Origin of the sequence: Ferrovibrio terrae, assembly GCF_007197755.1 — a bacterium.
Classification (GTDB): domain Bacteria; phylum Pseudomonadota; class Alphaproteobacteria; order Ferrovibrionales; family Ferrovibrionaceae; genus Ferrovibrio; species Ferrovibrio terrae.
Genome location: NZ_CP041636.1, coordinates 2073863 through 2129667 on the forward strand (window position 1 = coordinate 2073863; position 55805 = coordinate 2129667).

Sequence of the window (55805 nt, forward strand, 5' to 3'; positions counted from 1 at the left end):
CGCCCGGCACTGAGCGGGGCTCGTCTTCGCCCTATGCGCTGAACGACCGCCTGCGTGATGTGTCGTTGATTGGCCTGAACCAGGTCGATGGGCCCGAGGACGTGATCCTGGATGAGAACGATCACATCTACACTGGTACCCGTACCGGCGACATCGTACGGTTCTTTGCGCCCGACTACACGCGGCAGGAAGTCTTCGCCCATGTCGGCGGCCGCCCGCTCGGCATGGCCTTTGCCCGGGACGGTGCGCTGATTTGCTGCATCGGTGGCATGGGTCTGTATCGCATTGGCATGGACCGGCAGATCGCCAAGCTGACCGACGAAACCAACCGCACGCCCTTCTCGATCATCGACGATGCGCGTCTGCGGCTGGCGGACGATCTGGACATCGCGCCGGATGGCCGCATCTTCTTCAGCGAAGCGACCACCCGCTACGAGATGCATGAATGGCCGGTCGATGGTCTCGAATCGCGCGGCAATGGCCGCATCATCTGCTATGACCCGCGGACGAACACGACGCGGACGGTGCTGCGGAACCTGACCTTCCCCAATGGCATCTGCATGACCCACGACGGCGAATCCTTCCTCTTCGCCGAGACCTGGAGCTGCAGCGTCAGCCGGTATTATTTCGGCGGTCCCAGAGCGGGAACCGTCGAGACGGTGATTCCGGACCTGCCTGGTCATCCCGACAACATCAACCGGTCCTCGGATGGCACCTACTGGCTGGCGCTGGTCGGCGTCCGGACGCCGAGCATGGACCTCGCACTGAAAATGCCCGGCTTCCGACGCCGGATGGCGCGTCGCGTGGCGCCCGATGAATGGCTGTTCCCCAATATCAATACCGGCTGCATTGTCCGGTTCGATGAAAGCGGTCGCATCCTCGATGTGCTCTGGGATCTCGGCGGCAAGAACCACCCGATGATCACCTCGATGCGCGAGCACCGGGGGCATCTCTATATCGGCGGCATCTCCAACAACCGGATCGGCAGGCTGTCGCTGGCCGGTGCCGATCCGAACTGGACCGGGCCGCAGTCCTACTGGGGCAGCAAATGAGCTTCCTTTTTACGCGGGTTCTGGATTCCTTTCTCGGTCGCGGCGAGAGCGCCATCACCGTGCCGGCCCTGGATGGCGCGCTGCGGCCGAACCGGCGGCTTGATGATGCAGCGGAACGCATTCCGGTTCACGCGCCGGGCGGCATCGCGTCCGGTCGTGATGGCCTGGTGGTCAGTTCCGGCAGCGAACTGCATCTTCTGGGTGGTGGTTCCGGTAAAATCCTGCACCACGCCGCGACAGAGATCAGTTGCTTGGTGGCAGTCGCCGGTGGAATCGCTTTTGGTTGCGATGATGGCAGTCTTGCAATCATCGGCGGCGAATTCGATGGGGTCGCTTTCCTGCCGCAGGAGGGTGCGCGCTGCCCCACGGCGATGGCCGGGGAGGGTGACATCCTCTATGTCAGTCATGGTTCGGCGCAGAACCCGCCGTCTGCCTGGCAGCGCGATCTGATGGAACGGAATGCTTCCGGATCGATCTGGCGGCTCGACCTGCGCAGTCGCAAACAGCAGCGCATCGCCGCCGGACTCGCGTATCCCGCCGGATTGGTGGTATCAGGCGATGGATTGATTGTCGCGGAGAGCTGGAAACACCGGATCGTCCTGCTCGACAAAACAACCGGCATGCTGCGGCGGCAGATTCAGGGTGACCTGCCCGGTTATCCCGGCCATATCGGCCGCGGGCCGCATGTGGGTTATGTCATGACCATGTTCGCGCCACGCAACCAGCTGGTGGAGTTCATCCTGCGCGAGGACCAATACCGATGCCGGATGATGGCGGAGGTCGATCCGCGCTACTGGGTCGCGCCCACATATCGCAGCGGCCGATCCTACTACGAGCCGCTACAGGGCGGCGGCGTCAAGCAGCTCGGCATCCTGAAGCCCTGGGCACCGACATTGTCCTTCGGCATGGTTGCCCTGCTGGATCAGGACTGCCTGCCTGTCGACAGCTTCCAGAGCCGCGCCGATGGCGCGACGCATGGCATTACTGGCGCAGTCGTTCATGACGGAGCGCTGTATGTGGCATCAAGAGGCGACGATGTCGTTGTCCGGCTCGATCTCGGTTCGTAAAGGCAGGCCCGGTCATGACGGCGATTCTAGAACTCAGGCACGGCACCAAGGAATATCGCGGCGTTCCCGCCATCAGGGACGTCTCCTTCACGCTGGAGCAGGGCGAGGTGCATGCCCTGCTGGGCGAGAACGGCGCCGGCAAGTCGACGCTGACGAAGATGCTGGCCGGCGTCGTCACGCCGACGGCGGGCGAGATTGTGCTGGACGGGCAGCGGGCGGACCTGCGCGGCCCGTCGGATGCGCTGCGCCAGGGCATCGCCATGGTCTATCAGGAGACCAGCCTGGTCCCGTCGCTGACCGTGGCGCAGAACCTGTATCTGGGCGACGCCAAATGGTTCAATCGTCTGCGGGGCATCTATATCGCGGCGCAGCAATTTCTGCAGTCGCTGAATTTCCCGGTCGATCCCACGGCCCTCGTCTCCAGCCTGGGTGCGGGTCAGAAGCAGATGGTGGAGATTGCCCGCGCCGTGCACCACAAGGCGCGGATCATCATTTTCGACGAGCCGACCGGGACGCTGACGCCTGAGGAGAAGCACCACTTCTTCGCCCTGGTGAAACGGCTGCAGGTGCGGGGCGTCTCGATCATCTTCATTTCCCATGCGCTGGAAGAGGCGCTGCAGATCTCAGACCGCATCACCATCCTGCGCGATGGCGAGCATGTCATCACCGATCGGACGGGCAGTTTCGACCGCGACCGCATCGTGCGCGCCATGGTCGGCCGGACACTGTCGGACGAACTCTATGGCGGGGCCGATGGACGCCGTGCGCGGCCGGCAGGCCGCAAGGTGTTGAGCGTACAGAACCTGTCGATGGGCACGATGGTGCGCAACACCACCTTCTCGGTCTTTGCAAGCCAGATCACCGGTATTTTCGGCCTGATCGGCTCGGGCCGCACGGAAACCGCCAAGGTGATCGCCGGCATCCTGAAGCGGGATTTCTTCCATGGCGGACAGATTCGGCTGGAGGACCGGCCGGTGCGCTACCGGGTGCCGCGGCCCGCCATCCGCGATGGCATTATTTATGTTACCGAAGACCGCAAGCTCGAAGGTTTCTTCGAGACGATGTCGGTGGCGGAGAATATCTACGTCGCCGCCATGGCCGGAGGACAGAGCCGCTCGAGGCTGGTCAGCATGTCGGAGATGCAGGCGCTGGCCGAAACATGGACGAAGGCGCTGAACATCAAGGTGATCAATGCGGACGCCCGCGTGATTGAACTGTCGGGCGGCAACCAGCAGAAGGTCGTGGTCAGCAAGGCGCTGGTGCAGAAGCCGAAGCTGATCATCTTCGACGAACCGACCCGGGGTGTGGATGTGGGCGCCATCGCTGAGATTCATCAGCTCATCAACCGTCTGGCCGATGAAGGCATGGCGGTGGTGGTAATTTCCTCCTACCTGCCGGAAATACTGCATCTGTCAGACCGCATCCTGGTGTCGCGCCAGGGCCGGATCGTCGAGGAATTCACCGGCGGGCAGGCCGATGAAGAAACCATCATGTATGCGGCGGTCCATTGAGCCGCCGGGATTGAGTATGAAGACCGGAGTTGGGATATGAGGACGACACGCGCGATCCGAACCATCACATCGATTGCGGATGTCGAGGCCCTCGAGGCGATGCCGTATGACGCGCTGGTCCGCGCGCACACGCTGCTCGACCTGTTCCGCGCCACGGCAGAACTGCATCCGTCGCGGCCGGCGCTGACCATGATCGCCGCCGGCGGCTATGTCGGACAATCCGCCACGCTGACGCATGCAGATCTGTGCCGGGCCATTATCCGCGCGGCCAATTTCTTCCATCGACTCGGCAAAGATACAGGTGGCGTCGTCGCATTCCTGACGCCGGTCCTGCCCGGCATGGTCGAAGCGCTTTATGGCGCGCAGACAGCCGGGGTGGCCAGCACGATCAACTATCTGCTGAATGCACCGGTGATTGCCGATCTGCTCGCGGCAGAAGGCGCGACCACCCTGGTCATTCCAGCGGAGGAACTGGATGCGGACGTGTGGCGCAAGGCGAACGAGGTCATCGCGCTGACGCCCACATTGCGCAACATTGTGGTGCTGGGGGCATCAGCCAGCATTGCGCCCGGTCAACTGGATTTCAACGCGGAACAGGCGCGCTGCCGTTCTGATGGTCTCGATTTCGACAGCACGGCCGGTCGCAATACGGTCTGCGCCCTGTTCCACACCGGCGGCACCACCGGCCGCCCGAAGCTGGTGCAACTGACGCACGGCAACCAGATTCATGCCGCCTGGAGCTTCGCCCAGGTGCATGGCCTGGATGAACTGGATTCCGTGATCAACGGCTTTCCGCTGTTCCATGTCGGCGGCACCATCACGTCGGGGCTGTCGGTTCTGGCAGCCGGGGGCCATATGATCGTGCCGTCGCCGTATGGGTTGCGCGACAAGGGCGTGATCGCGACCTACTGGAAGATCGTCGAAGATTTCAGGGTGACGATTGTCGGCGGCGTGCCGACCTCGATTGCCGCCATCACCGAAGTGCCGCTCGATGGCGCCGATATCTCTTCGGTCCGTATGGGGCTCACCGGCGGCGCCGTCTGCCCGAAGGCGGTCAGCGACCGGTTCCAGTCGCGCACCAGCATCCGGCTGTATGAAACCTACGGCATGACCGAAACTGCGGCAGCCATCGCCTTCAATGCCGGCCGTGCCATGCCGGTGCAGGGCAGCGTCGGCTTCCGCGCGCCCTTTGCCCGCACGCGCGTCACCAGTTTAGATCCCGCGCGGGAGAATATGCCCTGCGCGCCGCAGGAAAGTGGTCTGGTGCAGGTCACCGGTCCGCAGGTTTTCCCAGGTTACGTCGATCCCGCGCATAATCGGGGCATCCGCAGTCCGGATGGCTGGCTGATCACTGGCGATGTCGGCTATCTGACCGAGGATCAGCGCCTGGTGCTGACCGGGCGGGAAAAGGACCTCATCGTCCGCAGTGGGCATAATATCAATCCATCCGACATCGAAGATGTCGCCAATGTCTTTCCTGGTGTGCAGATCAGCGCGGCCGTCGGTATGCCTGATGCCTATGCCGGCGAAGTGCCGGTACTGTTCGTCGTGGCCTCGCTGGATGCGGCCATCGACATGGAGGCTCTCGACCGGTATCTCGGCAAAGTCATCGCCGAACCGCCGGCGCGGCCGAAGCGGATTTTCCAGATCGATGCTCTGCCGACCACCGCCGTTGGCAAGATCGTCAAGAACGATCTGCGCGACCGCGCCATTGAGGAAAAGGTGAGAAGCGAGATCGCAGCCGTCTTCGGCAGGCCGGTCCCCGCGACAATACAGGTCGGGAAAGACGACAAGCTGAACACGGTGGTCCGTGTTGAGATCGCGGCAACGTATGGGGCCCCAGTCCAGGCCCTGAAAGCTGCACTGGAACCATTGCCGCAGAGGTATGACATTGTGATTGCGCAGGCCGGTGAACCGGAGGCAGAGCCCGTATTGCTTAGCCGGTCAGGACATGTCGCCACCATCACGCTGAACCGGCCGTCAGCCCTGAATGCGTTGTCGCCTGAAGTGGTGGGCGCACTGGATCGCGTTCTGGACGCACTGCATGCCGATGATACGACGCGGGTCGTGATCCTCACTGGCGCCGGCAGGGCATTCTGCGCCGGGGGTGACCTGCTCGGCTTTGGCCGGGAACTGGAACTCGATCCGCCGTCGCTGATCGACACGCTGGCGTATAACCAGCGGGTAGTCGAAAAGCTGAGGGCACTGCCGATGCCGGTGCTGGCGGCTGTCAACGGCGTGGCTGTGGCCGGCGGACTCGAAATGATCCTTGCCTGCGATGTCGTCATCGCGGCCGAGACGGCCAAAATCGGCGATGGCCACGCCCGATATGCCATCGTGCCTGCCGCCGGGTCGACAGTGCAGCTGTTGACCCGGATGCATGGAGCGCATGCCAGGCACATGCTGTTCAGTGCCGAGCTGTTTCCGGCCCGGCAATGCATGGACTGGGGGCTGGTCAATGAGGTGGTTCCGGCAGAGCAGCTGCACGATCGGGTGCAGGATATCGCCCGGCAGTACAGCCAGCAGAGTCCTGCAGTGCTAAGACATATGAAATCGCTGGCGCGCGCCGTCCATGACGGGGTCGTGCAGACCGGCCTGCGTGCCGAACTGAGCGCTTTTCAGACTCATCTGACGAGCCGTGATCTCGTGGAGGGACTGCTTGCTTTCCGCGACAAGCGGCAGCCCCGTTATTGACTTACCTTTAGCGCGGGGCAGGTTTTCGAGGAAAATGAGCTCGACGTCAGCCCTGCCGGCTGTTCAACCAGCTAAGCCCTGGAGCGGGTGAGGGGGAATCGAACCCCCGTCGTAAGCTTGGGAAGCCGACTTTCCCGCTCCGGCCAATTGGAAAAATATCGGAAAACTGCAGATCGGATTGCTGCCCGTGTGGGGCATGCCAGACAGGAAAACGGCTTGCAACATCGTGTTCAGTTTGTCTGAACGGCGTGTGCTTCAGTGCCTGACAACCATGTTCTTGTGTTCCAGCCGGCTCAGAAGGCGCACTAGCGGCCACAGCAGAGCCAGGTAGATCAGGGCCGCCAGAACGATCGGCGAGGGATTGTACAGCAGCGACTGGGCATCGCGTGCCACGCGCAGAAGTTCGGGCAGCGCGACGACGCTGGCCAGCGTAGTGAGCTTCACCACCTCGATGCTGTTGCCGATCAGGTCGGGCAGCACATTGCGGGTCGCCTGCGGCACCACCACGTAAGTCAGCGCCTGCAGCCGGCTGAGGCCGGTGGAGCGTGCGGCTTCCATCTGGCCCTGCGGCACAGCCAGCAGGCCGGCGCGGAAAATCTCGCCGTAATAGCTGGCGTTGTTGAGCAGGAAGCCGAGCGCCACGGCGAACAGCTTGGGCATGTCGATGCCCAGGAAGGGGAAACCGAAATAGATGAAGATCAGCAGCACCAGCGGCGGCAGCGCGCGGAAGACGTCGACATAGATCGCGATCAGGATGCGGACCAGTCGGCTTTCGGTTTGTGTCGCGACCAGTGCCACGAACAATCCGCCGGCCAGGCCGAGCGGAATCACCAATGCGGAAAGTCCGATGGTGGTGAGCAGGCCCTGCAGCAGGAAGGGCAGCACCTGCTGGAATACCTCGAGATTGAAGAAATTGCGCAGCAGGGCGTCCATGTCAGACTTTCCACTGCCAGCGGGTTTCCAGGCGGCGCGCCGCCAGGATGACCGGAATGAAGATCACCAGATAGGCCGCCGCCGCCATGGTCAGCGGCGTGGGATTGCCGGCATTGCTGGTGGCGGAGTGAGCATTGTTCAGCACCTCGCTGAGCGCCACCACCGAGCCGAGCGCGACATTCTTGCTGATGGCGATCACGCGGTTGGTCAGCGGCGGCACGGCAATACGAAAAGCCTGCGGCAGGATCACCGAGGTCATAGTCTGCCACCAGGTCAGGCCGGTGGAGCGTGCCGCTTCCCACTGGCCGCGCGGCAGGCTCAACATGCCGCCCCAGATGCATTCTTCAGCATAGGCCGCCAGCACCAGCGAGAGTGACAGCCAGGTGGCGGTCAGTGCCGACATCGACAGGCCAATCAGCGGGAAGGCAAAGAAAAAGATGATGATGACGACCAGCGGCGGCAGGGCGCGCATGATATCGACGAAGGCGACGATCGGCAGCGACAGCCAGGGCTGCTGCAGGGCGCGCAGGATGGCCAGCGCAAGGCCCAGCACAAGTCCGGTCACGGTGACGAGTATGCCGACCCCGGCGGTGACGCCCATGCCAGCAATGATATCGGGCCAGTAGCGCGCCGCGACCTCGGCATTGAAGAAGGTATGCAGGAAGCGGTCGAGCCCGTCCATTATTCGTGGCCGCCAGTATAGCGCGCCAGGAAAGCGCGTGTACGGTCATGCTTTGGCGCGCCGAACACGTCGGCGGGCGTGCCTTCCTCGACGATCACGCCGCCATCCATGAAGATCACGCGGTCGGCCGCGGCGCGGGCAAAGCCCATTTCATGGGTGACGACCAGCATGGTCATGCCGTTCTCGCGCAACTGGCGCATCACTTTCAGCACCTCGCCCACGGTTTCGGGATCGAGGGCGCTGGTCGGTTCATCGAACAGGATGATCTTGGGCTGCAGCACGATGGCGCGGGCGATACCCACGCGCTGCTGTTGCCCGCCGGACAGCTGAGCCGGATGGGCCTGCGCCTTGTCGGCCAGACCGACGCGCTCCAGCGCCGCCATGCCGAGCCGGTCCGCTTCGGCGCGGGATTTGCCCTGTACCTTGCGCAGCGCTAGGGTCACGTTGCCCAGCGCGGTGAGATGCGGGTAGAGATTGAACTGCTGGAATACCATGCCGATATGCTGGCGGACGGCGTTGATATCCACGTCCGGTCGGCTGATATCGGCGTCGCCCACCATGATCTGGCCGGACTGGAAACTCTCCAGCCGGTTGCAGCAGCGCAGCATGCTGCTTTTGCCCGAACCGGACGGGCCGATGACGCAGACCATCTCGCCGGGAAAGACCCTCAGGTCAATCCCGCGCAAGACCTCAAGGGAGCCGTAGGCCTTGTGCAGGCCTACGAGCTCCAGGATCGGTAACGCACTCATACTGACTGTCGCGGACTGACTCTCCGTACCGGAATGCTTACGAGCATTTCAGGGTGACCGGGGTCGCATCGTAGCCTTCCATGTTCGGCACGCCATGACCCGGCGCGATCACCACGGCAGCGGCGTCCGGACCCGGCTTGAAGCCGAACCATTTCTCGGCCGCCTTGGCCACGAAGCCATCCTTCTTCATGCATTTCAGCGCCATCGAGGCAGCGTCGCGGCCGGCCTTGTCGTCGCCGCGGAAGGCCAGCGCCCAGACCAGACCGGTAGTGATGGTGTAGCTGGTCTTGACTTCCTGGTTCTGCTTCGCCGCCCAGGCCGATACGGTGTTGCCGCCCAGATTGGCATCGGCGCGGCCCGACTGCACGGCCTGGATGGCGTCGGAATTGCTGCCATAGACGTCATATTTGAAGCCGTATTTCGCGGCATTGTCGCGCGTCCAGGTCTCGTAGGCCGAGCCCTTGTTGACGGCGATGGTCTTGCCCTTCAGGTCATCCAGGCTCTTGATGCCCGGCGCCGACTTCTTCTCGACGAAGGTGAAATCGGTGTTCAGATAGCCTTCGGTGAACAGCAGCGTCTTGGCGCGTTCCGGGGTCACTGTCACCGGCGCCAGCACGAAATCATACTTCTTGGCGTTCAGGCCCGGAATCAGGCCGGAGAATTCCGTTCCTTCCACTTCCAGCTTCTTGCCCATGCGCTTGGCCATTTCCTCGCCCAGCTCGATGTTGAAGCCCTGCAGGCCGCCACCGAGCTTGACCATCGCATGCGGGGCGAAGGTGGCATCGACGCCGGTCTTCAGCACCTGCGCCATGGCAGGCATGCCGACGGTCAGAATCAGGGTGCCGATCGCGGCCAGGCCCAGGTTGAGTTTGAAAGACGTCATGATTACCCCCGTTGTTGCAGTGATGGATGAAAACGAAAACCCGTTCAGTCCGGTGCGGTCCCCAGCGGTGCGCCGGCGCCGGTGCGTTCGACGATCAGCTTGTAATGCTCGGGCCGACGATGCTTGGCGAAATTGAAGACATGCTCGCGGAAGGTTTCGCCGATGCTGAGATCGGCACTGGTGAAGATCAGCTCGTCTTCCTCGCTCTGCGCCTGCGCGGTGATCTCGCCGGTCGGCGCCACGATGGCGGAACCGCCGATCATGTGGAAACCGTCTTCCTTGCCGCATTTGGCTGCAGCCGCCACCCAGATGCCGTTCTGATAGGCATTGCCCTGCAGCGAGAGCAGATGGTGGAACATGCGCAGGTGCGGCGGCTCGTTCCAGTGGATGTTCCAGCTCGGCGTGTTGTAGCCCAGTGCCACGATCTCGGCGCTCTGCAGGCCCATCACGCGATAGGTCTCGGCCCAGCGCCGGTCGTTACAGATGCACATGCCGATCCGCGCGCCCAGCGCGTCCCAGACCTTGAAGCCTTCATTGCCGACCTCGAAGAATTTCTTCTCCAGATGCTGGAACGGCGCGGTCTCGATGTGATGCGAATGGCCGGGCAGGTGGATTTTGCGATAGCGGCCGACGATCTTCGCCTTTTCGTCGGTCAGGATCGCGGTGTTGAAGCGGCGACCGTCCGGCGTCAGTTCGGCATAGCCGAGATAGAAGCCGATGCCGAATTCGGCGGCCAGATCGAACAGCGGCTTGGTTTCCGGCCCCGGCATGCTGCGTTCGAAGAAGCGCTCGACGGCTTCCTCCTCGGTCATCCAGTAACGCGGGAAGAAGGTGGTCAGCGCCAGTTCCGGAAAGACGACAAATTTCGCGCCGCGTGATTTGGATTCGCGCAGCAATTCGATCAGCCGCTTGACGACAGCGGCGCGGCTATCGGCCAGGTGGATCGGGCCAAGCTGCGCGACGGCGATGCCGTAAGGCCGTTTCAGCGTGCTCATGCCGGGCCTCCCATTCCCACCAGGCTGCGCAGCATTTGGCGCGCCACGGCGGCCGAGATGCCGGTCGGATCGGCCAGCATGTCGGAGGGCTTGCGCTTGAGGAACTGGCCCGAGCCGCGTTCGACCTTCAGCTCGTTATTCTCGATCACGACGCGGCCGCGATTGATCACGATTTCCGGCCAGCCTTTCAGCTGGCGGCCTTCATAAGGGGTGTAGCCAACATTGTCGTGCAGCATGGTGGCCGTGACCGTGATCTCGCGATCCTGGTTCCAGATACCGAGATCGGCATCGGCACCGACGGCAATTGTGCCCTTGCGGCCGGACAGACCATACATCTCGGCATGGTTGGTGGCGGTTAATGCTACGAATTCCTGCATGCTGATGCGGCCGGCCATAACGCCTTCGGAGAACAGCAGCGGCAGGCGCAACTCCAGGCCGGGCACGCCATTGGCCATTTCCTTGAACGTCGTCGCATCGCCCTTGGGCAGCTTGCCGCTCTTGTCGAAACGGTAGGGCGCATGGTCGGAGGAATAGGTATAGAGCGTGCCATCCTTCATGCCGGCCCAGACCGCCTCCTGCGATTCCTTGTCACGCGGCGGCGGCGAGCAGCAGAACATCGCGCCCTGCAGGCCCTCGCGATCCAGATCCTCGGCGGTGAGGAACAGGTATTGCGGACAGGTTTCGGCATAGACGGCGGCGCCGCGCTGCTTGGCGCGACGAATGGTGTGGATCGCTTCCTGGCCAGAGACATGTACGATCAGCAGCGGCACGCCCAGCAGGCGCGACAGCGCGATGGCGCGGTTGGTCGCTTCGGCTTCGGCCAGCGGATCATGCGCCACGGCATGGAATTTCGGCGCGGTATGGCCCTGTTCCAGCAGGCGATGGGCCAGCCAGCGGATCATGTCGTGGTTCTCGGCATGCACCATCACCAGCGCCTGTTCGCGGGCCGCCACCGACAGCACATCGAGCAGCTGGTGATCGTCCAGCTTCAGCTTGTCATAGGTCATATAGACCTTGAGCGAGGTGATGCCGTCGCGGATCGCCTTGGGCAGATCGGTCTGCAGCGCGGTATCGTCCGGATTGGCGAGGATCAGATGGAAGCCGTAATCGATCACGGCCTTCTCGCGCGCCAGTTTGCCGTAATCGGCGACGACCTCAGGGATCTTCATGTCGCGATGCTGCGCGGCAAAAGGAATGATCGTCGTGGTGCCGCCGAAGGCGGCCGAGACGGTGGCCGAATAGAAATCGTCGGCGCACATCAGGCCCATGCCGGAAAGCTGCTCGACATGGCAGTGGCTGTCGATGCCGCCGGGCAACACCCAGCGGCCGGCCGCGTCGATCTCACGTTTTCCGGGCGCCAGTCCCTTGCCCAGGGCGGCGATCACGCCGTCGCGGACGGCGATATCGGCTGCAAACACGTCGCTCGCGGTGGCAATACGGCCATTGCGTATCACCAGGTCGAAATCACTCATGCGCCCCACTCAAATGCTGATCAGACACAGCGCTTCGACAAAAATTCTCGCAATGCAGCACCAGAATGTCGCATGCCGGTTTGTCATCCGCCCTTAACATCATGTTAAGGGCGACCGGCGGCAGTGGCGGTCAGTGCCGTAACGCCCCTTCGCGCATGTCCTCCTGCAGCGAAAAACCGTTGGCGGCCATGAGCTTGCGCAAAATCTTCACGAAGGATTGCGCGAGCTGCGACATTGGCTCGAAGCGCAGGAAGGCGAGGTTGGCCATCATCACCGGCGCGTCTGAGACGGGACGCGACACGAGATGGCCGTTCGGCCAGTTGTGCAGTGAGAATTCGTCGATCAGCGCCACGCCGGCACCAGCCTGCACCAGCGCGCAGGCGCTTTGCGGTGAGCCGACCTCGATGGTGGCTCTCAGCGGCAGGCCGGCGCGGTCATACATCTGCGCCACCATGCGGCCATAGGGTGTGTCGCGGTCATAGGCGATCAGCGGATATTCGGCCAGATCGGCCAGCGACAGCATGGGTTTGCGCGTCAGCGGATGATCCTCGGGGCAGACGCAGCAGACCGGACTCTGGCCCAGCGGTTTGGTCTCCAGGTTGGGATGGTCGATCGGTGTGCTGATCACGCCGATATCGGCCTGGTGGTTCAGCAGGCGCTCCTGCAGCGGCGCGTAATTGAGGAAATTGAAGGTGACTTTCGCGTCCGTATATTTCTCGCAAAGCTGGGCGATTGCCTGCGGAATCAGCACATGGCCGATACTTGGGCTGGACACGATATGCAAAGCGCCCTGGCGGCGCTCTGCCAGCGAATGCGCGACTTCGTTGACGCGCTGCACGCCCAGGTAGACATGGTCGACTTCCCGGAACAGGCGTTTCGCCTCAGGGGTTGCGTAAAGCCGGCCCCTGATGCGCTCGAATAGCGGAAAGCCGACGCGGGTTTCGGTGTAGGACAGCAGACGGCTGACTGCCGGCTGCGAGACATGCAGCACTTTTGAAGCACCGCTGATCGAGCCGGTGCTCATCACGGCGCGGAAAACTTCAATCTGCCTGAGATTCAAGGACATACGCGCCTCCCATGCGCCGTTTTATGGTCATCGCATGATGCACCAAAAATCGGTCATCCCATAACATCGCGTTAAGGGTGCCAGACAAATACGCAAGGAGCATGCCACTCCCAGCGCGCGCGGAGTGACATAGACTGGCCGCAACTCCTGGAGGCCGCGATGACATCCACAATCATTGTGATCAATCCGAATTCGAACGAAGGCGTGACGGCCGGCATCGATGCCGCGCTGGAACCCCTGCGCATGGCCGGCGGCCCGGCGATCCGTGCCCTGACGCTGAAAGAGGGCCCGCCGGGGGTCCAGAGCCAGCATGACGTGGAGAGCGTGACTTTGCCGTTGGCGCGACTGGCGCAATCGCTGGAAGCCGAGGCCAGTGCCTTCGTCATTGCCTGTTTCAGCGATCCTGGCCTGCATGTGGTGCGCGAGGCCGTGAAATGCCCGGTGCTGGGTATCGCCGAATGTGGCGTACTGACGGCCCTCACCATGGGCCACGCTTTCGGCGTCATCGCCATTCTGCAAACCTCGATCCCGCGTCACCTGCGGCTCTGGGGCGCGATGGGCGTCACCGACCGTCTGGCCGGCGAACTCGCCATTGGTCTCACGGTGGCCGAACTCGCTGACCGCGAGCGCACGCTCAAGCGCATGATTGACACGGGTAAGCGTCTGCGCGACGAACGTCAGGCCAATACTATCGTCATGGGCTGCGCCGGCATGGCGGTGTTCCGTGACCCGCTGCAGGACGCGCTGGGCATCCCGGTGATCGAACCGACCCAGGCGGCGGCGACGATGGCATTAGGCCGCGTACGCCTGGGTTGGTAGCCGCGATGGATATCGCTGCCTCCGAGCTATCGCCCGACCGTATCTATAAGCTGCTGGTCAGCACGGTGATGCCGCGACCGATTGCGCTGGTCTCGACACTGAACGAGGACGGCAGCCCGAATGCGGCGCCTTTCAGTTTCTTCAACGTCTTCAGCAATGCGCCACCGCTGCTGGTGTTCGGCATCGAGGGCAACAAGCGCAGCGAAGACAGGCCGCATAAGGATACCGCGCGCAACATCCTCGCGCGCGGCGAATTCGTCGTGAACCTGGTCAGCCATGCGATGGCCCTGCCGATGGTGGCCAGTGCCATCGATTTCCCGGAAGGCGTCAGCGAATTCGACGAAGCCGGATTCACGCCGCGTCCCTCGAAGCAGGTCGCGGTGCCGGGCATTGCGCAATCACCCGTCAGTTTCGAATGCCGGCTGTTCAACACGGTGCCGCTGCCCTTCAATCGCAGTCTGGTCACCGGCGAAATCCTGCATCTGCATGTGGCCGACAACGCCATCGACGACAAATTGCATGTCGATCCAGATGCACTGGACCTTGTAGGCCGCATGCATGGCGCCGGCTGGTATATCCGCACGCGAGACCGCTTCGAGATTCCGCGCATGACGCCCGAGGAATGGAGAGCGAGACGTAAATGACGGATGTCCTCGAACGGCTGCGCGGCATTGTTGGCGCTGCTCACGTTCTCACCTCGACAGGCGATCAGCAGGCCTATGTTGTCGACTGGATGAAGAAATACCGTGGCGTGGCGCTGGCAGTGGTGCGGCCGGGCAGCACGGACGAGGTCGCTGCCGTTCTGCGCTGCTGCAATGATGCCGGCGTTACAGTGATTCCCCAGGGTGGCAACACCGGCATGGCCGGTGGTGCGACACCAGACGGCAGCGGCGCGCAGGTGATTCTCAGTCTGACGCGCATGAACCGCATCCGCGAGATCGATCCGGTCGGCAATACGATCACAGTGGATGCCGGCTGCGTGCTGGCGACGATACAGCAGGCCGCGCGCGATGCCGGATGCTTCTTTCCGCTCAGCCTGGGTGCCGAAGGCAGTTGCACCATTGGCGGCAATCTTGCCACCAATGCCGGCGGCATTGCCGTGCTGCGCTATGGCAACATGCGCGAACTGGCGCTTGGCCTGGAAGTGGTGCTGGCCGATGGCCGCATCTGGGATGGGTTACAGGCCCTGCGCAAGGACAATACCGGCTACGACCTGCGTGATCTGTTCATCGGCTCCGAAGGCACGCTCGGCGTGATCACCGGCGCTGTGCTGAAGCTGTATGCCGCGCCCGCCGCCAAAGTGACCGCGATGGCCGCGCTGCCCGGGCGCGCTGCTGCGCTGGCGCTGTTCACACGCTTACGAGCTCGTGCCGGCGACCGGCTAACGGCGTTTGAATTCATGACGCGCAACTGTGTCGACCTGGTGCTGAAGCACGCCAGCGGCGCCGTCGCGCCGTTTGCGGCGGCACCGCCGGCCATTGCCCTGGCCGAACTGAGCGATACCGACGCCGAGGCGGATCTGGCCGGACTGCTGGAAGACCTGCTGGCGGCGGCTGTCGAGGCGGGTGAGGCGACAGATGCCGTGATTGCCCAGAGCGGCGAACAGGCAAAGGCGCTGTGGCGCATCCGGGAAGGCATCTCGGAAGCCCAGGTCCGTGCGGGGAAAACGATCAAGCACGATATTGCGCTGCCGATCGGGCAACTCGCGGCCTTCATGGACGATTGCGAGCGCGTGGTCGAAGCGGCCTATCCGGGGCTGAACTTCCTGGTCTTCGGTCATCTCGGCGACGGCAACCTGCATTACAACCTGCAGCGCGCACCGCAGATGGATGACGATGCCTTCTATGCCCTGACCGGGCCACTCAATGCGCTGGTGCACGACCTGGTGCACCGCTATCGCGGCAGCATCAGCGCCGAACACGGCGTTGGCCAGCTGCGACGCGATGAGTTGCCGCGCTACAAGTCCGTCGTGGCGCTGCAGATGATGCATGACCTGAAACAGCTGTTCGATCCCGCCTGCATTCTCAATCCGGGCAAACTGCTCCAATCCTGATTCTCGCCACAAGAGGTTCTCCTGACATGGCCAAACTCGACGAATCCGCCAAGGGCGTTTACATCATCTCGGTCACGCCCTTCACCGACAGCGGCGTGCTCGACCTCGACAGTACCGACCGCATGGTCGATTTCTATGTGGAAAAGGGCGTTACAGGCTTCACCCTGCTCGGCATGATGGGCGAGGCGCCGAAGCTGACCATGGCGGAATCGCGCAGCTTCGTGCAGCGCGTGCTGAAGCGCCTGAACGGCAAGGCCCCCGTGGTGGTGGGCGCTTCCAGCCCCGGTTTCGCCTCGATGGCCGAGCTGACCAAGGCGGTGATGGATGATGGCGCTGCTGGAGTGATGATCGCACCGCCTGGCACGCTGAAGACCGACGACCAGATCGTCACCTATTACGAGAATGCTGCCGAGGCCATCGGCACCAGCGTTCCATTTGTGCTGCAGGATTTCCCGCAATCGACCAATGTGCATATGACGGCGGGGGTGATCGCCCGGATCATCAAGGCCCTGCCGTCCTGCGTGATGCTGAAGCACGAAGACTGGCCGGGGCTGGCCAAGCTGAGCGCGCTACGCGCCATGACCGATCTGCGCCGTGTCAGCATTCTGGTCGGCAATGGCGGCGTCTTTCTGCCCGAGGAGATGGAGCGCGGCGCCGATGGCGCGATGACGGGCTTCGCCTATCCCGAAATGATGACTGAGGTCGTCAAAGCCTATCAGGCCAGCAAGCCGGACCGCGCCCGCGACATTTTCGATGCCTATCTGCCGCTGGCGCGCTATGAACAGCAGCCGGGGCCCGGGCTCGCCATCCGCAAATATGTGCTGCAGAAGCGTGGTGTCATTGCGTCTGCCGCTTTGCGCAAACCGGGGCCGAAGCTGTCCGCCCTGGATATTGCCGAAACCGAGAAGATGATCGCGCGCCAGACCAGGCGCCTGCAGGAGATCGGCTGATGGATTTGGGGTTGAACGGAAAGCGCGCGCTGGTGCTGGGCGCCAGCCGGGGTCTGGGAGCAGCTTGCGCGAAGGTGCTGGCCCGCGAGGGCGCCACGGTGATTGCGGCGGCGCGCAGCATCGAGGATACCAGGGCCTGGATCGCCGCCGAAGAAGCGTCCGTGGCGGCGCGTCTGACGGCAGAAAAACTCGACCTTTCCGACCGCGCATCGGTCGACGGGCTGGTTGACCGCCTTCTGCAGGCGGGCGGGGTTGACGTCCTCGTCAACAACAGTGGTGGGCCGCCGCCAGGCGCGGCAGCCGAGATCGCGCTTGATCTCTGGCAGCAACAGTTTTCTGCCATGGCCGGCCACCTGTTTCATCTCACGGGCTGCCTGCTGCCGAAAATGCTGGAGCGGGGCTGGGGACGTGTCATTACCATTGCCTCTTCAGGCGTGGAACAGCCCATCCCAAATCTGGCGCTGTCGAATGGCCTGCGCATGGCGGTGCTCGGCTGGTCGAAGACGCTGGCGGCAGAAGTCGCGCCCAAAGGGGTGACGGTGAATCTTGTGCTGCCCGGCCGGATCCATACCGACCGCGTCGATCAACTGGATGGGGCCGCGGCGGCGAAACAGGGCAAGAGCCGTGACGAGATCGCCAAGGCCTCGCAAGCGACGATTCCCATGGGCCGTTATGGCCGGCCGGAGGAATTCGCCGATGCGGTGGCCTTTCTGGCCAGCCAGCGTGCCGGCTATATCACCGGTAGCAAGCTACGCGTTGACGGTGGCATGATACGCAGCCTGTAGGAGGCGGTAGCCGGCACACGCAATGGTCGCTGAAACGGATTCACTCCGCGGCGATCTCGCGGGTTACCGGCAGTCCTCCATGAATCTCGCCCTCGCCATGAGTCCGCATGAGCTCTAGCAGCCGCTTGCGCATGATGATGCCGCCGCGGTCCGAAGGCATATGAGCTTCGACGCGGCGCGAGATATCGATGCAGGCGTCCGGATCGGTTGCCTCGAGGATATCCTTGTCCTCCTTGGTGATGGCTGCGTCCCAGTCGATGAGTTCCTGGGTGCTGCAATCCTCCTCACGGTCGCTGCGATACAGCCACTGCACCAGCTGGATCCGGTCGTCGTCGATCGGCGTGGCGCAGTTGAAGATGATATGCCGCAGGCCGCCGGGATATTCCATGTCGAGCCTGCGGCAGAAGGGCATGTACCAGTGATTGCGCATATGCCGCGTGGTCGTCGGCTCCGTGGTGCCGGTGACGCGGTGCGCCGCCGGTGGATTGGCGATCGGCACGATGGATTCGGCATAGAAACCGTAGTCGGTTTCCTGCATCTCGTATTTTTCCGGTTTCGGCTGGTCGAACTGGCCGAATGTCGCCTTGTGCACAAAGGAGAAATGCGCGTTGTCGAAGGAATTCTCCAGCATGCGTAACGGCGCGCAGTTCCAGGTTTCATAGAACTGGTCGATGCGACGGTAAGCCGGGTTGCTGTCCTCGGGAATCTCGAACAGGTCCGCCAGCGGCTCATCGAGCGCGACCCAGGCATACCCGAAGCTCGACCGGCAGCGGTAGGCCGTGGTTTTCAGATTGCCGGAGACGGCACTGTTGTCAGGGAATTGCGGAATGCGAATGCACTGCCCGCTGCGATCATATGTCCAGCCATGGTAGCCGCAGACGATATTGCCATTCTCGCACCAGCCCTTCGACAGACGGGCCGTGCGGTGGCAGCAGCGATCTGACAGTGCGGCGGGTTGCCCGGCCGCATCCAGAAAGAGCACGATGTCTTCCCCCATCAGCCGGAAAGGCTTCGGGCCAGATCGCAGGTCGTCAAGTTTGACCGTTGCATACCAGAATTTACGCAAGGTTTTCTGTCGTGTGGTCAACATCACTGCCTCCTGACCCCGGGTCTGCCGTGTGGCGGCGGCTGCGCCGTCAGGCGGCCGAGACATCCCTGTAAAGCCGCGCCAGCTTCGCGCGAAATTCCGGCGAGGTTTTCGCCAGCGTCCCCGTCACCGGGTCGGCGCCGGCCAGCATCGTATCGGTGGCATCCCGCGAAAAGCCGGCGGCGAACTGCACGCGCGGCAACCGGCGCGCCTCGATCCGCCGCAGCGCGGCGGCAATGTCGGCTTCGCCCGGGGCGGCGAATGCGCGTCGCAGTTCGTCCAGCGCGATGCATGCATCTTCGATGGCCTGTGTGCCGCCCTGTCCAAGCGTGGGCACCATCGGGTGGGCGGCGTCGCCCAGCAGCAGGATGCGTCCGTGTCGATCGCAGAATTCCACCGGTGCTTCCTGCAGGCGGGCCCAGTGGATATGCGCGACATTGTTGCAGATGGCGTCGACAAGGAATGCGCATTTCGCGCTGAGCCCTTCCGGCGGCGTGTATAGCTGCCTCAGGCTGTCTGCATTCTTGATGTCGTCGGAAACATCGGAGTCGAGCGGGATCGGGAAGGAGCCAGAGATATAGGTGCTGTCGCCCGGAACGCGGAAGGCGAGCAGCCGGTTGGGGCCGTTGAACCACTGGCCATAGTCGTCCACCAGGTCAGGACGGGCTTCGTTCAGCAGCAGGCGGAAGATGCAGACGCCGATCATGGTCGGCTTGGGCGCGCCCCAGAAGGCCTGCCGCACTTTCGAGTAGCGGCCATCGCCGCCGACTAGCAGGTCGATGCCGTCGATCTTGTCAGTGCGGGCGTCGCGATCGACCGTTTCGAGCACGATCGGCCCGGTTTCACCGGCACGGGCATACCGTACCGCAGCGGCTTCGACGCCGAAGCGGACGCAATCACGCACCGGCTGGCGCAGCAGCTGGTACAACATCGCCCATCGGATGCGGACGCCGGGATTGTCTGCCACTTCACGCAACGGCAAATGCATCAGTTCGCGGCCACCGGTGAGTTCGATGCGCCAGCTTTCCCAGGGCAGGCTTTCAGCAAGCAGCGTTCGCGCGAGCTCTGGGTGATAGAGCGTCAGCGCTTTGATGGCGTTCGGACCGACATTGAGGCCGGTTCCCGCTTCCGCGTGGTCTTCGGTCGTGGCCCGTTCAAGGCAGATGACTTCGGCATTCTCCAGCTTGCGCAGGCCATCCGCCATGATGCTGCCGGCGACCCCGGTGCCGACGATGACGATGCGTTTGCGGCGTCTGGTCATTTGCCGCCCCAGTGGACAAAGGTTTTCTCGATGGTGAGGAATACCCAGTTCATGCCGTAGCCCAGGGCGCCGGCGGCGAAGATCGCGGCATACATGGTCGGCATTTCAAACAGCATCTGCGCCTCGATCAGGCGATACCCGATGCCGTTGCTTGAACCAATAAACATTTCGGCAACGACAATGATGACCAGCGACAGAGAAATACCATTGCGCATGCCAATGAAAGTCTGGGGCAGGGACTCCCAGAGATAGACATCGACCAGCACGCGCAGCCGGCTTGCCCCCATCACCTTGGCGGCAAGCACCCTTGTCTTCCTGGCATTCATGACGCCGTAGGCGACGTTGAACAGGATCACCAGGGAGGCGCCGAAGGCGGCCACCGCAATTTTGGTCTTGTCGCCAACGCCGAAAAGTACCAGGAAAAGCGGAAATACCGCAGAAGCGGGGGTGGAACGGAAGAAATCGATCACGAATTCGACCGAGCGATACAGTTTCTCCGCCGCGCCGAGCATGACCCCCAGAGGAATGGCGATAGCCGATGCGATCAGGAAGGACAGCACGGTGCGGTAGATCGTCTGGCCGAAATCAAACAGCAGCGGGCCGCCGACCAGCCCATCGATGAGTGCCTGCAACGCTTTCTGCGGCGGCGGTAGCAGTACGGGATCGGCAACCTTCAGCACTGTTGCCAGCCACCAGACGGCGACCAGCAGCACGACGCCGATCAGCGGGCGCCACCGGCTGGCAAAGGCCTGCAGTCTCGCAGCAGCGGTCACAGCTTGGCCTCCCGACGGAAAATCTCCAGGCAATGGCTCTTGATTTGCACGAATTTCGGGTCGGACAAGGTATCCGCGCTGCGTGGCCGCGGCAGCGGAACCTCCACGAAGTCGGCGATCCGCGTCGGGCGCCGGGTCAGCAGCAGGACATAGTCGGCCAGATAGACAGCTTCCTCGAGATCGTGGCTCACGATCACCATGGTGGTATTGGTTTCCATGAAGGCTTTCTGCATCTGGTCCCGCATGAACAAGGTCATCTCGTAATCCAGTGCCGAGAAGGGCTCGTCGAGGAACAGGACCTCTGGCTCCATGACCAGGGAGCGCATGATCGACACGGTCTGCTGCTGCCCGCCGGACAACTCGTAGGGGTAGCGGTTGAAGTCGATCTTGACCTGGAAGCGCGACAGCAGGCGCTCGACGCGTTCTTCGCGTTCCCGCCGGCTCAGCTTCATCAGCTTGAGCGGATAGTGGATATTGTCGATGGCGCGCAGCCAGGGGAATAACGCTTCGCGGTAGTTCTGGAAGACATAGCCGATGCGGGTTTCTTCGATGGTTTTGCCATCGAAGAGAATTTCTCCTGCATCCACCGGCATCAGGCCGGCGATCATGTTGATGATCGTGCTCTTGCCGCAGCCATTGGGGCCGAACACCGACACGACCTTGCCGCGCGGCAGGTCGAGATCGAAGTTCTGGTAGAGCTGGCTGTCGCCGAACCGTTTCGACAGGCCGCGCACAGTGATGTGTGTGCCAGGCGGGAACCAGCGATAAGAGGGTTCCTGTGGCTGCGAATGCGCCGCAGCCGAGGCAGCCACCGGTTCGCCCTTCACCAGCCTGATCGCTGCCTTTGCACCTGCCAGCATCAGCTTGCGGCTTTCCGGTCAGGGCTCACGAGATACTTTGAGGTATCGATCTTGTCCTTGATCACACCGGATTCGATGGTGAAGTCGATGACCTTCTGGAAGTCCTTCTTATCCTGTGCCGAAAGCTGGTCGACCATCATCATGCGCGGCAGCGGAATGGTCATGGCAAGTTCGGGCGGTGTGAACGTGTTGCCCTTCAGCAGTTCGCGCGTCGTGGGATCCTGCTCGATATCCTTCAACGCCTTGCGCCAGGCCGCCGTGAAGCGCCGCGCGACATCAGGACGCTCTCTCAGCATCTTGCCCGTGATGGCGCCGCCCGCCATATAGGCATAGGCCTCCTCGCGGCCGATGATGTATTTCGACACCACGCCTGCTTCAACCGTATTGGCAGCGCCGCTCTTGTTCATCACGGTGGCATTCGGTTCCAGCGTATATCCGGCATCGAAGGTGCCCGCCTTCATAGCGTCGGCATGCAGGTTCATCGCAAGTTCGGTCAGCGTATAATCCGTGCCTTCCTTCATGCCCACCGCGCCGAGCACCGCGCGGGCCATGGCCATGTTTCCTGCCCCCGGCGCCGACATGATCTTCTTGGCCGTGCCCTTGAGGTCCTTGACCGACTTCGCGTCAATTCCGTTCTTGGCAACAAACTGCTCCATCTGCGCGAACTTGTTCTGCCCATAGAGCGACATGTAGTAGAGCAGGCCTTCTTTCTTCGTGTTGCCGTTCATGCCGTCGACGGTCACCAGGTTGGCGCCGGCATCCAGGTCGTTGGTCAGCATGCCCTGCACGATCGGTGGCGCGCCCATCAGCTTGACCATTTCGGCGTCGATACCCTGCTCCTTGAAATAGCCGCGCTCGGCCGCGACGAAATACGGCAGCGCAGACGAAACCGGGAAAACGCCGACCTTGACCTTGTCGGCTGCCATCGCCCCCGCGCTCCACATGGCGGTCGCCAGCGCCGCCGTGGCAAGGAGTGCGGTTTTCAGGATATCACGACGATATTTCATCTCTGGCTCCATGCGTGGTTCAGGCGATTTCGTATTGTGCAGCATCGAAAAAAGATGTGCCGGCGGCATAGCGGCGGGCCGGCGACATATCGGGCGGTGCGCCAGTTTCGGCGCGGCCATCGAAGGTCAGCTCAAGCTGGACACCATTCGGGTCATAGACAAAAAGCTGCCAGTAGGTGGTGCCGGGAACGAGGAATTCCCGCCATTCCAGGCCAGCGTCGCGGATGCGGGCTATGAAGTCGTGGTAGCCGATCGCGGTCAGTGACAGATGGTCGATCGCCGCCGTGCCGCGCGGTGCCACGCCGTCTTTGCCCAGGGCAGGGCCGCCAGCATAGATGTGGATGATGGCTTCACCGACCGGCGTCGGTACCGCAATCCAGGCGCCGGGATAGCCGAAATCCGGCCGTGCGACTTCTGCCAGACCCAGAACGTCGCAGTAGAAACGCCGCGTCATTGCAAGATCGCCGGTCTTGATTGCGACATGAAATAAGCCGGTGATCGTGCCTCGCATGGCAGCGGAACCTTTGGTCAGCGGTCTTGTTCGTCTGCAAACGTGCTGTCGAAGAATTGCAATCGTCATGCCAGCGCGAATTCCTGCCGAAGCGGTACGCCCGCGGTGCTTATGCCGCGTTTGATGGCGGCAGTACTGACCAATCGTTTGGCAACAGCCTGCAACAGGGCATGCCGCGCCCATTATTTGGGCGAGGACGCTTTCGCCTCCACGTATTTTTGCCGGTACAGGACTTGCTACTCGCAGGATCAAAGGAGTCATCATGCAAGCGTCCGTCTATCGCCTGACCATGAGTCATCCGGGCGACCTGTCCGAACTCGCTGCGCTCTTCGAGTCCGGCAGCCTCGATCCGTCGCATGTCATTGCCGTGATCGGGAAAACCGAAGGCAATGGCGGTGTGAATGATTTCACGCGCGGCTATTTCACCCTGGCTTTTGCAACCCTGATGGCAGGGAAGCTGAAGTTGGATATCCCGCAAGTGATCGCAAGCATCCCTTGCATTCTCTCGGGCGGCACTGAAGGCGTGCTGACACCACATTATACTGTCTTTGCCAGATCCCCGGCATCGGCGCAGCCCGATGGCAAGCGGCTTGCGATTGGCGTGGCGTTCAGTGTGCCCATGCTGCCGGAACAGATCGGGCGCCAGGCACATATAGATGCGGTGGCTACGGCTGTGCAGGCGGCGATGGCGGATGCCGGCCTCGAGAATCCAGAGGATGTGCATTTCGTGCAGGTCAAGACACCCTGCGTGACCTTGCCGCGCGCCGAAGAGGCGACGCGGCGCGGCGCGCAGGTGCTGACCGCCGATCCGGGGCGCTCGATGGCCTATGCCAGGGTGGCGGGCGCCTTTGGCGTTGCTCTCGCCCTGGGCGAAACCACGGCCGCGGCAGCTAGCGAGGTGGCGATGTTCGCTGATTATGGCATCTATTCTTCCCGCGCCAGTATTTCATCCGGTGTCGAGATTGAGGCCAATGAAGTCATCGTGCTGGGCAACAGCGCAGCCTGGTCCGGCGACCTGCAGGTTTCGCATGCCGTGATGCAGGATGCACTGGATATCGGCGCTGTCAGTCATGCGCTGGCGGACCTCGGCATTCCCGCGCTGCCGCAGGTCTCCGCGCAGGATGCCCCGCGCCTCAGGGCGGTCTTCGTCAAATGCGAACCGGCCCGCGCCGGCAAGATCCGCGGCCAGCGCCACACCATGCTGGAAGACACGGATATCAACGCGCAGCGCCATATCCGTGGCGCCGTCGGTGGCCTGGTCGCCGGCGTGACCGGAGACACCAGACTCTTCGTTTCGGGCGGCGCCGAGCATCAGGGGCCCGATGGCGGCGGCCTGATCGCCGCGATTGCGCAAGTATGAAACAGCTGCCGCGTGCCCGGGCGTTCACGTATTTTGAGGCGGTGGCCCGCTTCGGCTCGATCCGCAAGGCCGCCTCGGACCTGAGCATCGCCTCATCCGCGGTGAACCGCCATATCCTGGATCTGGAACAGGCACTGGGCGTCGAACTGTTCGAGCGGCTGGCGCGCGGCGTGCGGCTCACCAGTGCCGGAGAGCTGTTGCTCGGCCATCTGCGCCGCACCTCGCATGACTTCGACCTCACGCTGTCGCAGATCGAGGAACTGCGGGGGCTGCGGCGCGGGCATATCCATCTCGCGGTGATCGAGGCGGTGTCCGGGGTGGTTGCCGAACAGATTGCGGCCTTTCAGGCCAGCCACCCGCGCGTGACTTTCGTTGTCGATGTCATGGGCAGCCAGGAGGTGGTCGGCGCGGTGGTGCGTGAGGAAGCCCATATCGGCTATGCCTTTAACCCGCCGGCAGACCGCCGTTTTGCGATTGTTGCCGAAGCGGGGCAGAGCCTGCAGGCGATGATGGCGCGCCATCATCCGCTGGCGGGCCATGACAGGCTGCGGCTGAGCGATTGCCTGCCATTTCCCATACTGCTCGGCGATGAAAGCCTGGGTGGTCGTCGCCTGCTCGATTCCGCCACCGAAGGCTCATCATTATCGCTCAGCCCGGTCGTGACCGGAAATTCGGTCGCCGTGATGCAGACGATGGCGGCGCGCAGCCAGGCGATCTGCTTTCAGATTGAAATCGGCGCGCGTGCCAATCGTGCACTGGTCGCGATCCCGCTGATCGACCGCAACCTGCGCGGCAGGTTGGTGATCGGTACCAGCCGCAATCGCCAGCTTCCGGTCGCAGCCGCGGTTTTTCTGGAGAGTCTGAAAACCGACCTGATCGCGCGCCAGGGCCGCCGCGGTAGATCTGAGCGAGCTAAAAATCAGAGCAGTGCAGTCTGAATTCGCTGCTTGTCGGCATCATTATCGGCGGGCTTACTGAAATCAGGCCGCAGATGGGGGAGCAGGATGAGCGACAGCAGACTGCATGATGTGCCGCTGATCGATGTCGCGCCCTTCCGTACCGGTGATGCTGCCAGCAGACGCCATGTGGCGGCCGGGATCGACCGGGCCTGCCGCGAGATCGGCTTTTTCAGCATCACCGGCCATGGCATTGCCGCAGCCGAGCTCGATGCGATGCGCACAGTCACACGCGGGTTTTTCGGCCAGCCGCTAGCCGACAAGCTGCAGATCGCGCCGCCACGCGGACAGAAGGGTATCCGCGGCTTTCGTGCCGTCGGCGATGAAAGCCTGTCCTATTCGCTGGGTGAAGCCGCGCCGCCGGATCTGAAGGAAACTTTCCGCATCGGGCATGTGGAGCCGGGTGAGGACGCCTATGCCGAACGCGCCCGTGGCAGCTACTACGCGCCGAATTTGTGGCCGCAGCAGCCGGCGGATTTCCGCACCGTCTGGACCCGGTATTACCGGCAGATGGAGCAGCTTGCAGCCCTGCTGATGCAAAGCTTCGCGGTCGCGCTCGATCTGCCGGAGAGTTTCTTTGCCGGCAAGATCGACCGGCATATCAGCCATCTGCAGGCCAATCTCTATCCGGCCCAGCCAGACGTGCCGCTGCCCGGCCAGTTGCGTGCCGGCGCGCATACCGATTATGGCAGCCTGACAATCCTGCTGCAGGAAAATGTCGCCGGTGGCCTGCAGGTCCGCACCGCCGGTGGTGGCTGGGTGAACGTGCACACCGCACCCAACGACTTCGTGATCAATATCGGCGACCTGATGGCGATGTGGACCAATGACCGCTGGGTCTCGACCCTGCATCGCGTCGCCAATCCGCCGCGCGATCTGGATGCCGAGCAGACGCGTCGCATGTCGCTGGTCTTCTTCCATCAGCCCAACTACGACGCCGGAATTGCCTGCCTGCCGACCTGTCAGAGTGCCGACAAACCGGCGAAATATCGACCGACCACATCGGGGGATCATCTGCTCGCCAAGATCGGCAAGGCCAACACCATGGGTCGGGAAAGCGAAATGACCAAGGTTCCGGTGCACGTATGAACGCGCTCAGCAATACCGCATTCGAATGCTGCGTCACGCGCGTTCCGATGCAGCATCCAGGCGATATGAGCGGCATTGAGCGGCTGTTCGATCAGGGCGCCATGGCGCCCGAGACGGTGATCGCCATCCTGGGCAAGACCGAGGGCAATGGCTGCGTGAATGACTTCACTCGCGCCTACGCGGTGTTTGCCCTGCAAGTGATGCTGGCGCGGCGGCTGAAATCGACCCCGGAAGAGGTCGGCGAACGCGTCGCCATGGTGATGTCGGGCGGCACGGAAGGCGGCCTGTCGCCGCATTACATCGTGTTTTCCGTGAAACCGTCAGCGCAGCGCCTTGAGAATGGCCAGAAGGCGATGGCCATCGGTACGGCTTTCACGCGCAGTTTCCTGCCCGAGGAAGTTGGCCGCATGACCCAGGTGGAGGCCACCGCAGCAGCAGTGGCGCAGGCCATGCAGCAGGCCGGTATCGCCTCTGTCGACGACGTTCATTATGTGCAGGTCAAATGCCCGCTGCTGACCTCGGAGCGTATTGCCGAGGCCCATGCGCGCGGCCAGGCCGTGGCGACCGAAGATACCTATGCCTCGATGGGATTGTCGCGCGGCGCATCTGCGCTGGGTGTCGGGCTTGCCCTGGGCGAGGTCGATGCCACCAGGCTGAGCGATGCGGCGATCGGGCAGGATCTGACATTGTGGTCGGGCCGGGCCAGCGCTTCGGCCGGTGTGGAGTTGACGCGCAATGAAGTGATCGTCATGGGCAATAGCGAGGCCTGGGCCGGCGACAGCATTATTGCCCATGCGGTGATGGAAGACGGCATCGACTTTCCTGCGGTCGGCCGTGCCTTGCGCGCTGCCGGACTGCCCATTGACGGCCAACTGCCCGAAAGCGCGGCAAATCGCCTATGTGCCGTGCTGGCAAAAGCCGAACCCGCGCGCAGCGGCCGCATCCGTGGCAACCGCCATATCATGTGGGACGACAGCGATATCAATGCCACGCGCCATGCCCGTGCCCTGGTCGGCGGCGTGGTGGCTGCCGCGATCGGACGCACGGATCTGTTCATTTCGGGCGGTGCCGAGCATCAGGGTCCCGATGGTGGCGGCCCGATTGCCGTCATTGCGCGGCGCGCCTGACGGCGAATGGCGCAGTTATTGCACCGCATACCGCTGCAATGGCGCAGCGGGAGACTTCCCCAGCAACGGCTGCCGAACCAAAGGAGGTTCTTGCCATGATCACTCAGCAAAAACAGACGCGTATGAAGCATCGCCTGACATTCACCGGATTTGCGCTTGCGGCACTCGGCCTCGCCGTCGCGGCGCAGCCTGCACTCGCGCAAACCAAGGTGGCCATGCTGCTGCCAGGCAGCATCAACGACCAGAGCTGGAACGCACAAGGCTATGCCGGCTTGATGAAAATCAAGGAGAGTGGGTATCAGGTTGCCTACTCGGAAAACGTGCCGGCGGCGGATCATGTCGAAGCCATGCGCGATTACGCGCGCCAGGGCTATAAGATCGTGATCGGTCATTCCGGCCGCTTCCTATCGGCGGCGCAGCGCGTTGGCCCCGAATTCCCCGAAGTGCAGTTCGTCGCCGGTGCCGGTGGCGGCGGCCTGGGCAAGAATGTGATGTCGATCGATTACGACAACACGCATTTCGGCTGCCAGCTCGGCGTGCTGGGCGCGCGCATGAGCAAGACCGGCAAGATCGCCGGCGTCTATGCCCTGGAAGGCCTGCCCAATATGGTCGCGCAGGTCGGCGCATATCGCCTTTGCGCCAAGCGTATCAAGCCCGATATCGAAGTCTCGATCATCTATATCAAGGATATCGAGGATGCCGCGGCAGCCAAGGAAGCAGCCTTCTCGCTGATCGCGGGTGGCGCCGATTTCGTGGCGGGCAAACTCAATGCCGCCCAGGCCGGCCTGATCCAGGCTGCCAAGGAGAAGAATGCCTTCACCACCGGGCGTTCCTTCGGACACACGGCGATTGCGCCAGAGAATGTCATCACCAACGTGGTCGAGAAATGGGCCGACATGTATGCCGCGACGGCGGACGCGGTGAAGGCCGGCAAGCTGTCGGGCGAGTTGGTGATGTATGGCTACAATACGCCCGCCACCAGCGGCGCGGCCTTGCAGCAGACGCCGGAACGTGCCTATCACCCCGCGGTGCCGGCCGCCGTTGTGGCTGAGCTCGACAGCTACAAGAAGATGTTTGCCACCGGCGAAATGAAGCTGGTGCCTACCAAGGACGACGCGCGCGGCGGCAAGTAAGACCGAAAGACCGCGCCATGAAGCCATTGTTGGACATGCACGGGATCGTCAAGGCCTATGGTCCCGTGCGTGCCAATGATGGCATCTCGCTCACCGTGCCGCCCGGCAGCATTCTGGGGCTGCTCGGCGAGAATGGTTCGGGCAAAAGCACTCTGATGAAAGTGCTGTTCGGCATGGTGGCGCCCGATGCCGGCAGCATCCTGTTCAAGGGCAAAGAACTGTCCGGTCATACGCCGGGCGAGGCCATCGCCGCCGGCATCGGCATGATTCACCAGCATTTCATGCTGATTGAGGCGATGACCGTCACCGAGAATATCATGCTCGGCTGGCAGGCGGCGGGTCGCTGGCTGCGGCGCGATGCCATCCGCGACCTGCTGCGCGAGACCAGCGCGCGCTACGGCCTCGATCTCGATCCCGATGCCCTGGTGGCCGACCTGCCGCTCGGCCGGCGCCAGCGTGTGGAGATTCTGAAAGCGCTGCTGCGCGGCGCCGATCTGCTGGTGCTGGATGAGCCGACCTCCAATCTCAGTCCGCCGGAAGTGACCGCGCTGCTGCAGATCATGCAGCGCCTGCGCGATGAGGGGAAATCCATCATCTTCATCTCCCACAAGCTGGGCGAGGTGATGGAGGTTTGCGACGATATCGTGGTGCTGCGCGACGGCAAGGTGGCCGGCCGCACCGCAGCGGCAGAAACCGACCGCGCCGCGCTGGCCCGCATGATGGTGGGGCGCGATATCGCCGCGCCGCTGCATCGAAAGCCGTCTCCGGGCGGCGCCGCTCTGCTGAGCCTGAACGGCATCGCCACCGCTGCAGATCAGGGCGTGGCGCTGAAGGATATTTCCATCGACGTGGAGGCTGGTGAAATCCTTGCCATTGCCGGCGTCGATGGCAATGGCCAGCTGGAACTGGCCGAAGCCGTTGCCGGCCTGCGCGATCTCGTTGCCGGCCGCGTTCTGTTGGATGGCGCCGATCTCAGCCGTGCCGGCATCGCCGCCCGCGTGGCAGCGGGTGTGGCCTATATGCCGGCCGACCGGGCGCAGACCAGCCTGGTGCAGGGGATGAGCATCGCCGAGAATCTGATGCTGCGCGATGCCAGCCGCGCACCCTATTCGCGCGGACCCTGGCTCAATCGCGCCGGCCTCGCCACTGCCGCGCAGCGACTGGTGGCCGCTTTCGATATCCGCACACCCAGCGCCGACCTGCAGGCCAGGCAATTGTCCGGTGGCAACCAGCAGAAGATCGTTGTCGCGCGTGAGATCGACCGCGGGCCGCGTCTGCTGATCGCCCATCAGCCCACCTGGGGTCTCGATCCCGGCGCCACGCGCTTTGTCATGGACAGTATCCTGGCGTTGCGGGATAGCGGCGCGGCCGTGATCTACATCTCGTCCGAACTCGATGAGGTTCTGTCGATCGGCGACCGGATCGGCGTGCTGTTCGACGGCCGCCTGGTCGGTGTGGTGCCACGTGACGCCGTCGATGTCGGCCGCATCGGCCTGATGATGGCCGGCAGTGCGCTCCCGACCGGGCAGGCCGCATGAGCGAGATTGCCGCGGGAATTGCCAAGGCGTCGCGATGGCAGGTTTACATCCCTGCCTCGTTGCGCCGCGCCGCGCTGGCCGTGCTGCTGGCGCTCGTCTGCACCGGACTGCTGATCGTGTTTTCCGGCAAGGACCCACTGGTGGCCTATCGCGCCATGCTGACCGGCGCCTTCGGATCGTTCGACCGTATCGCCGTCGGCCTCAACAAGGCGACGCCCTATATCCTCACCGGACTGGGTATCGCGCTGTGCTTCCGCGCTAGGGTCATCAATATCGGCGGCGAGGGCCAGATCGCCATCGGCGGTCTCTGCGCCAGCTGGGTCGGCATCATGCTGCCGCTGGCACATCCGGTTCTGGCAATCGGTTCGGCGCTGCTGGCCAGTATTCTGGGCGGCATGATCTGGGCGGGGCTGGCCGCTGCCATTCATGTCGGCCGCCGCGTGCATGAAGTGCTGGTCACGCTGCTGCTCAATTTCGTTGCGCTGCTGATCGTCGGCGCTGCCCTGCATGGCAGCCTGGGCGAAGATGGCGCCGGTTTCCCGCAATCGCCGCTGCTGCCGGCCGAGTACTGGCTGCCCAAACTGCTGAAGGGCACGCAGCTGCATTACGGCATCCTGATCGCCGTTGTAATTGCTGGCCTGTCGCACGTCTTCCTCTGGCATACCCGCTATGGCTTTGCCCTGCGCGTCTTCGGCAGCAGCCGACCCGCCGCGCGTTATGCCGGTTTCTCGCCAGCCGCCAGCACCTTCACCGTCATGCTGCTGGCTGGCGCGCTCGCGGGCCTTGCCGGCGGGATCGAGGTCCTGGGGATTCATTATCGTTTGATCGAGGGCTTCTCGCATGGCTTCGGTTTCAATGCCGTCGCCATCGCCCTGCTGGGCGCGCTCAATCCGCTGGCTGTCGTGCCAGCCGGGCTGTTCTTCGGCTTCCTGGAGACCGGCGCGCTGGCGATGCAGCGTCAGGTGGGTGTGCCGTCCTCTCTGGTCACGGTGATTCAGGGCCTCACCATGCTGTTCGTGCTCGCGGCGATGGCCTCGGCCAACCGCAAACCCGGGAGCTGAGCATGGACGCCGCCACGCTCGACTTCCTGGTTTCGGCGCTGCGCATCGCCACGCCGCTGCTGTTCGCGGCACTGGGCGGCATCCTGTCGGAACGTGCCGGCGTGTTTGCCGTCGGGCTGGAAGGCATGATGCTGGCCGGCGCCTTCGGTGCCGCCATCGCGGCTTTCATCACCGGCAGCGCGATGCTGGGCCTGGTGGCGAGCCTCGCCTGTGGGGCCTGCCTGGCTGGCGTGGTTGCCATCGTCACCGTGCGCTTCGGCGCCGAGCAGATGGTGACAGGTCTCGCCGCCAATATTTTTGCCATCGGCCTTACCAGCTTCCTGCTGCGCAGCACTGTCGGTCGCGGGCAGGCGCCGGTGATCCAGGTGCCACTGCTGCAGGCCTGGCCGATCCCCGGCCTGGCCGATCTGCCCTGGATCGGCCCGCTGCTGTTCCAGCAGCCGCCGCTGACCTACCTCGCGCTCGGGATCACCGTTCCGATGTTCTATTTCCTGATGCGCAGTCAGGCCGGATTGACACTGCGTGCCGTGGGCGAGAATCCGCAGGCCGCCTATGCCATCGGCGGCGATCCGGTGGCGATCCGCATCTGGGCGGTTCTGGCTGGCGGTGCGATTGCCGGGCTGGGCGGCGCCGTGCTGGCGCTGCAGCAGATCGGCACCTTCACTGACGCGATGACTTCGGGACGGGGTTATCTTGCCCTGGCCGCGATCATTGTCGGGCGCTGGATGCCGTTCGGTACGCTCGTGGCCTGCCTGGTCTTCGGCGCGGCCGAGGCGCTGTATCTGCGGGTGCAAACCATCGGTCTGCCTATCAGTTCATATGTCGTGCAGATGCTGCCCTACATCATCGCCATTGTTGTCCTGGCGCTGATGGGTCGCGCGGCGCGCCTGCCCGCTGCCATCGGCACAGCCTATGACCGTGAGGCGAAATAGCGGTCAGAACACCGCTGCAATTGCATCGATTTCGATCAACCAGTCCGGATTCATCAGTCGCGGTACGAACAGGATCGTCGAGACCGGGCGGTGATCACCAAGAAAGCCGGTGCGGATCTTGTTGAGGTCGGCTTTCAGCGTATCGGTCATCTCGACGGCGCTCGTGAAATAGATTCCCGTGCGCACGATATTCTGCGGGCCCATGCCGCCGGCGCGCAGCACGGCTCCGACATTGGCCCAGGTCAGTTCAGCCTGCCGCAGAATGCCATCGCCCAGTTTTCCATTGGCCTCTTCACCCACCTGACCTGAGACAAAGAGCCAGCGCTTTGGCGCTGGCATGTCCAGTCCCCAGCTTATGGGGCCGGGAAGCGGCGCGGTATCGACGGGGTTATGCAGGGTGAACATGGCTTCCTCCGGAATTCATGTCCTTCCCGGAGCAAAATTTGTGCCGCCTGTGGCCGCAGCTTCATCGGCTTGGCGCTGGAGCGGGTGAGGGGAATCGAACCCCCGTCGTAAGCTTGGGAAGCTTCTGCTCTACCATTGAGCTACACCCGCTGAGCCGGAACAGGCTGTGCCGGGAAGATAGCCAACGAAACAGCGAGTTACAACAGCGCCACAGCGTTTTGAGGACCCCCGGCTTAGTGCACATCAGCCATGGCGGCGGCGATCTGGTCCGGCGTCAGGTCGAAATGCTGCGCCAGGCCGGCCTGGCCGGCGCGGGTCAGCGTCACGGCGCGGCTGTCGCGCCGACGCTCCAGCCAGCCCAGTTCGAAACAGCGCTCGGCCAGCGCCGCCCCCAGGCTGCCGGCCAGATGCGGGCTGCGCTCGCTCCAGTCGAGGCAGGCACGTGCGAAACGGCGTTTGCCATTGGCAAGGCTGTCGACATCAATCCGGAGTGTCGCGAACAGCCGCCGGCCGGCTGTCGTCACGACGAAATCCTCCGCCTCGCCGCCGTCGCCTTCGCCGGCCGGCAGAATGCAGCCGCGCGCCACCAGCTGGTCGAACAGGCAGACGCCGAGCTTGCCGGCGATATGGTCGTAGCAGGTGCGGGCGGCACGCAGCGCGCCGGCCACGCGGGTATGGTGATGATGTTTCGGCAGCACCCGTTCGCCGGCCAGCGCCATCAGGCTTTCGATGGCGGCCGCAACCTGTGAATTGGCGAGATGGTAGTAGCGATGCCGGCCCTGTTTCGCGAGACTGAGCAGCCCGCCCTCCGACAGCTTGGCGAGATGCCCGCTGGTGGTCTGCGGCGACACGCCGGCAATCTGCGCCAGTTCCTTGGCGGTGCGGGCGCGGCCATCCATCAGCGACTTCAGGATGTTGGCGCGCGCCGGGTCGCCGATCAGCGCGGCGATCTTGGCGACATGAGGTTCGTTGCTGCTCATGCGCTGAGTCTAGGCCGCGGCGCTTTTGTCGTCCATCCGCAACACTTCGGCCAAGGTCGAAGTATCCGGGCCGTATTGTTTCAATGATGACAGAAGGTGACAGGGCAGGGCGATACAGTCATTCCAGCGTCATCGCCATCCGGCAGAGTGGCGCGGCAGATAAAAAAACAATGGAGCCTCGCCATGACCCGGACTGCGATGACAGTTTCGCACGCCCATACTGCTGCTTTTCCGCTGCTGCACCGCTTGCAGCAAGGCGCGACCGGCCTGCTGTTGCGCCTCGCTGCCGCCGAACGCGAACGGCGCGAACGTCGCCAGATGGCCGAGCTCTGCGACGCCACCTTGCGCGATCTCGGCCTGTCGCGCGCCGATATCTGGGGCGAACTCGACAAGCCGGTATGGCGGCGCTGAATTGCGTCAGATCGGGAAAATGAGGCAGGTCGTGGTGCCGGTGGCGAGGATCTTGCCGCTGGCATCGACAATGCGGCCTTCCGCGGTGCCGACGCGATTGCCGACCTGGATCGCGTTGCCCTCGGCATAGACGGTGCCGGTCTTGTCGCTGATGCCGCGCACCAGGCTGACCTTGTATTCCAGCGTGGTGTAGCCCATGCCCTTGGGCAGCATCGACTGCACGGCGCAGGACATGCAGCTGTCGAGCATGGTGCCGGCAAAGCCGCCATGCACGCTGCCGATCGGATTGTAATGCTGCCGCTCGGGACGGGCGGCGAAGACGACGCGGCCCGGCTCGGCCTCGAAGATCCACATATTCATCAGTTCGGCGATCGGCGCGCCCGGCAGGTCGCCGCTCATCAGCTTGCGAAAGAGCTCGATGCCAGATAGCTCGCGCAGCGTCTCCAGCGGTACCGGCGCATAGGTGCCGCCCTTCGGGGGATGCAGGTCGGCGGAGCGTGTGGCGGGCTGCGGGGAGGCGGACATCGGAAGGCTCCGTGTGGTTTGGGTCTGGCCGGCAGACAGTGCGGCGGTGCCGGGAGGGATGGCTTGCCGGTCCGCCATTTGTCGTGTATATACACGTCATGAAAGGCAAGCCGCAAGCCCTCTCTCCGCCGGCGCAGGATTTCGCCCTACCGCCGCCGATGCCGGACGGCACCGAATTCTGCCTGTGCTTCCAGCTGCGGGCCGCCGCCCGGCGGGCCAGTGCGCTCTATGCTGAACGGCTCAGCCCCATCGGGCTCGGCCTGCCGCAATACAGCCTTGTCGGCATGGCCTGGGCCTGCGAGAAGCGGAATGGGCGCCCGCCCAGCATCACCGAACTGGCCGCCGCGCTGGATCTCGACCGCACCACGCTGAGCCGCAACCTGAAACCGATGATCGCGGCCGGCCTGGTCGAGGTCGCGCCGAGCGGTCATGGCCGCGCCAAGCTGGTGCGCGCCACGCGGGAGGGCCGCGCTGCCTATCGCGCCGGCGTGGAGCTGTGGCGGGCGGCACAGGACGAGGCCCACGTGGCGCTCGGCGGGCAGTTCGACGGCCTGATGCAGGCGCTCGAAACCACCATTGCCGGGTTGCCTGCAGCGGCGGGCAAGACCATCGCCAACGATCTCTGATCTGTCGGAATTTCGGCGCGCCCGCCAAGACTTAAGTCTAGAGCGGGCCTATGCTTTGGTCGAAAGCCGGGGCGGCCCGCCTTGTTCCAGTCCAGCCTTGCGGGCATCATTGCCGCCATTGGGGAAACGCCCGCCGGTTGCGGCGGCCAGAGCATGAGTCTGGCCGCGCGGGCCGGCCGAAATTCTGTGGGAAGGGAGCCGACGTCATGGCTGACAATGAACTGTTTCCGGTCGCCGCCGACTGGGCCAAGCGCGCCTGGGTCGATGCCGGCAAATACAAGGCGATGTACGAGCAGTCGGTGCAGGACCCGTCCGCCTTCTGGGGCGAGCAGGGCAAGCGTGTCGACTGGATCAAGCCCTACAGTCAGGTCAAGGACGTCTCCTTCGACAAGGCGGACCTGCATATCCGCTGGTTCGCCGATGGCGTGCTGAACGTCTCGGCCAACTGCATCGACCGCCATCTGCCCAAGCGCGCCAGCCAGACCGCGATCATCTGGGAAGGCGACGATCCGTCGAAGGCGGAAAGCATCACCTACCAGCAGCTTCACGATGAAGTCTGCCGCATGGCCAATGTGATGAAGGCCAAGGGCGTCAAGAAGGGCGACCGCGTCACCATCTACCTGCCGATGATCCCGGCCGCCGCCTATGCGATGCTGGCCTGTGCGCGCATCGGCGCGGTGCATTCGGTGGTGTTCGGCGGCTTCTCGCCCGACAGCCTGGCCAACCGCATCCAGGATTGCGACAGCCAGTTCCTGATCACCGCCGACGAAGGCCTGCGCGGCGGCCGCGGCGTGCCGCTGAAAGCCAATGCCGATGCGGCGCTGAAGACCTGCCCGAATGTGAAGACCGTGCTGGTGGTCAAGCATACCGGCGGCAGGATCGAGATGGCGGCCGGCCGCGATGTCTGGCTGCATGACGAAGCCGCCAAGGTTCCCGCCACCTGCGCGCCGGAGCCGATGAATGCGGAAGATCCGCTGTTCATCCTCTACACCTCGGGCTCGACCGGCAAGCCCAAGGGCGTGCTGCACACCTCGGGCGGCTATCTCGTCTTCGCCTCGATGACGCATCAGTATGTCTTCGACTATCACGACGGCGACATCTACTGGTGCACCGCCGATGTGGGCTGGGTCACCGGCCACAGCTATATCCTCTATGGCCCGCTCGCCAATGGCGCCACCACGCTGATGTTCGAAGGCGTGCCGAACTATCCGGATGCCTCGCGTTTCTGGCAGGTGATTGACAAGCACAAGGTCAACATCTTCTACACCGCGCCGACCGCGATCCGCGCGCTGATGCGCGAAGGCGAAGCGCCGGTGAAGAAGACCAGCCGCGCCAGCCTGCGCCTGCTCGGTTCGGTCGGCGAGCCGATCAATCCGGAAGCCTGGCTGTGGTATCACCGCGTGATCGGCGACGGTCGTTGCCCGATCGTCGATACCTGGTGGCAGACCGAGACCGGCGGCATTCTCATCACGCCGCTGCCCGGCGCCATCGACCAGAAGCCGGGTTCGGCGACGCTGCCCTTCTTCGGCGTCAAGCCCGAGCTGGTGGACGGCGAAGGCAAGGTGCTGGACGGCGCCACCGAAGGCAACCTGTGCATCAGCGACAGCTGGCCGGGCCAGATGCGCACGGTCTATGGCGATCACCAGCGTTTCATCGACACCTACTTCAGCACCTTCCCCGGCAAGTATTTCACCGGTGACGGCTGCCGCCGCGACGCCGATGGCTACTATTGGATCACCGGCCGCGTCGACGATGTGATCAATGTGTCGGGCCATCGCATGGGCACGGCCGAAGTGGAAAGCGCGCTGGTCGCCCATCCCAAGGTGGCGGAAGCCGCCGTGGTGGGCTATCCGCACAACATCAAGGGCCAGGGCATCTACGCCTATGTCACGCTGAAGACCGGCATCCAGGCGACCGAAGAGCTGCGCAAGGAACTGGTGCAGCATGTGCGCACCTTGATCGGCCCGATCGCCTCGCCCGACCTGATCCAGTGGGCGCCCGGCCTGCCCAAGACGCGGTCCGGCAAGATCATGCGCCGCATCCTGCGCAAGATCGCCGAGAACGAACATTCGGCGCTGGGCGATACCAGCACGCTGGCCGATCCGTCGGTTGTCGATGATCTGGTGAATAACCGCATGAATCGCGGCTAAGCTTTCCAGCGAAGCTGAACAAGTCAAAGGGCGTCCGGAGTGATCCGGGCGCCTTTTCCGTTCATGGCCGCAGCTTTCATGCGAAGCGTGGCCTTTGTGGAACCCCGGTCGCAGTCAGGGCTTCTTCATAGGACGAGAAAACCAATGGAGATGCAGCATGGCAACGCAATCGGAATACGGCACCAAGGAACGCGCGGAATACGATACCCGGGAGCGCGTCGTCTCGACACAGAAGGCGCGCAGCGGCATAGAACTGCACAGCATGCGCTACGTGCTGGGCTTTGGCATCGCCGGCGTGGTGATCGCCTTCTTCCTGGCCTGGTATTTCATGTTCCGCGTTTAAGTGAGTAAGGACTCGGTGCCACGGCCATGCCGGCTGCCAGTTCGCTGATCTGCCGGGCAACCGTTTCGGCCTGCTGCAGGCGCTGCATCAGCGCCGCCGTCATCTGCCATTGACCCTGTGCGTTCTGGGCTGACGCAGTATCGGTTGTCGCCGGCTCAGCCTCGCCGCCGAGCAGGCCGATCAGCACCGGGCGATGCTGCGCCAGCAGGGTTTCGGCCGTCTTCGCATCGAGATCGCGCCCGCGCATACGCAGCAGCACATGCAGGGCAGCGAGCTGCGCCATCATGCGATAGTTGGCCGAAAGAAATGCCTGCAGCCGCGTGATGTCGGCCTCGCGGGAGCCGGGTTCGCTGGCCAGCCGCTGCAGCGCCCCGGCGAAATCCGCGCCGGCATCGAACAGGTCCTTGCGCGCCAGGCGATAGCTCTGCTCGGGCGGATTGCGCTTGAGCGCTTGCCGCGCGTATTTGCGACTGGCGCGCAACAGGGCCGCGCTCAGCTGCGGCAGATCCTGGCGCTCCCAGTAAGGCAGCAGGAAGCTGAACAATGCGGCGATGGCGGCACCCAGGCCGGTATCGAGCAGTCGCTCGGCCAGCAGCGATCCGCCGGCCGGGCTGAGGAAATGCATCATCAGCAGCGCCATGACGCAGGCGGCCACCGAGGTGATCAGGTAGCGCACCGGCGCATAGGCATGCGCCAGCGCGATACTGGCGAAATACAGCGCCAGCAATGCGGGATCGGACAGCAGATGCAGCGCCACGGCCGCCAGCACGCAGCCGATCAGGTTGCCGATCAGGCGGTCTTTCTGGCGCTGGCGGGTCGCGCTGTAATTGGCGCGCATGATCACGGCCACGGTCAGCAGGATCCAGCTGCCATGGCTGAAATACTTCGTCAGCATGGCGGCCAGCGCGAAGGCGCAGAGCATTGCGGCCGTGAGACGCAAGGCATAACGGAAAATCGGCGAGCTCAGGCGCAGATGCCGGCGGATCAGGCGCAGGCGATACGGCCGGGGCGGCAGGAATTCATCCAGCTTGATCAGGCCCAGCAGGTCTTCGGCCGCCTCCGGTGCGCGAATCACGGCCTGCAATCGGTCAATCGCGTCGATGGCATGGCCGATGCGTTCCAGCACGGCGCGCAGTTCCAGCAGGGCGGCGCCATGTTCGGTATCGGCATCGCTGCCATCGCCGAGCGGTGCGACATTTTCCAGTGTCTCGGCGATGGCGATGAATTCGTTGCGGACGGCCTGCAGCGACGGGCTCGGTTTGCCACTGCGGATTTCCTCGGCAATATCGTCCACCAGCATGGCGGTGTGCAGGATGCCGATGCGGATACGGTTCAGCAGCGCACCGCTGTCGCGCTGGCCGGAGAACTGGCGCTGCAGCAGCCAGTAATCGGTCTGGCTCGACAGGATGGTCTCGAAGGCATCGAGCGCCGCGATCAGCCCGGCCGCCATCTGGCGCTGCCGCTGCGACTGCATATGGCGGAACAGCAGGTTGCGGGCAGTCTCCACCCGCTCCATCAGCGTGACCTGCCGCTCGATCAGCGTGGCATAGCCGGTTTCGATGCCGGTGCGGCTGTCATAGAGAATCGCCTTGGCGCGGATATAGTCGGCAAAGGCCTCCAGCGCGCCGGTCAGTGCAATCTGCTTGTGCCGCGCTTCCAGCAGGTGGCTCATCGCCAGTCCGAAAGCCGCATAGGCAGTGGCGCCGGCAAAAAACAGCAGGGCATGATGCACCGCTGCCATCCCGCCACCGATCTCGACACCAAGCGCGAACACCACCGACAGGATCATCGACATGCAGAGCGCCAGCGTGGTCTTGCCGTAGATCGTCAGCATCGCGCCGACGAAGCTGGTGATGGCGACGACGAGCGCCTGCAGCAGCGGTTCATGCCCGGTCAGCCCGATCGCCAGCGTGGCCAGGCTGTCGAACACGATGGCGATCAGGAAGGCGGCGCGCTTGTAGGCATGCGGCACCGGCGTATCGACGATGCTGACGCAGGTGGCGCCCACCGCCACCACGGCGGCTGCCGCGGGCCCGAGCCAGAGCCCGGTGGCCAGCGCCACGATGGCGACGCCGCCAGCGGCGGTGGCCCCGCTCAGCAGCTGCTGCGCCGGCAGGGTGAAGATCGAGAAATGGAAATCACGCGACATCATGCCGGCCGATCCTAACGCGGGATCTGGCCCCTCGCGAAGTGTTACGCCCGGGCTTGCAGGATCGGGCGTGCGGGATCAGGCCAGCGGTTTGTAGAAAAACGCGCAGGGCTGCAATGCCGCGCCATCCGCCGCCAGCGCATAGCCGGGCAGGATGCCCAGCAGGGTATAGCCCAGCGCGTGATAGAGCGGCTCGGCCGCGCTGCCGTGTTCGGTGTCGAGCGTCAGCAGCGTCAGGCCGCGCCGCCGCGCCTCGGCTTCGGCCGTCTGCATCAGTCGGCGGCCCAGTCCCTGCCGCCGCGCGTGACTGTGGACCAGCAGCTTTTTCACATCGGCGCGGTGCTTCTGGTTCGGCGGCGTGTCCATGCCCAGCATCACGGTGCCGACGATGTTGCCGGCTTTGTCGCGCGCCACGAACAGCACGGCGCTGCCATCGCGCAGGGACGGTAGTTGCCGCTGCCAGAAGGCACGGGCTTGGTCCATGGCGAAGGGCTGGAGGAAATTGACGCTGGCGCCATGCAGCACGCTGTCGTGCAGGATGTCAGCCAGCGCATCCAGCTCGGTTTCTGCCGCCGCGGCATCCAGACTGGAAATGGTCATGCCTGAAGCATCCTCTGCAGGAACACCAGATCGAGCCAGCGCTCGAATTTCCAGCCAGCCTCGCGGATCACGCCGGCCTGGCTGTAGCCCAGCTTTTCATGCAGGCGCAGGCTGGCGGTATTGTCGGCGGTGATCCCGGCGATCATGGTGCGCAGGCCGTGGTCTTTCGCGATCTGCAGCAGTGGCGCCAGCAGCTGTGCCCCAATGCCTTTGCCACGGCTCTGCGGCGCGATGTAGATGGCGTTTTCCACCGTGTAGAGATAGGCCGGCCAGGGGCGGAACGGGCCATAGCTGGCATAACCCAGCACGCTGCCGGCGTCTTCGGCGACCAGCACCGGCAGGTTCTGCCCGGCTTTCATCTGCAGCCAGTCGCGCTGCGCCTGCGGCTCGCGCGCCGTGTAATCGAACACCGCGGTGGTGTTGAGCACCGCGTCGTTGTAAATGGCGCGGATCGCTTCCGCGTCGTTCACTGTGGCATCGCGAATAATCATCGGGCTTTCCGTCGGGCAATGATCACGAGATAGCGGCAGGGCTCGCCGGTTTGGTTGGTGAAGACATGCGGCTGGTCCAGCGCGCAATGCAGGCAGTCGCCGGCGGCGATGCTGAAATGATCGTCGCCACTGCTGAAGCGCAGCACGCCGCTGACGCCGAGGATGTGCTGGTCATAGGCGCCGGACGGCAGCGCGGGATAGCTGATCCTGGCGCCGGGCGGCAGCGTGGCCTGCACGATCTCGACGCTCGATCCGGTGCCGGCCGGCGTCACCGCGCGGCGCTCGAAACCGGTTTCGGGGTCGCGCCAGACTGGCTGCGCGGCGGCGGTCAGCAGCACCAGACTCTTGTCTTCCACGGCGGCCATCAGCCCCGACAGCGTGATATCCAGCCCGGCGCAGAGCCGACCGAGCAGGGCGGCCGTCGGGCTGGCCTCGCGGCGCTCGATGCGCGAGATCATCGCCTTGCTCACCGCGCTGCGTTCGGCCAGGTCGGCCAGTGACAGCGCCAGTTCTTCTCGCCGGGCCTTCAGTCGGGCGGCAATGCGGTCTTCTATGTTGTCCGTCTCGTTCATAAGACAATCGTCTATTATCAGGGACGATTTCAGTCAAGGCTGGATTTTGAGGATTTATATAACCTTTAAACAGGTTATAATGACGCCATGACCAAGCTGACCTGCCATGCCCTGACACCGGAACGCTGGCCCGACCTCGCCGCCCTGTTCGGGGCGAGAGGCGCCTGCGACGGCTGCTGGTGCATGTACTGGCGGCACCAGCGCGGTGAGGACTACGAGAGTGCAAAAGGCGCCACCAATCGCCGGCGTTTCCAGAAGCTGGTGAAAGACAGCGCAGCGCATGGCGCGCTGGCCTATGTCGATGGCGAGCCGGTCGGCTGGATCGCGTTTGACCGGCGCAGCGATTTCCACCGCCTGCAGCGCGCCCGCACGCTGCGCAGCGATGACGGCGACGAGACGGCAGAGATCTGGGCGATGCCCTGCTTCTATGTGAAAGCCGGCTGGCGCAGCCGCGGCGTGGCGTCGGCGCTGCTCGACTTCGCGATCCGCCATCTGAAGCGCAAACACCGCGCCAAGATCCTGGAAGCCTATCCGATGCAGCAGCCGGCCGGCGGCAAACGCCATCCCGCCGCTTTCGCCTATACCGGCACGGTCGGCCTGTTTGCCAAGGCTGGCTTCGTCGCGGTTGGCGCACGCGATAACAGCCGACAGCGCATGCGCCTCACGCTGGCGTGACATGGCCGCAGGAGCCGCCGACAGTTTGCCCCGAGCGAGGGTCAGCTGATTGAGGTGGTTACCGCGTTCGCTGCGGCGGTCGAAATAGCCACAGGCGCCCCAGCCGCGCTCCCGGCCGGCATCTTGACTTTCCACCTATATGTACGCATTATGTTCTTTTCATCCTCTTGCTCCCGGAGGCCAGGATGTCCGAGATGCCGAATCAGGCCAGCCGCCGTCCCCGGCGGTATATCGACTGGCGGCAGGCCGCGCATTTGCTGGCCGGAGGGCAGACGCCGGCGGCGGCGGCGGCGGCGATCGGTGTCTCGGAAGACCGGCTCATGCGCCATTTTGAAACCAGCCAGCATTTTCTCAGGCTCATTCTGCGGGCTGGCGAAAGCCGCCGTTGCCTGGACCTGGCATTGCAGGCCGGCCCGGTGGAGGAGGATGCGGCGGGATAGGCGCCGATACGCCGCGATAGGCGGCCATGATGCGCCATACGCGCCGATAGGCCACGATATGACGAATAAGCTCCGAATAAGCTCCGAATAAGCTCCGAATAAGCCGGAACAACGCAGGACAAACACCCGGCAACGGTGCGGCAAAGCGGAACGAAGCCTTATGCGAAGGCAGTGAAGCAGAACAAACACATTTGATCCGGCCCCAGCCGGACGATCCTGTTCAAACCGGCGCGCGGACTTATCTTTTCACCATCGCGGATTTCTGAACGGGAGCCACTATGCGCAGAACTGCTTTCGCCGGCATTGGTCTCTCGCTCGTCCTGTCGTCTGGAGCGGCCAGCGCGCAAAATCCGCAGACGGTCCGCACGCAGGAGGCATCGGTGCGTGCCGTCACGGTGGCGAGCGGGCTGGAGAATCCCTGGGGCTTCGCCTTCCTGCCCGATGGCCGCCTGCTGGTGACCGAGCGGCCGGGCGCGATGCGGGTTGTCGACAAGGGCAAGGTCTCGCCGCCGCTCGGCAATGTGCCGAAGGTGTTCGACAGCGGGCAGGGCGGGTTGCTGGATGTGACGCTCGATCCGGAGTTTGCGCGCAACCGCACGATCTATTTTACGTATGCAGAACCTGGCCAAGGAGCGGAGCAGGGCGGCGCCGGCACCGCGCTGGCCAGCGCCGTGTTCGACGAAACACGCTTAAGCGATGTGAAGGCGCTGTTCCGCCAGCAGCCGAAGATGTCGGGCGGCCTGCATTTCGGTAGCCGTGTGGTGGTCGGTCCCGACGGCAAGCTGTGGCTCGGTCTCGGCGAGCGCTATCGCCGCGATGAATCGCAGAATCTGAACAGCCATCTCGGCAAGCTGATCCGGCTGGAGAAAAACGGCCGCGTGCCGTCTGACAATCCTTTTGTCGGCCGCAGCGATGCGCGAGCGGAAATCTGGTCCTACGGCCATCGCAACATCCAGGGCATGGCGCGCCATCCGCAGACCGGCGCGGTCTGGTTGAACGAACACGGCGCGCAGGGCGGCGACGAGGTGAATATCCCCGAGAAGGCCAAGAATTACGGCTGGCCGGTGATCACGCATGGCATCGACTATTCCGGCGCCAGGATCGGCGTCGGCAGCTCGGCCCCGGGCATGGAGCAACCGCTGCTGCACTGGACGCCGTCGATCGCGCCCTCAGGCATGGCCTTCTATACCGGTGACAGGATTCCGGCCTGGCGCGGCAACCTGTTCGTGGGCTCGCTGAAATTCGGCACGCTGCATCGCGTGGTGCTGGAGGGCACGCGCGTGGTGCGCCAGGAGCAGATGCTGAAAGAGATCGGCGACAATATCCGCGATGTGCGGGACGGGCCGGACGGCTTTCTCTACATCGCCACCGACAGCCCGCGCGGACGTATCATCCGGCTCGAACCAGCACACTGAACCGGACTCATAAAAAAGCCCGGCCCGGAAAATCACCCTGGGCCGGGCTCTTCTACTTGCGGCCGGTGTTTCAGTCAGCCGGCTTGTCCTCGTCTTCTTCTTCTTCACCCTCGGCAGCTTCGCTGCTGGGTGAATCGTCGCTGGACGCATCGTCGCCCGGAGTCTCCATAGCGGCTGGATCGGTGTCGTAGGACTGATCGGGCGGCAGTTCGATCTGGATGGTGCTGGGATCGACGCCGGTGCCGCGATCCAGCATGCCGGTCACCATCTCGGGGAAGGCGATCACCAGGCCAACCATGATGATCTGGATGCACACGAAGGGCACGGCACCCCAGTAGATCTGGCCGGTGGTGACCTTGGGGATCAGCTTGCCGGTCACCTTGTCGAGATAGTCCGCGACCGGGGCCACGCTGCGCAGGTAGAACAGCGCGAAGCCGAATGGTGGGTGCATGAACGAGGTCTGCATGTTGACGCCGAGCAGCACGCCGAACCAGATCAGGTCGATGCCCAGCTTTTCCGCCGCCGGGCCGAGCAGCGGCACGACGATGAAGGCCAGCTCGAAGAAATCGAGGAAGAAGGCCAGCAGGAAGACCATGATGTTGACGACGATCAGGAAGCCCATCTGGCCGCCGGGCAGGCTGGTCAGCAGATGTTCGACCCAGAGGTCGCCGTTCACCGCACGGAAGGTCAGGCCGAACACGGTCGAGCCGATCAGGATGAAGATGACGAAGGCCGAAAGCTTGGCCGTCGTATCCATCGCCTGACGCAGCAGCGACCAGTCGAGCTTGCGCTTCATCAGCGCCAGAATCAGGGCGCCGGCGGCACCCATCGCGCCGCCTTCGGTGGGCGTGGCCACGCCGATGAAGATCGTGCCCAGGACCAGGAAGATCAGCACCAGCGGCGGCACCAGCGACACCAGCACGCGAATGACGAGCTGCATGCCGCGCAGCGTACGCGCTTCCGGCGGCAGCGCCGGGGCGCGCTTCGGGAAGATGATGGTGATCAGGAAGATGTAGCCGGCATAAAGCGAGGACAGCACCAGGCCCGGAATGAGGGCGCCGGCATACATGTCGCCGACCGAACGGCCGAGCTGATCGGCCATGATGATCAGCACCAGGCTGGGCGGGATGATCTGTGCCAGCGTGCCCGAGGCTGCGATCACGCCGGTCGCCAGGCGACGGTCGTAGCCGTAGCGCAGCATGATCGGCAGCGAGATCAGGCCCATCGAGATCACCGAGGCGGCCACCACGCCGGTGGTGGCGGCCAGCAGCGCACCGACAAAGACCACGGCATAGGCCAGGCCGCCGCGCATCGGACCAAAGAGCTGGCCGATCGTATCGAGCAGATCTTCCGCCATGCCGGACCGTTCGAGGATCAGGCCCATGAAGGTGAAGAACGGGATCGCCAGCAGCGTGTCGTTGCGCATGATGCCGAACACGCGTTCGGGCAGCGCCTGCAGCAGGGCCGGCGTGAGCAGGTTGAGCTCGATGCCGATGAAGGCAAACAGCAGACCGTTGGCGGCCAGCGCGAAGGCCACCGGGTAGCCGAAGAGCAGGAAGAAGACCAGCGCCAGGAACATCAGCGGCGCCATGTTTTCAGTCAGAAACGCGATCATATCGATTACTCCGCGGCGCCTTCGATCGGGCTATGGGCATCATGCTTCTTGGGGGCCGGATTCGGAATCAGGCCCTGCAGGAAGGCGACGCGTTTGATCAGCTCTGACAGACCCTGGAGGATCAACAGAAAGAAGCCGAGCGGGATCAGCAGCTTCACCGGCCAGCGGATCAGACCGCCGGCATCGCTGGACATTTCGTTGCGGACGAAGGAATCGAGCAGTGCTGGCCAGGACAGATACATGATGATGATCGAGATCGGCAGCAGGAACAGGACGGTGCCGATGATGTCGATCCAGGTCAGCGTCTTCTCGGAGAAGCGGCTGACGATCACGTCGATGCGGATATGCTCGTTGCGCAGCAGCGTATAGCCGGCGCAAAGCATGAATACGAAGGAGAAGAGGTACCACTGTACTTCCAGCCAGGCATTCGAGCTGGTGTGGAAAAGATATCGCACCGAGGCATTCCCGGCACTGATGACCACCGCAACCAGAATGGCCCAGTAAACGATGCGGCCGACCCAGTCGTTGAGACGATCAACGGCTGTGCTGAAAGCCAATAGCAAACGCATGCAACAAATCCCCCTTCACCGCAGGCCTGCGAAGGCCCTCGTGACCCGATCATCAATTGGTGGTGCCGTGCCTGTCAGCTGAGTTGGCCCGGTACCAGCGTTCCCTGTTTCGGGGCGTATTTATGCTATGCGGGTCGTCCGATAAAGCCCCGGGCGGCGACCGACGCCATTTATAAACGAGGGGCTTGGCAGGAGTCAGGAAAAAAGTCGTAAATTCCGGAAATTGAACGAATATTGCCCGTCTGGCCGGAGAAACGGTCAGCCCATTTCGCCAGTGGTGGCATTGTAGTTGTTAATAATCCGGTGGAGCACGTCGAGCTGGTTGCGCGCGATCGGGTCCTGTCCGTTGAGGATCAGGGTGAGTGCCACCCGGGTAATGCCCAGTTTCGAGGCCACCTGGTCCAGGTTGATGCCGCGGGCTTTGCAGGCCACGGTGATCATGTCGAACGAGCCCTTGTCGAGGAAAACGCGGCCCCATTCGTCGCGGCCAGTCAGGCGGATCGGCTTGATCTCGAGCGCGGCATTTTTCTGCGGGCGTGGGGCGGGAGCCGCCGCGGGACGACCGGTGGGCACGGTGCGCTGTGTCGGGCGCCAGTCGGGGTCGCGCTCGAAAACTTCGAGTTGCGGCGCCTGCTCCATCAGATGCAGCAGCATGTTGCGCATATGGATCAGCAGCTGGTCGGCCGTGCCGCCGGCTTCGGGCCCATCGACCAGCAGGCTGCTCAACTCTTCCATCCGTTTCAGGCGCGAGGCAAAGAACTCGCGTGCACCATAGGGCAGGGCGGTGCGCGCCTCGATCAGGTTTTCCAGATAGCTTTGTTTGACGTCGATCTCGACTTTGAGGATCTTCGCGCGTAGCTGCGATACGAAACGACGCAGTTCGTCGCGCCGACCGGTCTTGAGCACGGAGAGCCGGCCCTCGGCGATCTCGGCAGCCTGATGGAAATCGTCGACCAGGGTGGAGAATTTGCGGAAGCCGGTCACGGTGTTGCGCTTCTCATTCACGTCTTCGGTGAACTTGAAGATGTACATGGCCCGCTGCTCGATACGCGAAACGAGCTCGTTGGCTTCCTGGTTATGGTCCTGATTGTCGGTGATCATCCGCGGGATACTGGCTGGTCAATGTTACATTAACCTTAACACACTCTTCCCGAGCGGGAACCGGCCAGTTACTCCGCCAAAAGGATAGGTTGGGCCCGAGACGTCGGCGTTCAGGCCGCAGCGTTCAGGCCTTGCTGAGACACCCAGGACATTGTCTTGGCCAATGCCCGCTCAAAGCGGTCGAACATTTCGTCGATCTCGCTTTCGGTGATGATCATCGGCGGGCAGAAGCCGATCACGTCGCCGCCCATGGCGCGGATGATCAGGCCTTCCTCCTGCGCGAAGTTCATGCAGGCGGCGCCGACACCGGCGGTAGGTGCGAAGCTGCGCTTTGTTTTCTTGTCGGCCACCAGTTCGGTGGCGCCGATCAGGCCGATGCCGCGCGCTTCGCCCACCAGCGGATGATCGCCCAGCTTGGCTATGCGGGTCTGGAAACGCGGCGCCACGGCATTCACATGGCCCAGCATGTCGCGCTCCTCGTAAATCTGCAGCGTGCGCAGGGCCACGGCGGCAGCCACCGGATGGCCGCCGTAGGTGAAGCCATGGCCAAACGTGCCGATCTTGCCCGAATTCTCGCGGATCGTCTCGTAGACATGCTCAGGCACCAGCACGGCAGAGATCGGCAGATAGGCGCTGGAGAGCTGCTTGGCGCAAGAGATGAAATCCGGCTGGTAACCGAAGGTCTGCGCGCCCCACCAGTTGCCGGTGCGGCCAAAGCCGCAGATCACTTCATCCGACACGCTGAGGATGTCGTATTTTTGCAGCACCTTCTGGATGGCGGGGAAATAGTCCTTCGGCGGCAGGATCACGCCGCCCGCACCCATGATCGGTTCGGCGAAGAAAGCGGCGACGGTGTCCGGACCCTCGGCGAGGATGAAGTCCTCCAGGTTTTTCGCCAGCCGGGCGACGAATTCTGCCTCGCTCTCGCCGTCCTGCGCGAAGCGGTAGTAATGCGGACAATCGACATGTTTGATGCGCGCAATCGGCAGGTCGAAGTCTTTATGGTTGGCGGGCAGGCCGGTGAGGCTGGCGCTGGCGATGGTGACGCCATGATAGCCCTTGATGCGCGACAGGATGGTCTTCTTGTCGATGCGGCCGCGCGCGTTGTTGTAGTACCAGATCAGCTTGATCAGCGTGTCGTTGGCCCCCGAGCCGCCTTCGGCGAAGAAAATCTTGCCAACAGGAAGCGGGCTCATTGCTTTCAGCTTTTCGGCCAGTTCGACGACAGGGCCCGTCGTCTTGTGTCCGAAGCCGTGATAATAGGGCAGCTTGCGCATCTGTTCGATGGCGGCATCGACGAGCGCAGCCTCGCTGAAACCCAGCCCGGCGCACCACAGGCCGGCCATGCCCTCGATATATTCCTTGTCCTGGTCGTCATAGACATAAATGCCCTTGCCGCGCTCGATCACCAGCGGGCCGACTGCCTCATGCTTAACCAGATTGGTATAGGGATGCAGCACATGGGCGACATCGCGTGCGGCCATCGAATTGGGCAGTTGCGGGCTGGGCATGATCGGACCTGTCTTGAATGATGCAGTATTCAGTAGACGGCGAAATCGCGTCTCTGTCAAAACGGTCCTGAGGAACCTGGCCCTATCGAGGGCGAAAAACGCTGGCTAGACTGCAGGCATGTCAACTTCACTCGCTCCGACCCTGAAACTGCCATCACCGGCTGGCGACACCATGCTGCATGGCTATGAATGGCTGCCTGCCGGCCAGGCGCGGGCGGTGGTGGTAATTTCGCATGGTATGGCCGAACATGCCGCACGCTACGCGCGTTTTGCCGCCGCGCTGACTGCGGCGGGCTTCGCGGCCTACGGCTTCGATCACCGTGGCCATGGTCATACCGGCCAGAACAGCGACAGCCTCGGTCATATGGGCGATCACGACAGCTGGAACCGCGCGGTGAGTGATCTTGCCGCGGTCTGCCGCCTCGCCGCTGAGCGCCACCCGGGCAAGCCGCTGCTGCTGTTTTCGCATTCCATGGGCTCGTTCATGGGCCAGCAGTTCCTGTACGAGCATGGCGTCAGCACTGAACTGGCCGGCGCGGTGCTGTGCGGCTCCACCGGCAAGCCGCCGCCAATCGCCGCCCTTGGCCGGCTGGTGACGCGGCTGGAGCGCCTGCGCCTTGGCCGGCGCGGTATCAGCAAGCTGGTGCAGTCGCTGTCCTTCGATGCCTTCAACAAGCGGTTTCAGCCACAGCGCACCGATTTTGACTGGCTGTCGCGCGATGCGGCCGAGGTCGACAAATACATTGCCGATCCCTTCTGCGGTTTCCCGATCAGCGTGCAGTCCTGGATCGACCTGCTGGATGGTCTGCAGGCCATCGCGCGGCCGGAAAACCAGGCGCGCATTCCCAAGGCACTGCCGGTTTTCGTGATCGCCGGCAGGCACGATCCGGTTTCGGGTGGCGGGGCTGCGCTCAGGCAGTTGCTGGGCGCCTATGCCGCCGCGGGCCTGAGCAAGGTGGAGAGCCGCTTCTACGACGAGGCGCGGCATGAACTGCTGAATGAGACCAACCGCGATGCCGTGACGGCCGATGTGATCGGCTTCTTCAACCGGTGTCTTTGAGGCTGCCTGTAAGGCCTATTTTGCGGTCGTGTCTTCGGCTGCCGGCAGCGTGGTGAGATTTCCGTAAATCCGTTCGAGCAGGCTTTTCAGCTGCGCGATCTCGGCTTCGCTGAGGCCTGCCAGCGCGGCGGTTTCAAGCTGCTGTGCCGCCGGCGTCAGCGTCGCCGTCACGCGTTCGCCGGCCACCGTCAGCCTGATGGTAATGGCGCGCGCATCGCCGCTGTCGCGGCTGCGGCTGACCATGCCGTTGGCTTCCAGACCGCCGACCAGGCGGGAGAGGGTGGAGACTTCAATGCTGGTGCGTTGCGCCAGTTCGGTCAGGCGCTGGCCGTCGCGTTCGCGCAGGGCTGCCAGCACGCGCCAGTCCTGCAGGGTGACATCAGCCGCACGCAATGCTGCGCTGAAGCGCGCGGCCAGCGAAACGCCGGCACGGTTGATCAGATAGGGCAGGTAACCGTCGAGCCGGAGCGGGGCAATGGGATCGTTGGGCTGGGGGGCCGCCATGATGCTGCGCCGGGCAGTCTGCCGCTCACGCGCCGAGCTTGCCTATTACAGACTCGATCTTCTGCTTCATAGTCGCGGCGTTGAAGGGCTTGACCATGTAGTTGTTCACGCCGGCCTGAATGGCTGTCTTGACCATTTCGGTATCGCGCTGACCGGTCGCCATGATGAAAGGCATGCGCTTGGTCAGCGGATTGCTGCGGATGGTCTTGAGCAGGGTCAGACCGTCCATCCCGTCCATGTTCCAGTCGGAAATGATCAGGTCGAACTTGTTGGAGCCGATCGCGACCAGGGCTTCCGCCCCGCTTTTCGCTTCGACAACATTCTTGATGCCGATTTCCTGCAAGCAATAGCGCGCAATGCCGCGCATGCTCATCTGGTCGTCGACGATCAAAACTCGGAGAGTGCTGGCCGATGGCATATCGCTCGCTCTTCCCTCAACGCAATCAACCCCGGCCATCCTGGCCGGAGACATTGAAACTAAAGCTTAAGATCGGGGTTTTTATCGTAAAAAACAAGGTTCCTCAACGCTGTTTGCAGCGGTTGAGAATCTCCGCCGCGACCTGGCCAATCCCTACTTCCGCTTGCACCGCCCCCATCAGCTTGGCGGCCTTGGGCATGCCATAGACCAGGCTGGTCGACTCGTCCTGCCCGATGGTCTGGGCGCCGACCTCCAGCATCTTCTTCAGGCCGACGGCACCGTCCTTGCCCATGCCGGTCAGGATCACGCCGATGGCATTATGGCCGGCATGCTCGGCCACCGAATTGAACAGCACGTCCACGGAGGGCCGATGGCCCGAGACCGGCGGATCGTGATTGATCTTGGTGTAGTAATGGCCGCCCGAGCGGTGCAGCGTCAGATGGTAGTCCCCCGGGGCGATGTAGACATGGCCCGGGAAGATGCGGACATTGTCCTTGGCTTCGGTGACGGTGACTGCCGACAGCGAATCGAGGCGGGCGGCGAAGCTGCCGGTGAAGCGTGGCGGCATATGCTGGGTGATCAGCACCGGCGGGCTGTCCGGCGGCAGGATGGTGATCACTTCCTTCAGCGCCTCGACACCGCCGGTGGACGAGCCGATCGCCACGATGATGTCGGTCGAATTGAAGCCGGGACCGGGCGTCAGCCGCTTGGGCACGGCGCCCTCGACCGGCCGGTTGCGCGCCACCACGCGGGCGGTGGCGGCGGTCTTCACCTTGGCGATCAGGTCGATCTTGATCTCTTCCAGGGCGTGTTTGATGTCCAGCGTCGGCTTGGGCACGAAATCGACGGCGCCCATTTCCAGCGCCTGCATCGTGATGTTGGCGCCCTTTTGCGTCAGGGTCGAGACCATCACCACCGGCATCGGCCGCAGGCGCATGATCTTCTCAAGGAATGAGATGCCGTCCATGTTCGGCATCTCGATATCCAGGGTCAGGACATCGGGATTCAATTCCTTGATCATCGTGCGGGCAACCAGCGGGTCGGGCGCCGCGCCGACCACGTCGATCTCCGGATCGCTGGACAGGGCCGCGGTCAGCAGCTGACGGATCAGCGCGCTGTCGTCAACGATGAGAACCTTGATGCGTTTACCGGCCACTACGCTGCTCCGCACGTCCCAGAATGATCATGCAATCTTGCGATGGATGTTACGGCCCAGCAGTTTGAACCGTTCGGTGATACCGAACAGGTTTTCCGAATGACCGATATAGAGGAAACCGCCCGGCGCCAGCAGGTTGGCGTAGCGGTCGAACAGCACGCGCTGCGTGTCCTTGTCGAAATAGATCACGACATTGCGGCAGAAAATGACGTCGAACGGGCCCTTCATCGGCCAGTGGGCGACGAGGTTGAGGTGCTTGAAACTGATCAGGTTGCGCGCCTCTTCGGCCATGCGCACCTTGTCCTCACCATAGGGTTCGAAATACTTGCGCGGGATATCGGCGGGCATGCCTTCCAGCGCGGCGGCCGGATAGATGCCTGCGGTGCCGCGGCGAACCATTTCGGTGTCGATGTCGGTGGCGAGGATTTTGGCATCCCACTGCTTGATGTCGGGCATCGAGCGCAGCAGCGTGATCGCTGTGGAATAGGGCTCTTCACCCGACGAGCAGCCGGCCGACCAGATGCGCAGACGGCGGCCCTGGCTCACGGCGCGGGCGCGGATTTCCTGCAGCGCGGTGGTGGCGAGATGCTCGAAATGGTGATTCTCGCGGAAGAACTTGGTCAGGTTGGTGGTCAGCGCGTTCAGCGTGGTGCCCAGCTCGTCGCCGCCGGCATCCGAGCCGATGAATTCGATATACTCGCGGAAGCCGTTCATGCCCAGCTTGCGCAGCCGCTTGGCCAGGCGCGCATAGACCATGTTGTGCTTGGTCGGCCCCAGTTCGATGCCGGTCTTTTCCTTCAGCATCGCGCGCAGATAGTCGTAGTCGCTGGCCGAGAAAGCGAATTCCCGGTCTTCGGCCGTCGGACTGTCGGTTGTGCGGGTTGCCATGTTCGGAAATCAGGCCGCCGCTTCGCTCGGACCGGTCAGCAACGGCTTGCCGGTGGAGTCGGCGGCTTCAAGCATCCGGCCGGAGAACATGCGCTCCAGGCCGATCAGGCCGACCATGCGGTCGCCGACCGTGATCAGGCCTTCCATGAAGCCCAGGCCGCTGACCTGTTCCATGTCGGGCATCGGCCGGATTTCATCTTCGTTGATCGTGATGATGTCTGACACCGCGTCGACTAGGATGCCGACGATGCGCGAGGAGACCGAGACGATGATGACGACGTTGTATTTGGTCGGTTCGGTGCGCGGCATGCCGAAGCGGGCGCGCAGGTCGAAAATCGGCACGATGGCGCCGCGCATGTTGATCACGCCGCGCACCACTTCCGGGGTGTTCGGCAGCGGCGTGGTCTCGGACCAGGCGCGGATTTCGCGCACCGCCATGATGTCGACGCCATATTCCTCGTTGCCGACCGTGAACGACACAAGCTGTACCGTGCGGGTGGAGCGGGCGGCCTGTTCTGCTGCGGTTGCCATGGAAAGGCCCTCCTGGGGTTACGCTGCCGGTGCGGTCAGGCGCGGCGGATTGCGCCCCTGGCCTTCATGTTCGGCGATGTGCTTGATGCCCGCGACATCGAGAATGAGCGACACGCGGCCGTTGCCAAGGATGGTGGCTGCGCCAACGCCGCGGATCGGATCGAAATTCTCTTCCAGGCTTTTGATAACCACCTGCTGCTGGCCGATGATCTCGTCCACCACCAGGCCCATCTTCGAACTGTCTTCCATCTCGACGATGATCACGAGCGCCTTGGTCGGGTCGTTGATGCCGCTCGGCACCTTGAAGATGCGATGCAGGTAAACCAGCGGCACGTACTCGCCACGGATCCGCAGCAGTTCGCTCTGGTTGGCCACCACGTTGATCTGGTCCTTTTCGGGACGCAGGCTTTCCACGATGTTGGCGAGCGGCAGGATGTAGGATTGCACGCCGACCTTGAGCACCATGCCATCCAGTACGGCGAGGGTAAGCGGCAGGGTCAGGATGAAACTCGATCCCTGGCCGGGGCGCGACTGGATATGCACGCGGCCGCCGAGCGACTGGATGTTCTGGCGCACCACGTCCATGCCGACGCCGCGGCCGGAGATGTTCGACACCGTGTCCGCCGTCGAGAAACCGGGCAGGAAGATCAGGTTGTCGATTTCCTCGTTGCTGAGAGTGGCATCGGGAGCGACCAGCTTCTTCTCGATCGCCTTCTTCATGACCTTTTCGCGATTGATGCCGCGGCCATCGTCGGTGATTTCGATGACGATGCGGCCGCCGCGCTGGTCAGCCGAGACATGGATCACGCCTTCCGGCGGCTTGCCCGCAGCGGTGCGGTCTTCCGGCGTTTCGATGCCATGATCGCAGGAATTACGGATCATATGGGTGAGCGGATCGCCGAGTTGCTCGATCACCGTCTTGTCGATCTCGGTATTCTCGCCGCTCATGTCGAGGCGGATTTTCTTGTTGGTCAGCATCGCCAGCTCGCGCACCAGACGTGGCAGGCGGGCAAAAACGCTTTTGACCGGCTGAGCGCGCATCGCCATCACGCTTTCCTGCAGATCGCGGATGTGATGCGACAGTTCGGCCAGGCCGTTGGCGAGTTCAGGATGCTGGTCAGCGTGCAGATGCTCGGTCTGCTGCGCGATCATGGCATGCGTGATCACCAGCTCGCCGACCATGTTGACCAGCTTGTCGACGCGGTCGAGATCGACGCGGATCGAACGTACCGCCTTGGTGTCGCCGCCACCGCCGCCAGCACCACCGCCCGCTTCCGCCTTGGCGGCAGCGGGTTTGGGCGCGGCAGTCGCTTCGGCCTTTGGCGCCGCCGCGGCAGCGGGCGCTGCGGCCTGCTTGGGCGCGGCTTCAGCGACGGGTTCCGGCTCGTCCTCAGCTTCGGCAACCGCAGGCTCTGCGGCGGCATCTGGCGGATTCAGGCAGGTGATCTCAAGGTCGCAATCATCCAGCACGAATTCGAAGACATCCTTGATCGCCTGTTCGCCGCGATCGGTCTCGATGTCGAATTCCCACTTGATATAGGCGCCTTCGGGCTGAATCTGGTCCAGCGGCGGGATGGCATCGGCGTTGGCGCGGGCGATGAAGCTGCCGAGTTCGCGCAATTCGCGGATCAGGATCAGCGGCTCGTTGGCGCGCTGGTACAGCGCATCGCGCGGCGCGAATTTAACAAGATATTTCAGCAGCGGCACCTTGGCGGCGGCGGCAGGCGCCGGTTCCGGCGCCTTCGCCGGTGCAGGCTCGTCCATCAGGGCGTCAGCGCCGCCGGCAGCAAGCTGCGCATCCAGCGCCGCCATTGCCTCGTCGGCGGCATGCGGATCGGCATTCACCCCCACCGTGGCGGCCATGTCGATCAGCGACTTGCGGCCATCGCTCTCGTGTTCGGCTGGCAGTTCGGTGCCGGTCTGCGCCGCCTTCACCAGGTCGGACAGGATGTCGGCGCAATGCAGCACGACCAGCACGGAATCCGGGGTCGGCTCCAGCCGGCCGTCGCGCATCAGGTCGAGCACGGTTTCGAAGATATGCGCGAACGCGACCAGGCGTTCGAAGCCGAAGGCGCCGGCGCCGCCCTTGATGGAATGGATGGCGCGGAATACGGCATTCAGCGTGCCGTTGTCGCCCTCGCCCGCCTGAAGCGCCATCAGATGGCCTTCGAGGTCGCCGAGCAACTCCTCGCATTCGGAGAAGAAAGTCTGTTTGAATTGGGCTAGATCATCCATGGGGCGCGTCCTGCTTCTGCTCCGCGTCG

The 55805-nt window shown here is 63.5% G+C and carries 55 protein-coding genes and 1 tRNA gene (1 of these 56 cut by a window edge); 25 read left to right on the top strand and 31 right to left on the bottom strand.

What is annotated here, in order from left to right; translation table 11 throughout:
- The 4 genes in view from FNB15_RS10080 to FNB15_RS10095 are tightly spaced (at most 59 nt apart) and all read left to right on the top strand, a layout consistent with a single transcriptional unit that may run on beyond the window.
- A protein-coding gene (locus FNB15_RS10080) for an ABC transporter permease (RefSeq protein WP_144068576.1) crosses the window boundary here: on the top strand, positions 1–1052 show its final stretch. It extends 1069 nt beyond the left edge of the window; only the last 1052 of its 2121 coding nucleotides appear in the window; its start codon lies beyond the left edge, outside the window; its stop codon occupies positions 1050–1052.
- 59 nt (positions 1053–1111) lie between these two features.
- The gene (locus tag FNB15_RS10085; RefSeq protein ID WP_185973801.1) at positions 1112–2119 is read left to right on the top strand and encodes an NHL repeat-containing protein; all 1008 of its coding nucleotides are present in this window, start codon (positions 1112–1114) and stop codon (positions 2117–2119) included.
- A gap of 14 nt (positions 2120–2133) precedes the next feature.
- Positions 2134–3630 (top strand): sugar ABC transporter ATP-binding protein, encoded by a 1497-nt coding sequence (locus FNB15_RS10090; protein WP_144068578.1) that lies wholly within the window; start codon positions 2134–2136, stop codon positions 3628–3630.
- A 36-nt stretch (positions 3631–3666) separates the two neighbouring features.
- On the top strand, positions 3667–6324 hold the full coding sequence (locus FNB15_RS10095; RefSeq protein WP_185973802.1) for an AMP-binding protein: 2658 nt from the start codon (positions 3667–3669) through the stop codon (positions 6322–6324).
- 255 nt (positions 6325–6579) lie between these two features.
- Here the strand turns inward: FNB15_RS10095 and FNB15_RS10100 are convergent, their stop codons facing one another.
- The 7 genes from FNB15_RS10100 to FNB15_RS10130 all read right to left on the bottom strand — a co-directional run bounded on the left by FNB15_RS10100 (position 6580) and on the right by FNB15_RS10130 (position 13104).
- Positions 6580–7257, bottom strand: a complete 678-nt coding sequence (locus FNB15_RS10100) for an amino acid ABC transporter permease (protein WP_144068579.1) — start codon at positions 7255–7257, stop codon at positions 6580–6582.
- A 1-nt stretch (position 7258) separates the two neighbouring features.
- Entirely contained in the window at positions 7259–7939 is a 681-nt protein-coding gene (locus FNB15_RS10105; protein ID WP_144068580.1) for an amino acid ABC transporter permease, read from the bottom strand.
- A complete protein-coding gene (locus FNB15_RS10110) occupies positions 7939–8688 on the bottom strand; it encodes an amino acid ABC transporter ATP-binding protein (RefSeq protein WP_144068581.1) in 750 nt (249 codons plus the stop codon). The genes FNB15_RS10105 and FNB15_RS10110 overlap by 1 nt, the downstream gene beginning before the upstream one ends.
- Positions 8689–8725: 37 nt before the next feature.
- Positions 8726–9571 (bottom strand): transporter substrate-binding domain-containing protein, encoded by an 846-nt coding sequence (locus FNB15_RS10115; RefSeq protein WP_144068582.1) that lies wholly within the window; start codon positions 9569–9571, stop codon positions 8726–8728.
- 44 nt (positions 9572–9615) lie between these two features.
- Positions 9616–10566, bottom strand: coding sequence for an N-carbamoyl-D-amino-acid hydrolase (locus FNB15_RS10120; protein WP_144068583.1), 951 nt, complete (start codon positions 10564–10566; stop codon positions 9616–9618).
- On the bottom strand, positions 10563–12038 hold the full coding sequence (gene hydA, locus FNB15_RS10125) for a dihydropyrimidinase (protein WP_144068584.1): 1476 nt from the start codon (positions 12036–12038) through the stop codon (positions 10563–10565). Before hydA ends, FNB15_RS10120 begins: the two co-directional genes overlap by 4 nt.
- 130 nt (positions 12039–12168) lie before the next feature.
- Positions 12169–13104 (bottom strand): LysR family transcriptional regulator, encoded by a 936-nt coding sequence (locus FNB15_RS10130; RefSeq protein ID WP_144068585.1) that lies wholly within the window; start codon positions 13102–13104, stop codon positions 12169–12171.
- Positions 13105–13263: 159 nt separating this feature from the next.
- Between FNB15_RS10130 and FNB15_RS10135 the strand changes: the two genes are divergently transcribed.
- The 5 genes from FNB15_RS10135 to FNB15_RS10155 are packed head-to-tail and all read left to right on the top strand — an operon-like array spanning position 13264 to position 17711.
- Positions 13264–13923 (top strand): aspartate/glutamate racemase family protein, encoded by a 660-nt coding sequence (locus FNB15_RS10135; protein ID WP_144068586.1) that lies wholly within the window; start codon positions 13264–13266, stop codon positions 13921–13923.
- 5 nt (positions 13924–13928) lie between these two features.
- Positions 13929–14567, top strand: a complete 639-nt coding sequence (locus tag FNB15_RS10140) for a flavin reductase family protein (protein ID WP_144068587.1) — start codon at positions 13929–13931, stop codon at positions 14565–14567.
- Positions 14564–15976 (top strand): FAD-binding oxidoreductase, encoded by a 1413-nt coding sequence (locus FNB15_RS10145; RefSeq protein WP_144068588.1) that lies wholly within the window; start codon positions 14564–14566, stop codon positions 15974–15976. Before FNB15_RS10140 ends, FNB15_RS10145 begins: the two co-directional genes overlap by 4 nt.
- A 26-nt stretch (positions 15977–16002) precedes the next feature.
- Complete coding sequence (locus FNB15_RS10150) at positions 16003–16926, top strand: dihydrodipicolinate synthase family protein (protein ID WP_144068589.1); 924 nt, start codon at positions 16003–16005, stop codon at positions 16924–16926.
- The gene (locus FNB15_RS10155) at positions 16926–17711 is read left to right on the top strand and encodes an SDR family oxidoreductase (RefSeq protein WP_144068590.1); all 786 of its coding nucleotides are present in this window, start codon (positions 16926–16928) and stop codon (positions 17709–17711) included. Before FNB15_RS10150 ends, FNB15_RS10155 begins: the two co-directional genes overlap by 1 nt.
- Positions 17712–17751: 40 nt before the next feature.
- On the opposite strand, the gene FNB15_RS10160 is transcribed toward FNB15_RS10155, so the two are convergent.
- The 6 genes from FNB15_RS10160 to FNB15_RS10185 are packed head-to-tail and all read right to left on the bottom strand — an operon-like array spanning position 17752 to position 23210.
- Entirely contained in the window at positions 17752–18801 is a 1050-nt protein-coding gene (locus FNB15_RS10160; RefSeq protein WP_144068591.1) for an aromatic ring-hydroxylating dioxygenase subunit alpha, read from the bottom strand.
- A 46-nt stretch (positions 18802–18847) separates the two neighbouring features.
- Complete coding sequence (locus FNB15_RS10165) at positions 18848–20059, bottom strand: FAD-dependent oxidoreductase (protein ID WP_144068592.1); 1212 nt, start codon at positions 20057–20059, stop codon at positions 18848–18850.
- Entirely contained in the window at positions 20056–20772 is a 717-nt protein-coding gene (locus FNB15_RS10170; protein ID WP_221932789.1) for an ABC transporter permease, read from the bottom strand. Before FNB15_RS10170 ends, FNB15_RS10165 begins: the two co-directional genes overlap by 4 nt.
- Before the next feature lie 56 nt (positions 20773–20828).
- Entirely contained in the window at positions 20829–21692 is an 864-nt protein-coding gene (locus FNB15_RS10175; RefSeq protein ID WP_144068594.1) for an ABC transporter ATP-binding protein, read from the bottom strand.
- The gene (locus FNB15_RS10180) at positions 21692–22699 is read right to left on the bottom strand and encodes an ABC transporter substrate-binding protein (RefSeq protein ID WP_185973803.1); all 1008 of its coding nucleotides are present in this window, start codon (positions 22697–22699) and stop codon (positions 21692–21694) included. The genes FNB15_RS10175 and FNB15_RS10180 overlap by 1 nt, the downstream gene beginning before the upstream one ends.
- Positions 22700–22718: 19 nt before the next feature.
- Positions 22719–23210 carry a VOC family protein gene (locus FNB15_RS10185; RefSeq protein ID WP_144068596.1) on the bottom strand — a complete coding sequence of 164 codons (492 nt, stop codon included), beginning with the start codon at positions 23208–23210 and terminating at the stop codon, positions 22719–22721.
- Positions 23211–23472: 262 nt separating this feature from the next.
- Between FNB15_RS10185 and atzD (FNB15_RS10190) the strand changes: the two genes are divergently transcribed.
- The 8 genes from atzD (FNB15_RS10190) (at position 23473) to FNB15_RS10225 (ending at position 32406) form a co-directional block, all read left to right on the top strand.
- Entirely contained in the window at positions 23473–24570 is a 1098-nt protein-coding gene (gene atzD / locus FNB15_RS10190; protein WP_144068597.1) for a cyanuric acid amidohydrolase, read from the top strand.
- Entirely contained in the window at positions 24567–25508 is a 942-nt protein-coding gene (locus FNB15_RS10195) for a LysR family transcriptional regulator (RefSeq protein WP_144068598.1), read from the top strand. The genes atzD (FNB15_RS10190) and FNB15_RS10195 overlap by 4 nt, the downstream gene beginning before the upstream one ends.
- 66 nt (positions 25509–25574) lie before the next feature.
- Entirely contained in the window at positions 25575–26615 is a 1041-nt protein-coding gene (locus FNB15_RS10200) for an isopenicillin N synthase family dioxygenase (protein WP_144068599.1), read from the top strand.
- Entirely contained in the window at positions 26612–27742 is a 1131-nt protein-coding gene (gene atzD / locus FNB15_RS10205; RefSeq protein WP_144068600.1) for a cyanuric acid amidohydrolase, read from the top strand. The genes FNB15_RS10200 and atzD (FNB15_RS10205) overlap by 4 nt, the downstream gene beginning before the upstream one ends.
- A gap of 95 nt (positions 27743–27837) precedes the next feature.
- Entirely contained in the window at positions 27838–28875 is a 1038-nt protein-coding gene (locus FNB15_RS10210) for a BMP family protein (protein ID WP_185973804.1), read from the top strand.
- A gap of 17 nt (positions 28876–28892) precedes the next feature.
- Positions 28893–30413 carry an ABC transporter ATP-binding protein gene (locus FNB15_RS10215; RefSeq protein WP_144068602.1) on the top strand — a complete coding sequence of 507 codons (1521 nt, stop codon included), beginning with the start codon at positions 28893–28895 and terminating at the stop codon, positions 30411–30413.
- The gene (locus tag FNB15_RS10220; RefSeq protein WP_144068603.1) at positions 30410–31474 is read left to right on the top strand and encodes an ABC transporter permease; all 1065 of its coding nucleotides are present in this window, start codon (positions 30410–30412) and stop codon (positions 31472–31474) included. Before FNB15_RS10215 ends, FNB15_RS10220 begins: the two co-directional genes overlap by 4 nt.
- A gap of 2 nt (positions 31475–31476) precedes the next feature.
- Positions 31477–32406, top strand: a complete 930-nt coding sequence (locus FNB15_RS10225) for an ABC transporter permease (protein ID WP_144068604.1) — start codon at positions 31477–31479, stop codon at positions 32404–32406.
- Between the two features lie 3 nt (positions 32407–32409).
- On the opposite strand, the gene FNB15_RS10230 is transcribed toward FNB15_RS10225, so the two are convergent.
- The 3 genes from FNB15_RS10230 to FNB15_RS10240 all read right to left on the bottom strand — a co-directional run bounded on the left by FNB15_RS10230 (position 32410) and on the right by FNB15_RS10240 (position 33791).
- Positions 32410–32745 carry a RidA family protein gene (locus tag FNB15_RS10230; protein WP_185973805.1) on the bottom strand — a complete coding sequence of 112 codons (336 nt, stop codon included), beginning with the start codon at positions 32743–32745 and terminating at the stop codon, positions 32410–32412.
- Positions 32746–32887: 142 nt separating this feature from the next.
- Positions 32888–32961: transfer RNA gene (locus tag FNB15_RS10235), tRNA-Gly, on the bottom strand.
- Between the two features lie 83 nt (positions 32962–33044).
- Positions 33045–33791, bottom strand: a complete 747-nt coding sequence (locus FNB15_RS10240; protein WP_144068606.1) for an ArsR/SmtB family transcription factor — start codon at positions 33789–33791, stop codon at positions 33045–33047.
- 183 nt (positions 33792–33974) lie between these two features.
- Here FNB15_RS10240 and FNB15_RS10245 point away from each other — a divergent pair, with 183 nt between their 5' ends.
- Complete coding sequence (locus tag FNB15_RS10245) at positions 33975–34202, top strand: YjiS-like domain-containing protein (protein ID WP_185973806.1); 228 nt, start codon at positions 33975–33977, stop codon at positions 34200–34202.
- Positions 34203–34208: 6 nt separating this feature from the next.
- On the opposite strand, the gene FNB15_RS10250 is transcribed toward FNB15_RS10245, so the two are convergent.
- Positions 34209–34727 carry a PaaI family thioesterase gene (locus FNB15_RS10250; RefSeq protein ID WP_144068607.1) on the bottom strand — a complete coding sequence of 173 codons (519 nt, stop codon included), beginning with the start codon at positions 34725–34727 and terminating at the stop codon, positions 34209–34211.
- A gap of 98 nt (positions 34728–34825) precedes the next feature.
- On the opposite strand from FNB15_RS10250, the gene FNB15_RS10255 reads away from it, so the two are divergent.
- From FNB15_RS10255 to FNB15_RS10265, 3 genes are all read left to right on the top strand, one after another.
- Positions 34826–35353: a MarR family winged helix-turn-helix transcriptional regulator gene (locus FNB15_RS10255; RefSeq protein ID WP_144068608.1), complete on the top strand. Its 528-nt coding sequence runs from the start codon at positions 34826–34828 to the stop codon at positions 35351–35353.
- A 206-nt stretch (positions 35354–35559) separates the two neighbouring features.
- Positions 35560–37503, top strand: a complete 1944-nt coding sequence (acs, locus tag FNB15_RS10260) for an acetate--CoA ligase (protein ID WP_144068609.1) — start codon at positions 35560–35562, stop codon at positions 37501–37503.
- Positions 37504–37660: 157 nt separating this feature from the next.
- Complete coding sequence (locus FNB15_RS10265; protein ID WP_144068610.1) at positions 37661–37846, top strand: hypothetical protein; 186 nt, start codon at positions 37661–37663, stop codon at positions 37844–37846.
- Here the strand turns inward: FNB15_RS10265 and FNB15_RS10270 are convergent.
- From FNB15_RS10270 to FNB15_RS10285, 4 genes are all read right to left on the bottom strand, one after another.
- On the bottom strand, positions 37830–39998 hold the full coding sequence (locus FNB15_RS10270) for an FUSC family protein (RefSeq protein ID WP_144068611.1): 2169 nt from the start codon (positions 39996–39998) through the stop codon (positions 37830–37832). The genes FNB15_RS10265 and FNB15_RS10270 overlap by 17 nt on opposite strands.
- A gap of 75 nt (positions 39999–40073) precedes the next feature.
- A complete protein-coding gene (locus tag FNB15_RS10275) occupies positions 40074–40595 on the bottom strand; it encodes a GNAT family N-acetyltransferase (protein ID WP_144068612.1) in 522 nt (173 codons plus the stop codon).
- The gene (locus FNB15_RS10280) at positions 40592–41086 is read right to left on the bottom strand and encodes a GNAT family N-acetyltransferase (RefSeq protein ID WP_144068613.1); all 495 of its coding nucleotides are present in this window, start codon (positions 41084–41086) and stop codon (positions 40592–40594) included. Before FNB15_RS10280 ends, FNB15_RS10275 begins: the two co-directional genes overlap by 4 nt.
- Positions 41083–41658, bottom strand: a complete 576-nt coding sequence (locus tag FNB15_RS10285) for a helix-turn-helix domain-containing protein (RefSeq protein WP_144068614.1) — start codon at positions 41656–41658, stop codon at positions 41083–41085. Before FNB15_RS10285 ends, FNB15_RS10280 begins: the two co-directional genes overlap by 4 nt.
- Before the next feature lie 87 nt (positions 41659–41745).
- Here FNB15_RS10285 and FNB15_RS10290 point away from each other — a divergent pair, with 87 nt between their 5' ends.
- The 3 genes from FNB15_RS10290 to FNB15_RS10300 all read left to right on the top strand — a co-directional run bounded on the left by FNB15_RS10290 (position 41746) and on the right by FNB15_RS10300 (position 44188).
- On the top strand, positions 41746–42333 hold the full coding sequence (locus FNB15_RS10290) for a GNAT family N-acetyltransferase (RefSeq protein ID WP_144068615.1): 588 nt from the start codon (positions 41746–41748) through the stop codon (positions 42331–42333).
- Between the two features lie 185 nt (positions 42334–42518).
- Entirely contained in the window at positions 42519–42773 is a 255-nt protein-coding gene (locus FNB15_RS10295) for a hypothetical protein (protein WP_144068616.1), read from the top strand.
- A 278-nt stretch (positions 42774–43051) separates the two neighbouring features.
- On the top strand, positions 43052–44188 hold the full coding sequence (locus tag FNB15_RS10300; protein ID WP_144068617.1) for a PQQ-dependent sugar dehydrogenase: 1137 nt from the start codon (positions 43052–43054) through the stop codon (positions 44186–44188).
- 70 nt (positions 44189–44258) lie between these two features.
- Here FNB15_RS10300 and FNB15_RS10305 read toward each other — a convergent pair whose 3' ends face one another.
- The 4 genes from FNB15_RS10305 to FNB15_RS10320 all read right to left on the bottom strand — a co-directional run bounded on the left by FNB15_RS10305 (position 44259) and on the right by FNB15_RS10320 (position 48984).
- The gene (locus tag FNB15_RS10305; protein WP_144068618.1) at positions 44259–45803 is read right to left on the bottom strand and encodes a TRAP transporter large permease; all 1545 of its coding nucleotides are present in this window, start codon (positions 45801–45803) and stop codon (positions 44259–44261) included.
- Positions 45804–45808: 5 nt separating this feature from the next.
- Positions 45809–46372, bottom strand: a complete 564-nt coding sequence (locus tag FNB15_RS10310) for a TRAP transporter small permease subunit (RefSeq protein WP_144068619.1) — start codon at positions 46370–46372, stop codon at positions 45809–45811.
- 258 nt (positions 46373–46630) lie between these two features.
- Positions 46631–47473 (bottom strand): hypothetical protein, encoded by an 843-nt coding sequence (locus FNB15_RS10315; RefSeq protein ID WP_144068620.1) that lies wholly within the window; start codon positions 47471–47473, stop codon positions 46631–46633.
- A 110-nt stretch (positions 47474–47583) separates the two neighbouring features.
- Complete coding sequence (locus FNB15_RS10320; RefSeq protein ID WP_144068621.1) at positions 47584–48984, bottom strand: aspartate aminotransferase family protein; 1401 nt, start codon at positions 48982–48984, stop codon at positions 47584–47586.
- Positions 48985–49102: 118 nt separating this feature from the next.
- On the opposite strand from FNB15_RS10320, the gene FNB15_RS10325 reads away from it, so the two are divergent.
- Positions 49103–50044: an alpha/beta fold hydrolase gene (locus FNB15_RS10325; RefSeq protein WP_221932790.1), complete on the top strand. Its 942-nt coding sequence runs from the start codon at positions 49103–49105 to the stop codon at positions 50042–50044.
- A gap of 15 nt (positions 50045–50059) precedes the next feature.
- Here the strand turns inward: FNB15_RS10325 and FNB15_RS10330 are convergent, their stop codons facing one another.
- From FNB15_RS10330 to FNB15_RS10355, 6 genes are all read right to left on the bottom strand, one after another.
- Entirely contained in the window at positions 50060–50548 is a 489-nt protein-coding gene (locus tag FNB15_RS10330; protein ID WP_144068622.1) for a MarR family winged helix-turn-helix transcriptional regulator, read from the bottom strand.
- Between the two features lie 25 nt (positions 50549–50573).
- Positions 50574–50966 (bottom strand): response regulator, encoded by a 393-nt coding sequence (locus FNB15_RS10335; RefSeq protein WP_144068623.1) that lies wholly within the window; start codon positions 50964–50966, stop codon positions 50574–50576.
- A 103-nt stretch (positions 50967–51069) separates the two neighbouring features.
- Positions 51070–52122 (bottom strand): protein-glutamate methylesterase/protein-glutamine glutaminase, encoded by a 1053-nt coding sequence (locus FNB15_RS10340; RefSeq protein ID WP_185973807.1) that lies wholly within the window; start codon positions 52120–52122, stop codon positions 51070–51072.
- Positions 52123–52149: 27 nt separating this feature from the next.
- Complete coding sequence (locus FNB15_RS10345) at positions 52150–53010, bottom strand: CheR family methyltransferase (protein WP_144068624.1); 861 nt, start codon at positions 53008–53010, stop codon at positions 52150–52152.
- 9 nt (positions 53011–53019) lie between these two features.
- Positions 53020–53541, bottom strand: coding sequence for a chemotaxis protein CheW (locus FNB15_RS10350; protein ID WP_144068625.1), 522 nt, complete (start codon positions 53539–53541; stop codon positions 53020–53022).
- Between the two features lie 18 nt (positions 53542–53559).
- Positions 53560–55776 (bottom strand): chemotaxis protein CheA, encoded by a 2217-nt coding sequence (locus tag FNB15_RS10355; protein WP_144068626.1) that lies wholly within the window; start codon positions 55774–55776, stop codon positions 53560–53562.
- Positions 55777–55805 lie beyond the last annotated feature (29 nt).

Bases quoted from the DNA above. Each gene is read 5' to 3' on its own strand.
- FNB15_RS10090 (WP_144068578.1), top strand. From the start codon at position 2,134: ATGACGGCGATTCTAGAACTCAGGCACGGCACCAAGGAATATCGCGGC.
- FNB15_RS10095 (WP_185973802.1), top strand. From the start codon at position 3,667: ATGAGGACGACACGCGCGATCCGAACCATCACATCGATTGCGGATGTC.
- FNB15_RS10100 (WP_144068579.1), bottom strand. From the start codon at position 7,257: ATGGACGCCCTGCTGCGCAATTTCTTCAATCTCGAGGTATTCCAGCAG.
- FNB15_RS10105 (WP_144068580.1), bottom strand. From the start codon at position 7,939: ATGGACGGGCTCGACCGCTTCCTGCATACCTTCTTCAATGCCGAGGTC.
- FNB15_RS10110 (WP_144068581.1), bottom strand. From the start codon at position 8,688: ATGAGTGCGTTACCGATCCTGGAGCTCGTAGGCCTGCACAAGGCCTAC.
- FNB15_RS10115 (WP_144068582.1), bottom strand. From the start codon at position 9,571: ATGACGTCTTTCAAACTCAACCTGGGCCTGGCCGCGATCGGCACCCTG.
- FNB15_RS10120 (WP_144068583.1), bottom strand. From the start codon at position 10,566: ATGAGCACGCTGAAACGGCCTTACGGCATCGCCGTCGCGCAGCTTGGC.
- hydA (WP_144068584.1), bottom strand. From the start codon at position 12,038: ATGAGTGATTTCGACCTGGTGATACGCAATGGCCGTATTGCCACCGCG.
- FNB15_RS10130 (WP_144068585.1), bottom strand. From the start codon at position 13,104: ATGTCCTTGAATCTCAGGCAGATTGAAGTTTTCCGCGCCGTGATGAGC.
- FNB15_RS10135 (WP_144068586.1), top strand. From the start codon at position 13,264: ATGACATCCACAATCATTGTGATCAATCCGAATTCGAACGAAGGCGTG.
- FNB15_RS10140 (WP_144068587.1), top strand. From the start codon at position 13,929: ATGGATATCGCTGCCTCCGAGCTATCGCCCGACCGTATCTATAAGCTG.
- FNB15_RS10145 (WP_144068588.1), top strand. From the start codon at position 14,564: ATGACGGATGTCCTCGAACGGCTGCGCGGCATTGTTGGCGCTGCTCAC.
- FNB15_RS10150 (WP_144068589.1), top strand. From the start codon at position 16,003: ATGGCCAAACTCGACGAATCCGCCAAGGGCGTTTACATCATCTCGGTC.
- FNB15_RS10155 (WP_144068590.1), top strand. From the start codon at position 16,926: ATGGATTTGGGGTTGAACGGAAAGCGCGCGCTGGTGCTGGGCGCCAGC.
- FNB15_RS10160 (WP_144068591.1), bottom strand. From the start codon at position 18,801: ATGTTGACCACACGACAGAAAACCTTGCGTAAATTCTGGTATGCAACG.
- FNB15_RS10165 (WP_144068592.1), bottom strand. From the start codon at position 20,059: ATGACCAGACGCCGCAAACGCATCGTCATCGTCGGCACCGGGGTCGCC.
- FNB15_RS10175 (WP_144068594.1), bottom strand. From the start codon at position 21,692: ATGCTGGCAGGTGCAAAGGCAGCGATCAGGCTGGTGAAGGGCGAACCG.
- FNB15_RS10180 (WP_185973803.1), bottom strand. From the start codon at position 22,699: ATGAAATATCGTCGTGATATCCTGAAAACCGCACTCCTTGCCACGGCG.
- FNB15_RS10185 (WP_144068596.1), bottom strand. From the start codon at position 23,210: ATGCGAGGCACGATCACCGGCTTATTTCATGTCGCAATCAAGACCGGC.
- atzD (WP_144068597.1), top strand. From the start codon at position 23,473: ATGCAAGCGTCCGTCTATCGCCTGACCATGAGTCATCCGGGCGACCTG.
- FNB15_RS10195 (WP_144068598.1), top strand. From the start codon at position 24,567: ATGAAACAGCTGCCGCGTGCCCGGGCGTTCACGTATTTTGAGGCGGTG.
- FNB15_RS10200 (WP_144068599.1), top strand. From the start codon at position 25,575: ATGAGCGACAGCAGACTGCATGATGTGCCGCTGATCGATGTCGCGCCC.
- atzD (WP_144068600.1), top strand. From the start codon at position 26,612: ATGAACGCGCTCAGCAATACCGCATTCGAATGCTGCGTCACGCGCGTT.
- FNB15_RS10210 (WP_185973804.1), top strand. From the start codon at position 27,838: ATGATCACTCAGCAAAAACAGACGCGTATGAAGCATCGCCTGACATTC.
- FNB15_RS10215 (WP_144068602.1), top strand. From the start codon at position 28,893: ATGAAGCCATTGTTGGACATGCACGGGATCGTCAAGGCCTATGGTCCC.
- FNB15_RS10220 (WP_144068603.1), top strand. From the start codon at position 30,410: ATGAGCGAGATTGCCGCGGGAATTGCCAAGGCGTCGCGATGGCAGGTT.
- FNB15_RS10225 (WP_144068604.1), top strand. From the start codon at position 31,477: ATGGACGCCGCCACGCTCGACTTCCTGGTTTCGGCGCTGCGCATCGCC.
- FNB15_RS10230 (WP_185973805.1), bottom strand. From the start codon at position 32,745: ATGCCAGCGCCAAAGCGCTGGCTCTTTGTCTCAGGTCAGGTGGGTGAA.
- FNB15_RS10240 (WP_144068606.1), bottom strand. From the start codon at position 33,791: ATGAGCAGCAACGAACCTCATGTCGCCAAGATCGCCGCGCTGATCGGC.
- FNB15_RS10245 (WP_185973806.1), top strand. From the start codon at position 33,975: ATGACCCGGACTGCGATGACAGTTTCGCACGCCCATACTGCTGCTTTT.
- FNB15_RS10250 (WP_144068607.1), bottom strand. From the start codon at position 34,727: ATGTCCGCCTCCCCGCAGCCCGCCACACGCTCCGCCGACCTGCATCCC.
- FNB15_RS10255 (WP_144068608.1), top strand. From the start codon at position 34,826: ATGAAAGGCAAGCCGCAAGCCCTCTCTCCGCCGGCGCAGGATTTCGCC.
- acs (WP_144068609.1), top strand. From the start codon at position 35,560: ATGGCTGACAATGAACTGTTTCCGGTCGCCGCCGACTGGGCCAAGCGC.
- FNB15_RS10265 (WP_144068610.1), top strand. From the start codon at position 37,661: ATGGCAACGCAATCGGAATACGGCACCAAGGAACGCGCGGAATACGAT.
- FNB15_RS10270 (WP_144068611.1), bottom strand. From the start codon at position 39,998: ATGATGTCGCGTGATTTCCATTTCTCGATCTTCACCCTGCCGGCGCAG.
- FNB15_RS10275 (WP_144068612.1), bottom strand. From the start codon at position 40,595: ATGACCATTTCCAGTCTGGATGCCGCGGCGGCAGAAACCGAGCTGGAT.
- FNB15_RS10280 (WP_144068613.1), bottom strand. From the start codon at position 41,086: ATGATTATTCGCGATGCCACAGTGAACGACGCGGAAGCGATCCGCGCC.
- FNB15_RS10285 (WP_144068614.1), bottom strand. From the start codon at position 41,658: ATGAACGAGACGGACAACATAGAAGACCGCATTGCCGCCCGACTGAAG.
- FNB15_RS10290 (WP_144068615.1), top strand. From the start codon at position 41,746: ATGACCAAGCTGACCTGCCATGCCCTGACACCGGAACGCTGGCCCGAC.
- FNB15_RS10295 (WP_144068616.1), top strand. From the start codon at position 42,519: ATGTCCGAGATGCCGAATCAGGCCAGCCGCCGTCCCCGGCGGTATATC.
- FNB15_RS10300 (WP_144068617.1), top strand. From the start codon at position 43,052: ATGCGCAGAACTGCTTTCGCCGGCATTGGTCTCTCGCTCGTCCTGTCG.
- FNB15_RS10305 (WP_144068618.1), bottom strand. From the start codon at position 45,803: ATGATCGCGTTTCTGACTGAAAACATGGCGCCGCTGATGTTCCTGGCG.
- FNB15_RS10310 (WP_144068619.1), bottom strand. From the start codon at position 46,372: ATGCGTTTGCTATTGGCTTTCAGCACAGCCGTTGATCGTCTCAACGAC.
- FNB15_RS10315 (WP_144068620.1), bottom strand. From the start codon at position 47,473: ATGATCACCGACAATCAGGACCATAACCAGGAAGCCAACGAGCTCGTT.
- FNB15_RS10320 (WP_144068621.1), bottom strand. From the start codon at position 48,984: ATGCCCAGCCCGCAACTGCCCAATTCGATGGCCGCACGCGATGTCGCC.
- FNB15_RS10325 (WP_221932790.1), top strand. From the start codon at position 49,103: ATGTCAACTTCACTCGCTCCGACCCTGAAACTGCCATCACCGGCTGGC.
- FNB15_RS10330 (WP_144068622.1), bottom strand. From the start codon at position 50,548: ATGGCGGCCCCCCAGCCCAACGATCCCATTGCCCCGCTCCGGCTCGAC.
- FNB15_RS10335 (WP_144068623.1), bottom strand. From the start codon at position 50,966: ATGCCATCGGCCAGCACTCTCCGAGTTTTGATCGTCGACGACCAGATG.
- FNB15_RS10345 (WP_144068624.1), bottom strand. From the start codon at position 53,010: ATGGCAACCCGCACAACCGACAGTCCGACGGCCGAAGACCGGGAATTC.
- FNB15_RS10350 (WP_144068625.1), bottom strand. From the start codon at position 53,541: ATGGCAACCGCAGCAGAACAGGCCGCCCGCTCCACCCGCACGGTACAG.
- FNB15_RS10355 (WP_144068626.1), bottom strand. From the start codon at position 55,776: ATGGATGATCTAGCCCAATTCAAACAGACTTTCTTCTCCGAATGCGAG.